The organism is Anaerotignum lactatifermentans, assembly GCF_014982935.1.
GTDB lineage: Bacteria > Bacillota > Clostridia > Lachnospirales > Anaerotignaceae > Anaerotignum > Anaerotignum lactatifermentans.
Genome location: NZ_JADCKK010000011.1, coordinates 1 through 57,671 on the forward strand (window position 1 = coordinate 1; position 57,671 = coordinate 57,671).

The 57,671-nt window shown below is 44.0% G+C and carries 45 protein-coding genes (1 of these 45 running past the window's edge); 7 read left to right on the top strand and 38 right to left on the bottom strand.

Annotation, left to right across the window (positions count from 1 at the left end; genetic code table 11):
- Positions 1–173 precede the first annotated feature (173 nt).
- From INF29_RS04350 to INF29_RS04360, 3 genes are all read right to left on the bottom strand, one after another.
- Positions 174–4,535, bottom strand: coding sequence for an S-layer homology domain-containing protein (locus INF29_RS04350; RefSeq protein WP_193484874.1), 4,362 nt, complete (start codon positions 4,533–4,535; stop codon positions 174–176).
- A 50-nt stretch (positions 4,536–4,585) separates the two neighbouring features.
- Positions 4,586–5,392: a tyrosine-type recombinase/integrase gene (locus tag INF29_RS04355; RefSeq protein ID WP_193484876.1), complete on the bottom strand. Its 807-nt coding sequence runs from the start codon at positions 5,390–5,392 to the stop codon at positions 4,586–4,588.
- A gap of 295 nt (positions 5,393–5,687) precedes the next feature.
- Complete coding sequence (locus tag INF29_RS04360) at positions 5,688–6,530, bottom strand: tyrosine-type recombinase/integrase (RefSeq protein ID WP_193484878.1); 843 nt, start codon at positions 6,528–6,530, stop codon at positions 5,688–5,690.
- Positions 6,531–6,730: 200 nt separating this feature from the next.
- On the opposite strand from INF29_RS04360, the gene INF29_RS04365 reads away from it, so the two are divergent.
- Positions 6,731–8,062: a D-serine ammonia-lyase gene (locus INF29_RS04365; protein WP_072852475.1), complete on the top strand. Its 1,332-nt coding sequence runs from the start codon at positions 6,731–6,733 to the stop codon at positions 8,060–8,062.
- A 92-nt stretch (positions 8,063–8,154) separates the two neighbouring features.
- On the opposite strand, the gene INF29_RS04370 is transcribed toward INF29_RS04365, so the two are convergent.
- Positions 8,155–9,411 (bottom strand): diaminopimelate decarboxylase, encoded by a 1,257-nt coding sequence (locus tag INF29_RS04370; protein ID WP_193484880.1) that lies wholly within the window; start codon positions 9,409–9,411, stop codon positions 8,155–8,157.
- 200 nt (positions 9,412–9,611) lie between these two features.
- Between INF29_RS04370 and INF29_RS04375 the strand changes: the two genes are divergently transcribed.
- Positions 9,612–11,192, top strand: coding sequence for an ATP-binding protein (locus INF29_RS04375; protein ID WP_072852471.1), 1,581 nt, complete (start codon positions 9,612–9,614; stop codon positions 11,190–11,192).
- Positions 11,155–11,853: a response regulator gene (locus tag INF29_RS04380; RefSeq protein WP_072852469.1), complete on the top strand. Its 699-nt coding sequence runs from the start codon at positions 11,155–11,157 to the stop codon at positions 11,851–11,853. Before INF29_RS04375 ends, INF29_RS04380 begins: the two co-directional genes overlap by 38 nt.
- An 83-nt stretch (positions 11,854–11,936) precedes the next feature.
- Here the strand turns inward: INF29_RS04380 and gap are convergent, their stop codons facing one another.
- From gap to dprA, 19 genes are all read right to left on the bottom strand, one after another.
- The gene (gene gap, locus INF29_RS04385) at positions 11,937–12,959 is read right to left on the bottom strand and encodes a type I glyceraldehyde-3-phosphate dehydrogenase (protein WP_193484882.1); all 1,023 of its coding nucleotides are present in this window, start codon (positions 12,957–12,959) and stop codon (positions 11,937–11,939) included.
- 362 nt (positions 12,960–13,321) lie between these two features.
- A complete protein-coding gene (locus INF29_RS04390) occupies positions 13,322–15,226 on the bottom strand; it encodes a 5'-nucleotidase C-terminal domain-containing protein (protein WP_193484884.1) in 1,905 nt (634 codons plus the stop codon).
- A gap of 246 nt (positions 15,227–15,472) precedes the next feature.
- Positions 15,473–16,585, bottom strand: coding sequence for a stalk domain-containing protein (locus INF29_RS04395; protein WP_193484885.1), 1,113 nt, complete (start codon positions 16,583–16,585; stop codon positions 15,473–15,475).
- Positions 16,586–16,614: 29 nt separating this feature from the next.
- Positions 16,615–16,800, bottom strand: a complete 186-nt coding sequence (locus INF29_RS04400) for a FeoB-associated Cys-rich membrane protein (RefSeq protein ID WP_242949258.1) — start codon at positions 16,798–16,800, stop codon at positions 16,615–16,617.
- A 21-nt stretch (positions 16,801–16,821) separates the two neighbouring features.
- A complete protein-coding gene (locus INF29_RS04405) occupies positions 16,822–17,976 on the bottom strand; it encodes a radical SAM protein (protein WP_193484886.1) in 1,155 nt (384 codons plus the stop codon).
- Between the two features lie 236 nt (positions 17,977–18,212).
- A complete protein-coding gene (rseP, locus tag INF29_RS04410) occupies positions 18,213–19,292 on the bottom strand; it encodes an RIP metalloprotease RseP (protein ID WP_330608278.1) in 1,080 nt (359 codons plus the stop codon).
- A 17-nt stretch (positions 19,293–19,309) separates the two neighbouring features.
- Positions 19,310–20,455: a 1-deoxy-D-xylulose-5-phosphate reductoisomerase gene (locus INF29_RS04415; protein WP_193484888.1), complete on the bottom strand. Its 1,146-nt coding sequence runs from the start codon at positions 20,453–20,455 to the stop codon at positions 19,310–19,312.
- A gap of 16 nt (positions 20,456–20,471) precedes the next feature.
- The gene (locus INF29_RS04420) at positions 20,472–21,290 is read right to left on the bottom strand and encodes a phosphatidate cytidylyltransferase (RefSeq protein ID WP_193484889.1); all 819 of its coding nucleotides are present in this window, start codon (positions 21,288–21,290) and stop codon (positions 20,472–20,474) included.
- A gap of 15 nt (positions 21,291–21,305) precedes the next feature.
- Complete coding sequence (locus INF29_RS04425; protein WP_193484890.1) at positions 21,306–22,049, bottom strand: isoprenyl transferase; 744 nt, start codon at positions 22,047–22,049, stop codon at positions 21,306–21,308.
- Between the two features lie 59 nt (positions 22,050–22,108).
- On the bottom strand, positions 22,109–22,666 hold the full coding sequence (frr, locus tag INF29_RS04430) for a ribosome recycling factor (RefSeq protein ID WP_072852448.1): 558 nt from the start codon (positions 22,664–22,666) through the stop codon (positions 22,109–22,111).
- 25 nt (positions 22,667–22,691) lie between these two features.
- Complete coding sequence (gene pyrH / locus INF29_RS04435) at positions 22,692–23,399, bottom strand: UMP kinase (RefSeq protein WP_072852446.1); 708 nt, start codon at positions 23,397–23,399, stop codon at positions 22,692–22,694.
- A 229-nt stretch (positions 23,400–23,628) separates the two neighbouring features.
- A complete protein-coding gene (locus tag INF29_RS04440; RefSeq protein ID WP_072852444.1) occupies positions 23,629–24,372 on the bottom strand; it encodes a DeoR/GlpR family DNA-binding transcription regulator in 744 nt (247 codons plus the stop codon).
- A gap of 118 nt (positions 24,373–24,490) precedes the next feature.
- Positions 24,491–26,404: a PTS fructose transporter subunit IIABC gene (locus INF29_RS04445; protein WP_193484892.1), complete on the bottom strand. Its 1,914-nt coding sequence runs from the start codon at positions 26,402–26,404 to the stop codon at positions 24,491–24,493.
- 15 nt (positions 26,405–26,419) lie between these two features.
- A complete protein-coding gene (gene pfkB, locus INF29_RS04450) occupies positions 26,420–27,325 on the bottom strand; it encodes a 1-phosphofructokinase (RefSeq protein ID WP_193484894.1) in 906 nt (301 codons plus the stop codon).
- Between the two features lie 206 nt (positions 27,326–27,531).
- Positions 27,532–28,527, bottom strand: a complete 996-nt coding sequence (locus INF29_RS04455) for a DUF2971 domain-containing protein (RefSeq protein WP_022364713.1) — start codon at positions 28,525–28,527, stop codon at positions 27,532–27,534.
- A gap of 164 nt (positions 28,528–28,691) precedes the next feature.
- A complete protein-coding gene (gene tsf, locus INF29_RS04460) occupies positions 28,692–29,624 on the bottom strand; it encodes a translation elongation factor Ts (RefSeq protein ID WP_072852070.1) in 933 nt (310 codons plus the stop codon).
- Positions 29,625–29,711: 87 nt separating this feature from the next.
- Complete coding sequence (gene rpsB / locus INF29_RS04465) at positions 29,712–30,437, bottom strand: 30S ribosomal protein S2 (protein ID WP_072852068.1); 726 nt, start codon at positions 30,435–30,437, stop codon at positions 29,712–29,714.
- 179 nt (positions 30,438–30,616) lie between these two features.
- Positions 30,617–32,764, bottom strand: a complete 2,148-nt coding sequence (gene topA / locus INF29_RS04470) for a type I DNA topoisomerase (protein ID WP_072852086.1) — start codon at positions 32,762–32,764, stop codon at positions 30,617–30,619.
- Positions 32,765–32,788: 24 nt separating this feature from the next.
- The gene (gene dprA, locus INF29_RS04475) at positions 32,789–33,880 is read right to left on the bottom strand and encodes a DNA-processing protein DprA (protein ID WP_191343825.1); all 1,092 of its coding nucleotides are present in this window, start codon (positions 33,878–33,880) and stop codon (positions 32,789–32,791) included.
- Positions 33,881–34,083: 203 nt separating this feature from the next.
- On the opposite strand from dprA, the gene INF29_RS04480 reads away from it, so the two are divergent.
- Together INF29_RS04480 and INF29_RS04485 are read left to right on the top strand one after the other, a co-directional pair.
- Positions 34,084–35,616, top strand: a complete 1,533-nt coding sequence (locus INF29_RS04480; protein ID WP_193484896.1) for a YifB family Mg chelatase-like AAA ATPase — start codon at positions 34,084–34,086, stop codon at positions 35,614–35,616.
- A gap of 14 nt (positions 35,617–35,630) precedes the next feature.
- The gene (locus INF29_RS04485; RefSeq protein WP_243184087.1) at positions 35,631–36,302 is read left to right on the top strand and encodes a YoaK family protein; all 672 of its coding nucleotides are present in this window, start codon (positions 35,631–35,633) and stop codon (positions 36,300–36,302) included.
- Positions 36,303–36,592: 290 nt separating this feature from the next.
- Here INF29_RS04485 and INF29_RS04490 read toward each other — a convergent pair whose 3' ends face one another.
- The 11 genes from INF29_RS04490 to INF29_RS04540 form a co-directional block, all read right to left on the bottom strand.
- On the bottom strand, positions 36,593–40,060 hold the full coding sequence (locus INF29_RS04490) for a pyruvate carboxylase (protein ID WP_087989859.1): 3,468 nt from the start codon (positions 40,058–40,060) through the stop codon (positions 36,593–36,595).
- A gap of 139 nt (positions 40,061–40,199) precedes the next feature.
- A complete protein-coding gene (gene radA, locus INF29_RS04495) occupies positions 40,200–41,588 on the bottom strand; it encodes a DNA repair protein RadA (protein WP_193484898.1) in 1,389 nt (462 codons plus the stop codon).
- A 124-nt stretch (positions 41,589–41,712) separates the two neighbouring features.
- Complete coding sequence (locus INF29_RS04500; RefSeq protein ID WP_072852059.1) at positions 41,713–42,126, bottom strand: endosialidase; 414 nt, start codon at positions 42,124–42,126, stop codon at positions 41,713–41,715.
- A 151-nt stretch (positions 42,127–42,277) separates the two neighbouring features.
- Positions 42,278–44,725, bottom strand: coding sequence for an ATP-dependent Clp protease ATP-binding subunit (locus tag INF29_RS04505; protein ID WP_072852057.1), 2,448 nt, complete (start codon positions 44,723–44,725; stop codon positions 42,278–42,280).
- Between the two features lie 151 nt (positions 44,726–44,876).
- Positions 44,877–45,554, bottom strand: coding sequence for an RluA family pseudouridine synthase (locus INF29_RS04510; RefSeq protein WP_193484900.1), 678 nt, complete (start codon positions 45,552–45,554; stop codon positions 44,877–44,879).
- 3 nt (positions 45,555–45,557) lie between these two features.
- On the bottom strand, positions 45,558–47,621 hold the full coding sequence (locus tag INF29_RS04515; protein ID WP_193484902.1) for a glycoside hydrolase family 13 protein: 2,064 nt from the start codon (positions 47,619–47,621) through the stop codon (positions 45,558–45,560).
- 468 nt (positions 47,622–48,089) lie between these two features.
- Positions 48,090–48,632, bottom strand: coding sequence for a hypothetical protein (locus tag INF29_RS04520; RefSeq protein WP_072852054.1), 543 nt, complete (start codon positions 48,630–48,632; stop codon positions 48,090–48,092).
- Between the two features lie 64 nt (positions 48,633–48,696).
- Entirely contained in the window at positions 48,697–49,923 is a 1,227-nt protein-coding gene (locus tag INF29_RS04525; RefSeq protein WP_193484904.1) for a 6-phosphofructokinase, read from the bottom strand.
- A 190-nt stretch (positions 49,924–50,113) separates the two neighbouring features.
- Positions 50,114–51,037: an AEC family transporter gene (locus INF29_RS04530; RefSeq protein WP_191343816.1), complete on the bottom strand. Its 924-nt coding sequence runs from the start codon at positions 51,035–51,037 to the stop codon at positions 50,114–50,116.
- A 423-nt stretch (positions 51,038–51,460) separates the two neighbouring features.
- Complete coding sequence (locus tag INF29_RS04535) at positions 51,461–51,973, bottom strand: ferritin (RefSeq protein WP_193484906.1); 513 nt, start codon at positions 51,971–51,973, stop codon at positions 51,461–51,463.
- A gap of 23 nt (positions 51,974–51,996) precedes the next feature.
- Entirely contained in the window at positions 51,997–52,917 is a 921-nt protein-coding gene (locus INF29_RS04540) for a hemolysin family protein (RefSeq protein ID WP_087988996.1), read from the bottom strand.
- 235 nt (positions 52,918–53,152) lie between these two features.
- Between INF29_RS04540 and INF29_RS04545 the strand changes: the two genes are divergently transcribed.
- Positions 53,153–53,851, top strand: a complete 699-nt coding sequence (locus INF29_RS04545; protein ID WP_330608276.1) for a hydrolase — start codon at positions 53,153–53,155, stop codon at positions 53,849–53,851.
- A gap of 68 nt (positions 53,852–53,919) precedes the next feature.
- Here the strand turns inward: INF29_RS04545 and INF29_RS04550 are convergent, their stop codons facing one another.
- Both INF29_RS04550 and INF29_RS04555 read right to left on the bottom strand, forming a co-directional pair.
- Entirely contained in the window at positions 53,920–55,158 is a 1,239-nt protein-coding gene (locus tag INF29_RS04550; protein WP_191343814.1) for a serine hydroxymethyltransferase, read from the bottom strand.
- A 2-nt stretch (positions 55,159–55,160) separates the two neighbouring features.
- The gene (locus INF29_RS04555) at positions 55,161–55,331 is read right to left on the bottom strand and encodes a hypothetical protein (RefSeq protein WP_193484908.1); all 171 of its coding nucleotides are present in this window, start codon (positions 55,329–55,331) and stop codon (positions 55,161–55,163) included.
- 60 nt (positions 55,332–55,391) lie between these two features.
- Here INF29_RS04555 and INF29_RS04560 point away from each other — a divergent pair, with 60 nt between their 5' ends.
- Complete coding sequence (locus INF29_RS04560; protein ID WP_193484910.1) at positions 55,392–56,498, top strand: hypothetical protein; 1,107 nt, start codon at positions 55,392–55,394, stop codon at positions 56,496–56,498.
- Between the two features lie 171 nt (positions 56,499–56,669).
- Here INF29_RS04560 and tnpA read toward each other — a convergent pair whose 3' ends face one another.
- Positions 56,670–57,134 (bottom strand): IS200/IS605 family transposase, encoded by a 465-nt coding sequence (gene tnpA, locus INF29_RS04565; RefSeq protein ID WP_087989272.1) that lies wholly within the window; start codon positions 57,132–57,134, stop codon positions 56,670–56,672.
- 172 nt (positions 57,135–57,306) lie between these two features.
- Positions 57,307–57,671 carry the 3' portion of an S-ribosylhomocysteine lyase gene (locus INF29_RS04570; RefSeq protein ID WP_072848744.1) on the bottom strand. Its footprint extends 121 nt past the window's final position, so 365 of the gene's 486 nt are visible here — the last part of the coding sequence; the start codon falls outside the window, past its right edge; it ends in the stop codon at positions 57,307–57,309.

Consider the following 57,671-nt stretch of genomic DNA (forward strand, 5'->3'; position numbering starts at 1 on the left):
AAAATATTTAGGCTTGAACACCCTTATTTTACAACAAGGACGATGCTTTTTGCTTAAGCTTTAATCTCACCCGCAGAGCGGGCGGTTGTTAAAGGCTGCTTTGCAGCCTTCAGCACTAAAGTAATAATACAAAAACAGCGGCAGTTGCCTGCCGCTGTCTGATTTCTATGAACTTAATGGATATCTACCCAAGATTCATAGCTGTTCTGATCTGCTCTTGTATAGTCATGACCATTTGCCGCTTCCATCATGGAGCCATATGCCCAGTGACCAAAGCTCAGATCGCTGAATGTACGCAGTTCATCCAGATGATCCATCATAAAGGACATATCTGCTGCACGGTTTTCCATACGGTTGATGACACTGGTTACTTCCGCACGAGTAATGTAACGGTCGGGACCAAATGTGCCGTCGGGATAACCGCTGATCCAGCCATTCTGTGTTGCGCCTGCAATTGCGCCATAGTACCACATATTCTGAGGTACGTCAGGGAAACTGCAAGCTGTACCTTTTTCAGCATTTGCAAAATTCATCGACATGGTAACAAATTCTGCACGAGTAATAGACGCATCAGGTTTGAATGTACCATCGGGATAACCGCTGATAACGCCCTTTCCTGCAAGAGTCATAACTGCTTTCGCATACCACTGGTTTGCAGGAACGTCTGTAAATGCTTTCGCATCGCCGGTTTTATCTGTCAGCAGGTTATAGAACATTGTCGCTGCTTCTGCACGGGTGATGGTCTTATCGGGACCAACAGTGCCATCGGGATAACCGCTGATGTATGCGCTGTGGCTTTCTGTTTCCGCGTCTTTCCATACAGCATAAAGGTCTACACTGCTGCCTGGCATACGGAAGGTATCGCCTACTTTGTAGTCTACTTTGCCGTCTTCTTCCAGACTCCAGCCTGCCAGTACTTTGCCAACAGGTGAAGTGAATACGTTACCTTTTACAGTAACTGTTTCACCGGGGATGAATTTTCCGTCTTTTTCGGTTTCGTCATCGTTGTGATAACGAACGTAGTAGGTGTTGGAAGTGTGGCTGCCACCGGAGGATGAACCACCGTCAGATTCTTCGCCTTCCCATACAAGGGCAAAAGGACTGAAACCGCCGGAACCAATTTTAAAATCAATATGATCGTCCAGTTTCGTGAATGTTACAGGACTTACTGTGCAGTTTGCAATATTTCCTGCTACTTCATTGCTGGACATATCACGATGAAGATCTTCAAAATGCAGAAGTTCAAAATCTGTTGTCTTGTCTGTACCTTCTGGATAAGGCCAGTAAACAGTTACATCATTAGATGCTTTCACCCATGTATTACCATTATGTCTGTCTACTAAATCCAGATATTTCAGATCGAATGCATAATTGTCATAGGCGTTTTGTAATTCTTCTTTTGCACGTTCTTTTAAAAGATTGGAGCGATTGCTTTCAGAAGCTGTATTTTCGATAATGCCATCAAACAGCAACGCAATGCCTTCTTCGCTTGCTAATACATCGCCTTCATTGATGGTAAACTTTGTACCCGCTTCTGCCGTTACTGCGGGTTTTCCTTCAGAAAGAGTAGGCTGTTCAGAAATATCTGCATATTCTACTTGACTGGTTGTACCACGCACATGCAGTTTACCTGTTTGATTCTTAATCTGAACACCTGTTTTTTCAACATTATCTACCCAAACGCGAATATCTCCAACATCGCCCTTGTAAATACTCATGTCCAAAGTCTGATTCAAAGCTTCACCAACATTGAACTGGTCACTGATAACTTTGGAACCGTCCGCTTTTGTGAATTCTACACGAACAGGATCTTGGTTCGTAGCTGGAACTAATTTATAAACGTGATCAGATACTCCATCATAAGGTTCGACTGTCCAAGTTTTACCACTATCGCTTTCTTTAAAAGTAATCTTTCCTGCATCAGTTATTCCTTTAGGCAAATCGAAAATAAATCCTGGTTCGGGCAAAGAATTGCTTGTCTTAATATGTCCTTCGTCATCAACTACAGTACCTTCATAACCATCTTCACCGCCCATGTAAATAGTCAGATCTGCAGGTGTAACTGTCAGATAATATACACCTGTTGTCACAAAATACAGCGCATATGCCTGACCCGGAGTCAATCCATTTAAGGTAATATCAATATTTTCTTTATTTTCCAGTTCAACAAAAGTCACATCACTTGTAACTGTTGTCCCATCCTCACTAACAGGAACATATGCCACATATAAACCAATGCCTTTATAAACACTGTATGGTCTGTTTACTGTAAAATGGAAATCACTAGATTCTTGAGTACGGAACCAAAGCCCACTACCCGCAATTTGCCATACTTCATTTTTTTCTTGACCTTTTGCTGTAGCAGCTCCCTGCACACTATTCTTCAAAGTGCTGTTCGGCTGACCAAGTGATACAGCAGGATAAGTATCATCTAATGTGATAGTGCCAAAACTCAAATAAACAGATTTCTTTCCCTGCAATACATCGGAAGCAATAAAAATATTTTCATTCGCATCTTTTGCAGAGCCACCGGTTGCAGAAATCTGATAGCTCGTACCATTATCGCTAATCGTACCACCATTCAGTTGCACAATGGATTCACCAGTTACTGTGTATTTAACGCCAGACGTGTTATTTGAAATGGTGCCGCCATTCATAATAAACTGAACACCTTTATATTCAGTTTTCCCCGTTACTTCTACACCGACATTATTCTTTTCAATAGTACCACCATTCATTGTAAACAAGGAGCCATTATTAACGCGCACAGCAACACCGCTACCCAATAAAGCTGCTGATTTTGTGCCGGAAATCACTGCGCCTTCTTCCATGACAACTTCTGGACGACCACCGCTCTGATTTGCAATATAAATTGCAGTACCTTTATTGTTAATGATATGTCCTCTGATTGTATATCTGGAACCGTTATTGGTATACAATACCTGTCCATCTTTCCAACCATCTTCCGATACACAATCTTTTACCACACCAGTAAGACCAATTTCAATATGCCCATACCAGGAACGCATAACAGGGTTATTTTCAACATTACTTACAGTACCGTTGATCAACGCTTTGTGTTGATAATCATTATTAAAGTCATCCATATATACAGCAGAAATTCCTTTGATATTATCAATGGTGGCTCCATCTTTCATATCTAAATCACTGCCATACATACCAACAACAGAACCTTGACTTGCATTAACATTGAAATCTTTAACCTGGCAATCAGCTTTCAATACGATATCAGAATCTCCACGTCCGTGAACTGCTATACCAGTATTTCCCTGCCACATATCTTTATCCGCTTTGATATTAGAAATGATACCATCAATGTCAGCACTGCCACCATCTACATAAAACGCACGACCAGTTACATCGTAAATTTTTGCGTCTTTTTCCATATCTACATGAGTTCCCTGAACCCATACTGCACCAGCAGAACCGTTGCTACCTGTATCACCTTTAATTCTATCAGTAACAGTATCGTCGCAGATTTTAGAACCGCTTTCCATGGTCAATGTCGCACCACCTGTGACACGAACCGCGGACATACCACCAAAATCTTTCAAAACAGCACCTTCGCCGAGAATGATTTCAGCAGTATCATTACCATTTCCATAGCCTGCTACAATGGCATCCTGAACATACTTGACGTTATCTTTTACTTCACCTTCAGGAACATCTCCGCTAATCGCCTGTGCAAAAACTTCCCCTTCATGTTTACCAGCATCATCCAAGAAGATATTTTCCAATCTCAATGTTACACCTTTTCCCTGTGGTGCTGTCACTTCAATCATCGCAGGATTATATGTACTTCTTGCATCATCCTGAATTGTTTTAAAATCCTCTCCACGAGTGATTGTATTACCATTCCCATTGATGGTAATGTTTTTATGAACTTCTGCCTCGTCGGTAATACGTGCACATTCTGTTGCATCAATATCATTCAACAATTCAATAGTAATGTCTGTTTCTTGACTTTTGTTTGCCTCAGCAACCGCAGCTGCCAAGGAATCATAATTGCCGTTTTCACCAACAGTTAAAGTATCTCCTGCTTTGGGTGCTCGCAAAGGCATTTCTTCTACTTCACATTCCCCTTCATGATCAGAAGGCAGAATACAGCCATCTTCATGTTCTCTTTCCGGCTGTTCATCTTCTGTCTTTTCTGCTGGTGCTGTCACGCAGTCACCCTCATGATCGGAAGCCAATGTGCAGCCGTCTTCGTGCACGCTTTCCTGTTCTGTCACACAATCTCCTTCATGATCAGGAGCCAGTATGCAGCCTTCTGCATGTACTTTTTCCGGCTGGGTTTCTTCTACATTTTCTGTCGGTGTTGTCACACAATTCCCTTCATGGTCAGGAGCCAATATGCAACCCTCTTCATGTACCCTTTCCAGCACTTCTTCTGTAATCGCCTTTTCCGACGCTTCATTTTCCCCTGTTTCTGCTGCATATACCCCCTGAGGTATCACCATAGCAACAGCCACAAGAAAAGCAAATGCCCGCCGTTTCCATAGTCCTTTCTTCATACCTTTCCTCCTTCTACTCTTTTCTTGACTCTCTTCTAAAAAACCTCTTCTCATAAATCACGCCCTTCCCAAGCCGCTGTCACATCATCTGCTTCCAGCAGCTTTTCATAATACTGCAAAAGTATAATAGAAATGTTTTCCTGTAATTCCTGTTGCGTCCGTTCGTATAAACCACGCAAACAACTCGGGGTTGCTTTTTCAGGCTTTACACCTGCAGACTGACACAACTGTTTCATGGAGGTATTGACTGCAACGCGATGCAGTTCTCCGCCTCTTTGCGCAACAAAAATTGGACCCTGACGAATCCCATTACGCGCACAATATGCCAACAGTTCTTTTTGCAGACCTGATGGTACCACAATCTTTCTGACATTTTCCCCCGTCGTAATTTCTCCTCTACCCTTTTTGATAAAACCAACGGTGACCTGAGGAAATTCTCTCAAAGAAACGCCTAGAACACAAATGGTCTTCATAATAAAATAAATTTGTTCTTTATTCATCTGTCTTGCAGCCTGAAGCAACCGAATATATTCACCACGACTTAAAACTGATTTTTCGACTTCTTCCAAACGAATGCAGGATACTTGCCAATTTCGTTCTCCAGCAAAATTCAAAAACTGGTTGATCACTGTCAGCCTACAGTTAATGGTACGCACTGCCAAAACCTTTTCTTCCTGCATATATTCTTTCCATTGCTGCAACGTTTCCTTATGTAATGTGGTATCTGGCAACAGCCATTTTCGCAAAGCCAGCAATATCCGCCGATATTCTGCAATTGTTTCTGGTTTATTTCCGGCTTCTATCTTCTTCTGTAAAAATGCATTGATGTTTCCGACTGTTAATCTAATTTCTTCCATTCATTCTCACTTGTTTAAAACAAAATTTCCCTTCTGTAATATATTATTTTTTTGTTATATGTGAAGATTGTCGAATTTTCTTGACATATTGCGAAAAATGGTGCCGCTTTATTGTAAAAATAAAAAAAGACATAAAAACAAAAACCGATAAAAAATTTTTTCTGAAAATTATGCAATCGGTCTTATTTTTGTGTCTAATACTTGCCATTGTATGTAAAAAATGTTATATTTTAAATATGTAACTTCACCTCGGGCTGTAGCATTTGATATTTTTTATAACAGAAGGGAAATTCTGTTATAAAATCAATTTCATTTTTTCTAATTTTTCTTGGTGTTCTCGTCCACTTTCCATAATATAAATTCTTGTGGTCTCTATATTGCTGTGCCCCAGCAAATCTGCCAATTTGGCAATATCTTTTTCCAAACTATAAAACGTACGAGCAAATAAATGGCGTAAATTATGCGGAAATACCTTTTGCGGATTTACTTGCGCATCTTTACAGAGCTTTTTCATATCTGACCAGATATTACAACGATTTAACGGACGTCCTGTTCTAGTGCGAAATACCACTCCTGCTGTGATTCCTTTTTCTTTCACATAATGTTTCAGTTTCCGCTGCAGCTCCCCTGGCAGAAAAATCACACGCCGTTTGCCTTTGCAGTTCACCTCTGCTCTTCCTTTTTTTAAAGAATCCATTGTAATATACTGCAGTTCAGACACGCGAATTCCGGTGGCACATATGGTCTGAATGACTAAGGACAATCTTTGATTCCCCTTTTTTTCTGCAGCATGCACCAAACGAGCATACTCAGCTTTTGTCAATTCTTTCTCTTCTTTGGCAAATATCTCCTTCTGAATCCGCAACAACTTCATGCGCAGATCATATCTGCCAAAAAAACAAAAAAAGCCATTGGCAGCGACCAATCTACCATTGACACAAGCAGGACAATATTTTTGTTCTAATTTCGCTTTCCATGATATCAGTTCTTCCTTGCTTTCGTTTTTCCCTGATAAAAAAGTCAGCAGTTCATATAATTCCCGTTTATATTTTTCCAATGTACCTGTACTTTTCTCCTGTTCTTTCAGATAGTGTAAATAAATTTCAATATTTTTTTGATTCAGACAATTTGCATTCATGTCAATCCCTCCTTAATCTACAGTCTGCAATATATCTCGTAAAAAATACATTGTAAAATTATTTCACCACAAATCTTTCTGTATATATTCGACAGCGTTATGCTATATAATTGTACAAAAAGGAGGACATAACTCCTTTTTTGTGGTATGATATCAAGAAAGACATTTGTCTTATTTTAACCTATATAGGAGGGAACCTTATGGAAAAAACATTTTGGAATCGCGTCAATAACAAAGAACTGCTTGAACAGGTGAGCGAAGGAAAAGAAGTCATCTGGATCAACGAAAACCAGGAAAAAACTGCTGATGCATTGGCAAAAATCAACATCACAATGGCAGATATTGACGATGCAGAAGCAAGATTGGCTCGTTTTGCGCCATTTATCAAGAAAGTCTTTCCTGAAACAGAACCTCAGAACGGCTTAATTGAATCTCCTCTGACCGAAATCCCTCATATGCAAAAACAGTTGGAAGAAGAATATACCACCTCCATTCCCGGACGTTTATTCTTAAAACAGGACAGCCATCTGGCAATTTCTGGCTCCGTCAAAGCAAGAGGCGGTATTTATGAAGTATTAAAACATGCAGAAGATCTGGCATTGGAACACGGAAAAATTAAACTGACAGATGATTATTCCGTATTTGCCTCTCCTGAATTCAAGGAATTTTTCAGCCAGTTTAAAATTCAGGTTGGTTCCACCGGCAATCTGGGCATGAGCATTGGCATCATGAGTGCAGCTCTGGGTTTCCATGTTATCGTACATATGTCTGCTGATGCGAAACAGTGGAAAAAAGATCTCCTTCGTCAGCGCGGTGCAGAAGTCATCGAATACAATGATGATTACAGCAAAGCCGTAGAAGTAGGCAGAAAAAATTCTGACGCTGATCCTTCCAGTTATTTTGTAGACGATGAAAACTCTGTAACACTGTTTCTTGGCTATGCCGTTGCCGCAAAGCGCATCCAGAAGCAGTTTGCAGAAAAAGGCATCACTGTGGATGCAGATCATCCTCTGTTTGTTTACATTCCCTGCGGTGTAGGCGGTGCCCCCGGCGGCGTTGCTTTCGGCTTCAAACAGCTTTTCGGCGACAATGTTCATGTTTTCTTCATCGAACCCACACAGGCACCTTGTATGCTGGTTGGTATGGCTTCCGGTCTGCAAAACGAAGTTTCCGTACAGGACTTTGGTCTGAGCGGTCAGACTCATGCCGATGGTTTGGCAGTTGGTCGTGCTTCCGGTTTTGTAGGCGGCGTCATGAAAAACCTGCTCTCTGGTATCCTTTCTCTGGAAGACTATCACATTTACGATCTCATGCGTGACATCGTTAATACAGAAGACATCTTTCTGGAACCTTCCGCATGTGCATCCTTCTGGGGTCCTATTCAGCTGAAATCCCCCGAAATGCAGGCATATATCGAAAAAATGGGTCTGAAAGACAAAATGGCAAATGCTGTACATATTCCTTGGGCAACAGGTGGCAGTCTGGTTCCTGCGGAAATCCGTGAAGAATATATGCATACACATCTGAAATAAAATCTAATTCCAGATAACATCATTAAAACAAAAAGCCAGAAATCTATGGAGAAAATCCATAAATCTCTGGCTTTTTTCTTTCTAATTAAATTTTATTTCTGAAACAGACCTGTAAAATCAAATGTTGCAAAATAATCCGCGGGTGTTTCTGCACGGCGCAGCAGTTTCACATCGCCGTTTTCGCAAAGGAGCAATTCGGCAGAGCGGAGTTTGCCATTATAGTTATATCCCATGGAATGTCCATGAGCACCTGTATCGTGGATATAAATCAAATCTCCCATGTCGATCTTCGGCAGCATACGATCAATGGCAAATTTATCGTTGTTTTCGCAAAGACCGCCTGTGATATCATACTTATGGTCACAAGGCGCATCTTCTTTGCCCAGTACAGCGATATGGTGGTAAGCACCATACATAGCGGGACGCATCAGGTTGGCAGCGCAAGCATCCAGACCGATATATTCTTTGTAGATATGTTTTTCATGGATGGCTTCCGCAACCAGTGCACCATAAGGTGCCAGCATATATCTGCCCATTTCTGTGAAGATAGCCACATCATCCATGCCGGCAGGCACCAGCACTTCTTCGTATACTTTACGTACGCCTTCGCCGATTGCCATGATATCGCAGCCTTCTTCATCAGGATGGTAAGGAATACCTACACCACCAGAAAGGTTGATAAAGGCAATGTGAATATCCAGTTCATTTTTCAGTTCCACTGCCAGTTCAAAGAGAATCTTGGACAGCATAGGATAATACACATTGGAGCTTGTGCTGCTGGCAAGGAAAGAGTGAATACCGAAGTGTTTCGCACCTTTTTCTTTCAGCATGCGGAAAGCTTCTTTCATCTGTTCCTTTGTCATGCCGTATTTGGCATCGCCAGGGTTGTCCATGATTTCATTGCTTACCTGGAATACACCGCCAGGATTGTAACGGCAGCATACGGTTTCAGGAATTGGCGCAATTTTTTCAAAGAAAGGAATATGGGTAATATCGTCAAAGTTGATGATAGCACCCAGTTTCGCTGCCAGAGCAAAATCTTCCGCAGGTGTCACATTGGAAGAAAACATAATCTGGTGTCCTGTTACGCCTACCGCTTCTGCAATCTGCAATTCTGTATAAGAAGAACAGTCTGCGCCACAGCCTTCTTCTTTCAGGATCTGCAAAATGCCGGGAGTAGGGGTTGCCTTCACGGCAAAATATTCTCGAAATCCTTTATTCCAGGAAAAGGCGCGGTTTACCGCACGAGCATTTTCCCGGATGCCTTTTTCATCATAAATATAAAAAGGTGTTGGATAAGTTTTCTTGATTTCCTGTATCTGTTCCAGTGAAACAAAAGGTTTTTTCATTTGTCTATCTCCATTTCTGCAAAATTTGATACAATTATATCAAATAATATCTGTAATTTCAACGACGATTCCCTTTTTTCTCCTCCTTTATCCACAGATAAAAAACCATTTTCTTTTCTTCGATACCCTTTCCTTTTAATCAAACTCTGTGTATAATATAATATTAAGAGAACGTGCATTTTAATTTAGTGAGGTATCTTATGAAACGCCGATCGAAAAACTTTGAATTTCATTTTACAATGATATTATACGATCTGTTCAAAACCATACTGGTTTTTCTCATCGCAACCACCTTCGCATTATGTCTGCAGGAAGCAGACGTTATGAATGATAATATTTTCGGAGTTTATATGCTGGCGGTTGCCATCACCTCCTCCATCACCAGCGGGTATTTCTGGGGGATTGTGGCATCCTTCTGCGGTGTTGTAGGGGTAAACTTCTTCTTCACCTTCCCCTACTTTGCACTGAACTTTACCCTTGCGGGGTATCCTGTCACATTTGGCATCCTGCTTTTGATGTCCATACTGACCAGTGCATTGACTGCCAAAGTCAAACAGGCAGCGATTTTGTCCTCCATTCGTGAAAAACGGGCAGAAAGTTTGAACTCCATGAGCAAAGCATTGCTCAGTGCAAACAACATTGATGAAATCATGCAGATCACCATTGACAGTGTCTATGCTGCCAACCAGTGCAGTGCGGTGCTCTACATCGGTTCTCCTATTTCGCCCGAAAAAAAAGTTACGAAATATGTGAACGAAAAAGACGAATTGATTTTGGAAAGCATTTTGGAACAGCAGGTGGCAGAACAGGCATTCCAAAAAGGCGAAATGACAGGGCTGGGTACAGAAAAAACATCTCAGAATTGCCTTGGCACCTACATTCCCTTTTCCAATAAAGATAGAATTTATGGTGTTTTGGGGCTTTTATTCTCCAAAAACGGTTATATCGAAAATGACGCTTTACAGTTCGCCAACTTCATGACATCTCAGACCATTTTGGCCATTGACCGTCAGGAAATCGTTGACGAATCTCAGAAAATCTTATTGGAAAAAGAAAAGGAAAACATGCGGAGCAATCTGCTGCGTGCCATTTCTCATGACCTGCGGACACCATTGACCTGTATCCTTGGCTCCACAGCTACTTTGATGGAAAACCGTTCCATGCTGCAGGAAGATGTCTGCGACCGCTTGCTCAGCGACATTCATCATGACGCAGAATGGCTCATTCAAATGGTAGAAAACCTACTTTCTGTCACAAAGATCAGCGGCGAAGGCACAAAACTGAAAAAACAGGATGAAGTGGTAGAAGAAATCGTAGCGGAATCCGTCGCGAAAATCCAAAAACGTTTTCCTTCTTCACAAATCCGTGTTCGTGTACCGGACGAGCTGCTCTTGGTTCCCATGGATGCCATGCTCATTGAGCAGGTGCTCATCAATCTGATGGAAAACGCCATCCGGCATTCCGGTACGGGAAAACCTATCTATCTGACAGTAAAACATTTATGGCACCACGTTTATTTCTCTGTACTGGATCAGGGGATCGGTATTGAAGAAGAACGTCTGCCTCATATTTTTGACGGCACCACCAGCAGCAAGTCTTCAGATTCTTCCCGCGGTCTTGGCATCGGGCTGCCTATCTGCAAGACCATCATTTCTGCCCATGGCGGTGAAATCTATGCAAAAAACAACGAAAACGGCGGTGCGAATTTTACATTTGTGCTGCCCATGAAAGGAGAAGTTGAGAATGTCCAACAAACTGAAGATACTGGTTGTAGAGGATGAAGAAGCCATCAGCAACTTCATTGCCACAACTTTAAAAGCAAATGACTATAATGTAATCATGGCACGCACCGGCAAAGAAGCATTGTCCATGATTCCCTCCCACTGCCCTGATGTGATCCTGCTGGATCTTGGTTTGCCGGATATTGACGGCATCGACATTTTACAACAGATTCGGGAATGGTCTAATATTCCTGTTATCGTTGTTTCTGCAAGAACTGAAGAAGCAGACAAGGTAAAAGCATTGGATATGGGTGCTGACGATTATATTGCAAAACCATTTGGCACTTCCGAACTCCTTGCCAGAATTCGTACAGCTCTGCGCCATGTGGCAAAAGGCGGCAGCGGAAATGCCATTGGGGATGTCTTTACTTTACGCGGTCTGACCATCAACTTTGATAAACGTCAAATTACTGTTGATGGTAAAGATGTTCACCTGACCCAGATCGAATTCAAAATCGTTTCTCTGCTGGCAAAAAGTGCTGGTCGTGTGCTGACATACGATTATATCATCACAGAATTGTGGGGTCCCTATGCCATCAAAGATAACCAGATTCTGCGGGTAAATATGGCAAACATCCGCCGAAAACTGGAAAAAAATCCTGCCCAGCCCCAATATATCTTTACAGAAGTTGGCGTTGGATACCGTATGGCTGAAGAATAGTTAAGAAAAAAGCCCGCTGTCAAAAATCCTATTGGCAAGCGGGCTTTTTTTCATATATTTAGGAAAACCATAGTTAGCTTAGATTATGCTTTCTGATCTACACTATACATATGCGCAATCAGGTCAACAACTTTGTTGCTGTAACCCCATTCATTGTCGTACCATGCAATGAGTTTTACAAAGTTGTCATCCAGCATGATACCTGCTTTTTCATCAAAGATACAAGTATGGGAATCACCCAGCATATCAGAAGAAACCACATCATCTGCGATATAGCTTACGATACCTTTCATATATGTTTCAGATGCTTCTTTGATCTTTTTGCAGATTTCTTCATAAGTTGTATTTGTTTTCAGTCTTGCTGTCAAGTCGACTACGGAAACGTCATTGGTAGGAACACGGAAAGACATACCTGTCATTTTGCCTTTCAGTTCGGGAATAACACGACCAACGGCTTTTGCTGCCCCTGTTGTGGAGGGAATGATGTTGTTGAATACAGAACGACCGGTTCTCCAGTCACGTCCTGCTCTGGCATCAACTGCTTTCTGTTTTGCTGTTGCGGAATGGATGGTGGACATGAGCGCCTGTTCAATACCAAAACTCTGGTGAATGATTTTTGCCAGAGGTGCCAGGCAGTTTGTAGTACAGGATGCGTTGGAAACGATGTCCATATCCGGTGTATATGTACCTTCATTTACGCCAATAACAAATGTAGGCATAATATCATCTTTGGAAGGAGCTGTCAGAATCACTTTCTTAGCACCGCCTACTTTATGCAGGGCTGCTTTTTCCATTGTGTTGAAAGCGCCAGTGGATTCCACAATATATTCAGCACCGCAATCAGCCCAGCGAATCAGAGAAGCGTCGCTTTCACTGAACACATGGATATGCTGACCATTTACAATCAGTTCATTTTCGCCAATTTCGATATCACCATCAAAACGACCGAAAATACTGTCGTATTTCAGCTGATATGCCATATAATCCAGTTCTGCATTACGCAGGTTGATACCACAAAGTTCAAATTCATCTCTTCTTTGCATCAATACACGAAATACCACTCTACCAATTCGACCGAAACCGTTAATGCCAACTTTGATTGCCATGCTATTCTCTCCTTTTTTTGTTTCGTAAAATTTCGATTGACACCCTTATTGTAGCACACAAGATTAAAATGTCATCGGTTTTCAGGAAAGTTTTTCTTTTTCGGAAGTATACACAGTTTTGGGACATTTTATGTCCCATCTCTTTATTGATATTGGACACTTTTTGTCCCACGTGATTTTGTTGAATTTGTATAAAGCAGATTGTATTGTTTTATATACATCAAACAAATATAGTTCCATTTTTCTATTTCCTACCCGTGGATAAAAAACAAAATATAGCTTTTCAAAAAGCCCTTAGATTTACATCCTGCTTTTTTACAGCAAAAAACCGCATCTGAAAAGATGCGGTTTTTCCGTATTTCTTATTGATTGATCACCAGTTCTTGTCCCACATAGATGCGGTTTGGATTGGAAATCTGTTTTTTATTTGTTTCATAAATCTGTGTCCATTTGGAACCGTTGCCCAATTCTTTCTGGGCAATTTTCCACAGGCTGTCCCCTGCAACAACGGTATACAGTTTTGTGGCAGGCACTTCTGCTTCTGTCTTAGGCGCTTCTACTTCAGGTTCCACAGGTTTTTCAGGTTCTGTTGTTTCTTCCGGTACAGTTGTTTCAGGATTTTCAACGGGTTCGGAAACAATCTTGATTCTGCCCTGAGGTTCTGCATATGTTTCGTCGATGACACCACCCAGAGAATCCACATAGGAAATCAGCGCTTCCGCGTCTACAATGCCAGTATCCTGCACATAAGAGCCCTGTGTCAATACATAATAAGTATCGCCGCCTTCTGCCTGGAAGCTGTTCACTGCTACAGTGTAATTTGCTTTGGGATCAAAAGGTTTGCCGCCAATGCTTGTGATGGTCACACGGCTGCCGGGATTTGCAGGTGCGTAGTATGTAGAATCGGGATATTGTGCGCCATTTTCATAAGGCACTGCTGTATTGACGGTATATTCTGCCCCTGCAATCTGAGGGAAGCCACCAATGGCTGTAGGTGTGCAGAATGTGGATGCTTCCAATACTTCCAGCAGCTGTTCTCCAGTGATTGTCACCAGTGCAACGGTATTGCCGTAAGGGAAAACGGTGTACAGGTCATTCATGGTGATTTCACCTGCGGGCACACTTGCACGGATGCCGCCGCCGTTGGACAGGGCAACATCTACGCTGATATCAAGTCCCTGTTCTTTCACATATTCTCTGCCTGCATACAAATAAGCATCTGCCGTAAAGTCACCCAAATTGGTTTCTTCTGTACGCACGCCGGGATCTTTCTGACCATTCAGGTCTACTTTCGTAGTCGCAAATACCTGGCTGTAATATCCATCTACTTCTGCCTGGTCTGCTGCTACCATTTTGGCAAGATTTTCATCATAGGTGCCATAGTTTGCTGCATAATCAGCAGCACTGATGAGTTTTGCTGTTTCTTCACCAGTTGCTTTATCCACGACAACGGTACCTACATTGGCAAGATAAGAACCTGTGCTGACAATCATGGTATCGCCTACCATCTGACCGCCATCCATCACTGTATGGCTGTGACCGTCCACAATCAGATCAATGCCATCTACAGCTTCTGCCAGATCAGTAGAACGTCTGCCTGTGCTTTCTTCGTCCACACCCAGATGAGTCAGGGCGATGATATAATCACAGCCTTCTGCTTCCAGAGCATCTACCTGCGCCTGTGCACAATCAAACATTTCCTGTCCATCCAGGAATGTCAGGTCTTTGACACTGCTGGGGCTGGATTTTGTGCGGGTTTCCGCTGTATCCAGACCAAAAATACCAACTTTCATGCCATCTGTTTCCACAATGGTATTTGCTTCAAAATAAGGGGTATCTGTTCCTTTTTTCAGCACATTGGCATCAATGATGGGAATATCCGCCGCTTTCAAAACTGCTGCTGTATCCTTCAGCGCTTCAAAACCAAAGTCAAATTCGTGGTTCCCCAAAGACACTGCGTCATAATCTGCTGCTGCCAGATATTCTGCCGCTTTCAAACCATTGCTGTGGTTTACCAACGTGGTGCCCTGAGAGAAGTCCCCTGCATCCAGCAAAACCACATCTGCCCCCTGTGCTTCATAGTAATCCTTCAAAGCAGCAACGCCCGCAATTCCAACAGATTCTTCAGCGGTTGCGTAATACCCGTGAATATCGTTGGTATGGATCACAACCAATTTTCCGTCCATATCTGCCGCAAGGATGGGTACCGTTGTCCCCATTACCATTGCCGCAGAAAGCACTGCTGACCATAATTTGCCATGTTTCATAATACTCCTCCTTTTTCATTGGACTCTCCATATTGTAGCATAATATATGAATTTTGATAAGACTTTTCCATAAAACTACACAACTTTACATACTTTTCACAAGATTTTAATCTAAATTTTGTAATTCTCTCCAATTTCCTTTCTTTTCTATTGTTATAATTTTCTTTTTCCTTTCTATCAAACGCAAAATTCCTACAAAAAAAGTCAGAAATCCATATCTGCATATGAATTTCTGACTTTTATCTTTTACTTATTCACAGGAATTTCCAATTTCACAATGCCTTCGCTATGAGGTTTCAAAGTTGTCTGATCTGCAAAGATGACCATGGTTTTTTCATCTTTCAGATAATACCCCAGATTTGTGTTGGTATCCAGAAGGCTCTGTGCTGCGCCTTCCAAATATTTTTCACTGTTGGAAGCCATATCTCTGCGGAATACCTGCACCATATAATCACGTTCTGTCAGACCGGACTGGAGATTGATATAATCACCCAGTGTTTTGGTTTCCCCTGTCTGCAAGTCGTAAATCTTGCCAACGCCTTTTGTGGTGCCGTTTGCGCCGCCGCGATATTCCCAAACAGTTGTCAAATAGGACAGCACACCTTTTCCATAGAATGCATCTTCATAAGAAATTACCAGCTGGAAAGGATGGAAGTTTTCACCAAGCTCTGCCGCTTCCTGTGTCACTTCGTCTTTGACTTCTACCAAATAGGTATCAGCTGCTTTCATGGTCAGACCTGCAATGTTTTTATTGACAGTATCTCTGGCTGCTTCTGGCACTTCCGCTGTCAAAACGGGATAAATGGCTTTCACTTCTGCCAGCAGATTCCCATTTTCATCCTTCAGCACTTTTTCGTAAGTATCTTCTGCCAGACACTGCACTTCCGGTGCTTTTGTCACAAGTACCATTCTGTTTTCCGCATCCCAGCCAACTTCTGCGCCAAAATATTCTGCAACGGCACGCAAAGGAATCATAGCAGAGCCATTGATATTCTGTGCCGGTGCAGCCATCTGCACACTGGTATCTCCTGTCTGGAACACATCGCTGTCCATGGTCAGGATACCTGTCTTTTCTCCTTCTGTCAATGTGATGGTGTGTGTTTCAGCATCCCATGCAACGGTAACCCCCAATGTTTCCAGAACACCTCTGACAGGCACCAGCGTCACATTATCAACAATAACCGGCTGCTGACCGGAAAATTCTACAGGTTCTTCATTGACCATCACGCCAAGATTGGTCGCTACGGTTTCTTCCGCAGACTGGGCAGGCTCCGCTGCTGTTTCTTCTGCCCCATAAACAGGAACTGCTGCTGCCGCCACTGCTGCCGCACATGTCATAGCCAGAATTCTTTTTTTCATCTTTCATTCCCCCTGTCATTCAAAGAATCTTATGCTTCTTTATCTGTATTTTCTTTCTGCGCAGAAGTACAACCGGCACTATGGGCGCAATTATGACAAGAGCCGCTGCAATGCTGCTGTTTCATGGCATTGAGATTGCGCTGGAGCTTCCGCATATTAAACCACACGATACCAACCACCAAAAGTCCCGGAATGACTTTTGTAATCAGATCCATTTTATCCACGATTTTTCCTCCTTAAATATAACGGTCCATATAACGATGGAGCAATGTTTCCCACTGTTTTTCATCTACTGTATTCCTTGCCAGATCCTCAATGTATGCCAAATCGCTTTCTTTCAGGCGATACAGCTGCTTCCAATCCAACGGGAAGCCCATTCTTCTTGCTAACTGATACTTTCTCTGTTCCAGTTCAGGAAGCGCCAAAAACTGGTCGATATAAGAAAGCATCCATGGAATATCCTGATCCATATCGCCGCTGACTTCCTGCAAAAGATTGATGATATGGTCGCTGGTGATGCGTCCTCTTGCCTTTGTAGGGTCGATATTGGCAATGAGTTTTCTGATTTCCAGCAGTTTTTCCATATCTGTTTCTTCTGTATAATTTCCTGCTACCCGTACTTCTTCCATCAAGGAGCCTGTACGCAGCACAAAGGTACGCAGGCGCACAAAATCAGGGTCTACGGCATTGATTACCTTTGCTGTTTCCAAAGCGTTGTCATCAGAAAGCTCTCTGCCGCCTACCCCCGGCATAAAGTAAATGGAAAGCTCAATGCCTGCATCCCGTACTTTCCGTCCGCCAATGATCTGTTCTTCCTGTGTAGTGCCTTTGCAAATAAGCTGCAGCACTTTATCCGAGCCAGATTCATAGCCGGAATGGATGCGATCCAGACCAGCCTGACGCAAAGCCCGATAATCTTCTTCGGAAATTTTTGCCAATGTATTGGCTCTGCCATAAGAGGTGATTCGTTTGATCTCCGGCAGACGTTCCCGTACATAGCTGACGATTTCCAATAGCCATTCTGTACGCAACACCATAGTATTGGCGTCCTGCAAAAAGATTGCCTGACGATCTCCTTCTGTGAGCCATGTGAATACCATCTGGTAGCACATTCTGGCTTCATCGGAAGGCAGTTCCGCGTATTCTTTCTGCACCGCCGGCATATTCCAATTTTCCCCGTCTTTGTGAGCAAGAATCATATCACGGTAATTTGCCATGGTATCAATATCCTTTTTCACTTCTGCCACAGGACGCGTATGGAAATCATTCTTTTTATAAAGCATACAAAACTTGCATTTATTCCACGGACAGTTTTCCGTTACCCGCAACAGCAGACTGTTTGCCTCACTGGGCGGACGGATAGGTCCGATTTGAAACACATGTTGTTCCATATTCTATTCTCCTTTCGGTACTTCTTACTGTATTCTAACGAATTTCTTCTGAAAATGCAATGAACTTAGCAGAAAAACAAAAAAAGGCAAACTGCATGGGAAAAGAGCTTCTCATTCAGAAAACATTTCTCGTATAATTCATATAAAAAAAGATAGCCGAAGTCCTTTTATCCTAAGGATTCCGACTATCTTTGTTTTCTTATGAAAAAGTCCTTACAGTTTTCCTTTTTCTTTTATCAGAATATCTTCATGATGTCTGTATACATGACAAAGACCATAAAGCCCATGAGGAACACGAAACCACCAAAAAGAATTCTGCTTTCTGTTTCTGGATTCATGGGTTTTCTGCGCAAAATCTCAATGAGCAGAAGCAAGATACGTCCGCCATCCAGACCGGGAATGGGGAACAGGTTCAATACGCCCAGGTTTGCACTGAGTACAGCGGCAATATAAACCACATTTTGCACCGCAGCCATGAAACTGTAGCTAAGCCCCGCTTCGTAGCTATCCCCAACTACTTTTACAATAGAAATTGGACCGCCATATTCATCGGGAGATGCCTGCATGGTAAATACCCTTGCCAAGCCTTCCGCTGTCAGCTTCACATAGTTCAGCATGGCATAATAGCTGTAATGTACAGTTTCGAAAACGCTCGCTGTATCATAGCCTTCTACTTTTTCCGCAAAAATACCATTTTTAATGGTGGGTGTGAATCCAACCAGATATGTCTGTGTTTCTTCGGAATACTGAGGCGTCAATTCATATTCATAAATCACGCCATCCCGTTTGATTTCCAAATCAATGGGTTTTCCGCCGTTTTGCAGCATGATCGCCTGCATTTCATCGTAAATATGGATGCGGTCACCATTGATACGATAAATCTCATCGCCTTCCTGCAAACCAATTTCCTGTGCAGGAGAACCATCCAGCACCGCTGCCACCTTTGGCTGAATGATATAGCCGCCGGCAGACAGACCAAAAATCAGTACAATGGCCAGCAGAAAGTTCATGATAGGACCGGCAGCCATGATTGCCATGCGCGCCCATACGGACTTCGCCAGAAAAGAGCGTTCTGTGATTTCACCCTCCTCTGTTTCCCCATGGAGACGGCAAAAACCGCCCAGCGGGAACAGACGCAGGCTGTATTCTGTTTCCCCGATTTGTTTGGAGCAGATTTTTTTGCCCATACCAACGGCAAATTCTTCTACCCATACGCCGCATTTCTTTGCCACAATAAAATGTCCAAATTCATGGACGATGACAAGAACCCCGATAACAATCAAAGAAATAATGATAGAGGAAAGTATTCCAATCACCTCCAAAAATATTTACATCAAAGTTCTGCTTCCGTTGCATAAGCTCTTGCCCATGCATCCGCTTCCAGCAGATCCTCCAATGTATAGTTTTCTTTTACAGTATATGCCTCCATTGTTTTTTCTATCAATGCAGGAATATCCAAAAATCCAATTTTGCCAGACAGGAATTTTGCCACAGCAATTTCATTGGCGCCGTTCAGCACTGTAGGCATAGTGCCACCGATTTTCAGTGCTTTATACGCCAGTGCCAGACAACGGAATGTGTCCATATCCGGATGGTCGAATGTCAGCTGGGCACGTTTGGCAAAATCGATTTTCGGGAAAGGATTTGCCACACGTTTGGGATATGTCAGGGCATACTGGATAGGTACGCGCATATCAGGTTCCCCAAGCTGTGCCATGATGGCACCGTCTTCATATTCCACTGCGGAATGGATGATGCTCTGGGGATGCACCAGCACTTCAATCTGGTCTGTATCTACGCCAAAGAGCCATTTTGCTTCCATGACTTCCAGACCTTTATTCATCAATGTGGCGGAGTCAATGGTGATTTTTTTACCCATGCTCCAGTTGGGATGACAAAGGGCATCCGCCGCTGTCACATTTTTCAGCTGGTCTAATGTTTTTCCGCGGAAAGGTCCGCCGGAGGCTGTCAGCAGGATACGACGGATTTGATTGTCTTTATTGCCCTGCAAAGACTGGAAAATAGCAGAATGTTCACTGTCTACTGGATAAATGGAAATGCCTTTTTTCTTTGCCAGATCCATGACCAGCTGCCCTGCGGAAACCAAAGTTTCCTTATTTGCCAATGCGATATTTTTTCCTGCGGAAATGGCTTCGAAAGTAGGACGCAGACCCACATTGCCCACAACAGATGTCACAACGGTATCTGCTTCCGCAAGGGTTGCCGCTTCCACCAGACCATCCATACCAGCTACCACTTTGCAGTTGGTGTCTGCCAAACGGCTTTTTAATTCTTTAGCGTTATCCTCGTCCATAACGGAAACCAGTCTGGGACGGAATTTTCTCGCCTGTTCTTCCAGCAGCTTAATATTATGATTGCCGCTGATGGCACCTACCTGAATATCTCCCAGCACTTCCACTACTTCCAGTGTCTGTGTGCCAATGGAGCCGGTAGAGCCCAAAATAGAGATTGTTCTCATATTTTCCACCTCTATATCATACTTGTACATCAATCAAAAACAACATTATATAGTATACGGCAGGCGCTGTCAAAATGACGCTGTCAAAACGATCCAGCACACCGCCATGTCCAGGAATGAGCTTCCCGAAGTCCTTGATGCCTGTCAGACGCTTCATGGCAGAAGCAGCCAGGTCACCGATCTGCGCCAGGAAAGAGCCGAAGAATCCTGTCAGCCCGCAAAGCAGCAGGATATTTACGCCATCCATAGTAAAAGAACGCTGTAACCACAAACCATAGAGCAGTGCCAGAACGGTTGCTGTCACAATGCCGCCGATGGAACCTTCAATGGTTTTCTTTGGGCTCAGTGTGGGAATGAGCTTATGTTTCCCAAATGTGATCCCTGCGAAATATGCCCCTGTATCACAGCCGAAAGCGGCGATGAACGCCAGCCAAACCAGCAGTTTTCCGTAAGTATATTCTCTTACCAGATAGATATGGGACAACAGGAAGCAGGCATAGAAAAAGCCAAAAAATCCTGTCATGCCTTCCAAAGCATTGGTATGGTTATGATACAATACCGTATAGATCAGAAGCACCACCATAAACACAGAAACAAAAATATTGAAATAATTATTCCCGTTGATGATGTCCTCTATGAAAATCATATAGAACAAAGCGAAGGCATAGCAGATCATATGCAGACTTTTGTTTTCTTTGGAAAATGCCTGGTAAAATTCATGCATACCAACCAGTCCAAGAAATCCCACGGCGACTTTCAACCAAATCCCCCCGCTGATGACGAAAAACAGCAGCAAAGGCACGAGGATCACAGCAGAAATGATTCTTGTTTTCATCTGTTTCACCTCTTTTTATCTACCGCCAAAACGGCGTTCTCTGTTCTGATAATAATAAATGGCTTCTCCCAGAGAGGCTCTGTTGAAGTCAGGCCAAAGGGTATCTGTAAAGAAAAATTCAGAGTATGCAATCTGCCACAGCAGGAAGTTGCTGATTCTTTCTTCCCCGCTGGTACGGATGACCAGTTCAGGGTCGGGTACGTTTGCTGTATCCAGATGATCGCTGATCATTTCTTCTGTGATATCTTCCGCTTTCAGATTTCCCTGTTCCACTTCCGCAGCAATTTTTGTGATGGCTCTGCGCAATTCATCACGTCCGCCATAGTTCAATGCGATATGGACAAACAGACCTGTTTTATCCTTAGAAAGATCTTCGATTTCCAGAATGCTGTCCTGAATATCCTGATCCAGACGATGAATATCCCCGATAACATTCAAGCGAATGTCGTCCTTCAGGAATTTTTTGAAATAGTTTTTCAGGTACTGGCGCAGCAAATCCATGATAGCGTCAACTTCTTCCTGAGAACGTTTCCAGTTTTCTGTGGAAAAAGCGTATACTGTCAGATGCTTTACGCCCAGATCACGACAATCCTCAATGATCCGTTCCAGTGCTTCTGCGCCTGCCTTGTGCCCTGCTTTTCTGGGCAGGAAACGCTTCTTTGCCCATCTGCCATTGCCATCCATGATGATGGCAATATGCTGGGGCACTCTTTCCATATCAATTTCGTAGTTATTTGTTTCTGTTTGCTGAAAAAACATTTTTTCCCCTCCATGTAACAAAGCCCCTCTGCAATGAGAGGGGCAGTAATTTTGAAAAATCAAACAGACAGAATGTCCTTGCATTTATCATCGCATTTTTTGTCGATATCTGCGATGTATTTATCTGTCAGTTTCTGCATTTCTTCTTCCAGATCTTTCAGAATATCTTCTGTGATTTCTTTTTTCTTTTCCTGTTTTTTGAAAGCGTCCAGAGCATCACGACGGATGTTGCGGATCGCAACTTTGGATGCTTCTGCTTTTTTCTTAACGTCTTTATTCAGTTCTTTTCTGCGTTCTTCAGACAGTTCAGGGAAAATCAGACGGATTACTTTCCCGTCATTGCCGGGGTGGATACCCAGTTCAGAAGCGTTGATCGCTTTTTCAATGGCTTTGAGCATGGAGCCGTCCCAAGGCTGAATCTGGATCATACGAGGTTCGGGTACAGTGATGTTCCCTACCTGATTGATGGGAGTAGGCGCACCGTAGTAATCTACCATGATTTTATCCAATACATGAGGGTTTGCACGGCCCGCACGAATCGTAGCATAATCACTGTCCAATGCGGCGAGAGTTTTTGTCATTTTTTCGTCGTAAATTTTTGTTGCTTCAGATGCCATATCGATTCCTCCTAAATGATCAATCTTAAGATACTGTTACCAATGTACCGATTTTTTCGCCTTTGACTGCACGCATAATGCTGTTTTCTTCATTCAAGCCGAAAATAACTACCGGAATTTTTCTTTCAAAACAAAGCGCTGCTGCAGATGTGTCAATGACCTTCAGATTCTTTTTCACGATATCTTCGGATGTGATCACATCTAATTTTTTCGCGTTGGGATTCTTTGCAGGGTCGTCATCATATACGCCATCGATATTCTTCGCAAAGAACAGACCGTCTACATCCAGTTCTGCGCCACGCAGTGCTGTGATGGTGTCTGTAGAGAAGAAAGGATGTCCCAATCCTGCTGCAAAAATCAATACTTCACCGTTTTCCAGATGTGCCAGCGCACTGTCTTTGGAGAACAGTTCTGTCATTGTGCCAAATACAACGGGTGTCTGAATCACCGCTTTTGTTCCCTGCTGACGGAATGCGTCGGCCAGATAAATGGCATTCATCACAGTTGCCAGCATACCGATCTGGTCTGCTTTTGTTCTGTCCATGGCACTGTCAGCGCTTCTGCCTCTCCAGAAGTTACCGCCACCTACCACCAGACATACCTGTGTTCCCATTTCCATTACCTGACGAATCTGTTTCACCAGACCGGAAACGACTGCGTCATCGAAGGAAACGCCTTCCTTATCTCCTGCCAGTGCTTCTCCGCTCAGTTTCAGCACAATTCTCTTATACATGCAAACAGCCTCCTTAATTTATAATGTATCATAAACCGCATAAAATTTCCACATATATTTTCCGACATGCAGCGAGCACACGGAAACCTGTAAAAAGGGAAATGTCCAACCATTTCCCCTCACCGTTCCTCTTTTGTTTCGACACAAAACCTGAAATTTTATTGCCGTCGATGATTATACCATACAACGGTGACAGGTTCAACACTTCGCCGCAATCCTTTTGAAAAAATCATTCTGCTTTTAATATATTGCTGCAGCGGGCAAACTCGGGCAAGATTTCCTCTGTAATCACAGTGGCGTCATAAAAATCACAAAAGCTTACGGCACTCATGCGGTTGAATTTTTTGCTGTCCCCCAGAATATAAGTTTCCCGGCTCTGCTGGGCTGCACAGCGCTTCAAAGACGCTTCCCGAATGTCCGGTGTAGTATAGCCTGCTGTCTTTCCAATACCGTTTGTACCGAAAAAGCCTTTTGTGAAATGATACCGCCGCAGCTGTTCCACAGCTTCATCCCCCACAATGGCTTCTGTAGAAGATTTATATTCACCGCCCAACAAATGGACCTCCACGCCAAGTCTTGCCAGCTTTTTGGCATGGGCAATGCCATTTGTCACAAAAACAGCGGATTTTTCTATCAAAAAGTCTGGAATCCAAGCTGTCGTGGTGCCTGCATCCAGAAATACAAAATCATCTGCCCGAATCAAAGATGCTGCAAAACGGGCAATCTGCTCTTTTGCCTCTTTATTCTCGTCTTCTCTGCGATTGACTTCTTCATCTTTGGTACGGTATTCCATATCAATGGCAACGGCACCGCCGAATACCTTCACCAGACGTCCTTTTTTATGCAGTACAGTCAAATCCCTGCGGATGGTGGATTCAGAACTTTCCAGCAATTCCGTCATTTCTTTGACGGTCACACTTTTTTTCTCATTTACCAAATCGAGAATTTTTTCATATCGTTGTTCTGTCAACATATAAAAGCCTCCCTTTTTGTCATTATATCATGCAAAAACAGTCAAAATCAACCAGAAACGAAACCCAGAAAAAGGGAAAGCGGCAAAGCACAGGGCTTTGCCGCAAATCTATGCAAACTTATTCTGTTACATCTTTTTTCAAAATCCCCAGCAGTACTGCTGCCACAATGGTACCTGCTACCAGAGAAGCCAGATACATCAGCGCATTGCCTACAACAGGGAATACGAAGATGCCGCCGTGAGGAGCCATCAGTGTGCAGTCAAATGCCATGGACAGTGCGCCTGCCAGTGCAGAACCTACGATACAGGAAGGCAGTACACGCAGAGGGTCAGATGCTGCAAAAGGAATTGCACCTTCTGTGATGAATGCCAGACCCATGATGAAGTTAGTCGGACCGGATTCACGTTCCTGTTTTGTATATTTTTTCTTGAACAGGATGGTGGACAGAGCGATGGCACAAGGAGGTACCATACCGCCGACCATAACTGCTGCCATAATGTCATAGTTGCCTGCTGCAATGGAAGCTGTACCGAATACGTAAGCAGCCTTGTTGAAGGGACCGCCCATGTCGATGGACATCATACCAGCCACCAGAATACCCAGCAGCACTTTGCTTGTGCCACTCATGTTTGTCAGTGCTGTATTCATGGCTGTATTCAGCGCACCAACAGGAGGTTCTACCACGAAGTACATAATCAGACCTACAATCAGGATACCGAACAGAGGATACAGCAATACAGGAGCGATTTTTTCCAATGCTTCAGGAAGTTTATCGAAAATCTTACGCAGGAAAACGATTGTATAACCTGCCAGGAAACCAGCTACCAGAGCGCCCAGGAAACCAGAGCTGCCGGAAGCTGCGATGGAACCGCCTACAAAGCCCAGCGCCAGACCAGGTCTGTCACCGATACTCATGGCAATGAAACCAGCCAATACAGGCAGCATGAAGGCAAATGCCACACCGCCGATCTGTTTAAACAGTGCCGCAGCAGGTGTGATGGTACCGAAGTTGGCACGCATATCTGCAGGCAATGTTGTCATATCTACACACAAGCCGTCAATCAGGAAGGCAATGGCAATGAGGATACCGCCGCCAACAACGAAAGGAAGCATATGAGATACACCGTTCATGAGCTGCATATAGATTTTATGTCCAACGGAGCCGCTTGCTTTCACTGTTTCCTGAGGTTTTGTTTCTGCCTGATACAGAGGTACTTTGCCGGAGATCGCTTCGTCCAGCAGTTCTTCTGCTTTGCTGATACCATCTGCTACGTGGCAGGAAATAACGGGTTTGCCATGGAAACGATCCATAGGCACCTGTGTATCTGCTGCAACGATGATGCAGTCAGCTGCTGCGATTTCTTCCGCAGTCAACACATTTTTCGCACCGCCGCTGCCGCGGGTTTCTACTTTAATGGTGCAGTTCTTTGCTTTTGCTGCTTTTTCCAGACCTTCCGCAGCCATGTAAGTGTGCGCGATACCTGTAGGGCAGGAAGTAACTGCCAGAACTTTGCAAACAGGTGCTGCCGCTGCAGTTGTTTCTACAGGCGCTTCTTCTGTTTTTTCTTCATTTTCTGCTTCTTCCGCATCGTCGATGACTTTCAGGAATTCATCTACTGTTTTTGCGTTTCTCAAGCTATCCGCAAAATTTTCATCCATCATCATAACGGAAAGTTTGCTCAATACATCCAGATGCACATTATCTGCTGTATTAGGAGCAGCGATGAGGAAAATCAGTGTTGCAGGTTCTCCGTCCAGAGATTCAAAATCAACACCTTCTGGTACAACCAGTGCAGCCAGACCGGGCTTTTCTACGAATTCGCCTTTCCCGTGAGGAATTGCCAATCCTTCGCCAATACCTGTTGTTCCTTCTTCTTCTCTGCGATAAACTTCTTTACGGTAAGCTTCTGCATCTTTAATTTTACCGCTGTCGATCATCAACTGAATAACTGTGTCCAAAGCTTCTTTCTTGGACGCCGGTTTTGCATCAAGGGCAATACTGCGGCGATCCAGCAAATCTGTAATACGCATGTGGGTCCCCTCCCTTTATTTTAACTTTTTATACAAAGCCAATACTTCTTCTTTTGTCGCCAGATTTTCGCTGAAAGCGCTGGCGCTGCCTGCAGAAATCCCCATCTTAAAGGCATGGGCATAATCTCCGCTTTCCAGCCAGCCTGCCAAAAATCCGGCTACCATGGAATCTCCTGCACCAACACTGTTGACCAGTTTTCCCTCAGGGGCAGGCAAATGATAAAAATCGCCTTTTTCTGTCAGCAGAGCCGCACCTTTTCCGCCCATGGAAACCAGTACGTTTCTTGCGCCCTGTTCCTGCAGTTTTCCGGCATAAATTTTGACCTTTTCCATATCATCAATGGTCACATCAAAGATTTCACCCAGTTCATGATGATTGGGTTTGATCAAAAATGGATGATGCTCCAATACATTGCAAAGCAGATTGCCTGTAGCATCCACAACGGTCAGGATTTCTTTGCCAGCCAGACGATGGAGAATATCCTGATAAATGGTTGCCGGCAGACCTGTAGGAATGCTTCCCGCCAGAACCAGCACATCGCCTTTTTCCAGCATATCCAGTTTTTGCATCAGCTGCTCCAATGCTTCTTCTGTAATGACTGGGCCTCTGGCATTGATTTCTGTGCCGTCCGCAGATTTCAATTTCACATTGATGCGGCTGCATCCTTCTGGCAAAGTCTTGAATGCTGTATGGCACCCTTTTTCCTGTAACAGGCGGCAGATTTCATCGCCTACAAATCCGGCAGTGAATCCCAGTGCTGTACTTTCTACGCCGAGATTTCGCAGCACCATGGAAACGTTGATGCCCTTTCCGCCAGGAAAAATACTTTCTGATGTTGTTCTGTTGGTCATACCCATCTGAAAGGAGGGCACTTCCACGATATAATCCAAAGATGGATTAAAGGTAACTGTGTAAATCACAGCCTCACCTCCAGTGACTGAATTTGAAATAGTTTTAACTTGGATTTATTATATAATCAAATTCGTTCAAAATCAATCATATTAGGTCACAAAAAAATTGACTTATTTTTATTGAAATTGACTAAGTTTGATTGTTTTTGGTTATTTTCATGTAAAAAAAGCTGTCTGTGGAAGATTGCCCACAAACAGCCATTTTCATTCTATATTCAAATGCGATAAGAAGAATCCGATTTACGAATTTTTACATCTGCCGTATCAAAACCGAAGTGCCCAAGAAGCTGGAATACATCTTCTTCCTCCAGGCGACAGTTCGGTCCAATAACGATTTCCCGAATCATATCATTATGCATATAATCCCCGTCAGAAAAATCCATATCCATGTAAGATACAATGTCATTATCCTCCACACGAAATTCCAGTGCCTTAGGGAAAAGGCGTTTCATTGCCGGTCTAATGGAATGTCCTGTACGTTTCCAATTATATATATTTTCCCAATCGCTTTCGCTTTTGATGATTTCATCTTTCAAAATGAGCCGCCATTCATCCTCCTCCGCAAAAGAATCATCCTTATAGAAGAAAGAATCCTGCAGTAAGGGAATAAACCAATGTCCCGCTTGAGAATCCAAATAAGTACCATCCAAAATCTGCTTCGTTTCATTTCGCTCCATATAGGAAAACAGGGTTTCTACCAATTTTGCCGCATGGCGATTCAAACTCAGATTACATTGGGTAGTATCGCAGTCCATGACATTCTTATTCGTGTCGATATAATGCACCTTACGGAATTCCAACTGAGCATCAGGAATCTGCTCAATGAGCCGCTCAATGGTTTCTACATCAAAACCAATGGCTACCCCTCTGCCGTTGTCCGCATACCCCCTCCATTGCGCCAGATAGTCGTCGGACTCGGAAAAACAAGCGATATAAGCCATTAGGTCCTTATATCCCTTTACATGTTCAATCATTTTATCAATGAGGTACACAATGAATTCCCGATAAGTCAAGCCGCCAAAAGTCTGATCACTGTCTACTCCCGGACGGGAAAGCATAATCTGAATGGCGCGGTTGCGGGTGATATGCAAAAGAGCCTTGCTTTCATTGGTATCATTTTGTTTATTGATATCAGATAAACGGATCGTTTTATGTTCCAATATATTCAAAAGGGTCGACAAACTACAGTAATGATAAACCAGTTGTTTCATTCCATTCCCTCCTAGTGCATGTTCTCTTTCTCATTTAACCATTTTTTATGGCCGGACGCAACCACATTTCTGTAAAAGTTTTCCCCAAAGAAAAAACGGATAAAACCTTTTGCAAGGTTCTATCCGTTTTGGAATTCATAAGATGTGCAAAATATGTTTGCAGATTACTGCATAGCTTTTGCTACTTCATCAGCAAAGTTTTCGTCTTTCTTTTCCAGACCTTCGCCTGTTTCGAAACGTACGAAACGTGTGATTTCGATAGGAGCGCCTACTTCTTTTGCTACGGAGTCAATGTATTTTTTCACTGTCAGATCGCCGTCTTTTACGTAAGGCTGTTCAACCAGGCAGAATTCTTTCATTTCTTTTTTCAGTCTGCCTTCGATCATTTTAGCAATGATGTTTTCAGGTTTGTTTGCGTTTTTAGGATCGTTTTTAGCCTGTACTGTCAGAATTTCTGTTTCTTTTTCGATGAAGTCAGCGGGAACGTCTTTTTCAGCGATGAATTTAGGGTTCAGAGCTGCAATCTGCATTGCAACGTTTTTGCCCAGTTCTTCCAGAGCGTCGCTGTCGTTATCGCAAGCCAGTTCGATCAGAACGCCGATTCTGCCGCCGCCATGGATATAGGAAACCAGTCTGCCGGAACCAGCTTTTTCGAATTTTTCGAAACGTCTGATGTTCAGGTTTTCACCGATAACTGCTACCTGCTGGCTCAGAGCTTCTTTTACTGTGAACTGAGGATCCAGATCCCATTTTTCAGCGAAGAAAGCATCCATATCTGTTGCTGTTGTTGTGGAAGCCTGTTTTGCAACTGCTGCAACATAATCTCTGAATACCTGGTTCTTTGCAACGAAGTCTGTTTCGGAGTTTACTTCTACGATTGTACCAACTTTGTTGTCATCGCTCAGGTAAACATCAACGATACCTTCGGAAGCAATACGACCTGCTTTTTTCGCAGAAGCTGCCAGACCTTTTTCTCTCAGCAGTTCAACTGCTTTTTCCATATCGCCGTCTGTTTCAGTCAGGGCTTTTTTGCAGTCCATCATGCCAACGCCTGTCATTTCTCTCAGTTCTTTTACCATTGCTGCTGTAATAGCCATGTTCTTTTCCCTCCGTATATTGGTTTTATGATAAGAAAGAGCTTCAGCCCGTGAATCGGCTGAAGCTCGGGCAAATTGCCTATGAAATTATTCAGCTACTGTTTCTTCAGCTGCTTCTGCGTTTTCCTGTTCACCCTGTTTGGATTCCAGAACTGCATCAGCTACTTTGGAAGCGATCAGTTTTACGGCGCGGATCGCGTCATCGTTACCGGGGATTACATAGTCGATTTCATCGGGATCGCAGTTTGTATCTACGATAGCAACGATGGGAATACCCAGTGTGTGTGCTTCCTGAACAGCGATTTTTTCTTTTCTTGTATCAACAACGAACATCAGATCGGGGATCTTCTTCATTTCTTTGATACCGCCCAGGTTCTTTTCCAGTTTTTCCATTTCGTGCATCAGGGCTGCAACTTCTTTTTTGGGCAGAACTTCAAAAGTGCCGTCTTCCTGCATTTTTTCCAGTTCTTTCAGTCTTGCAATTCTTGTTTTGATTGTGTTGAAGTTTGTCAGCATACCACCCAGCCATCTCTGGTTAACGTAGTACATACCGCATCTTTCAGCTTCTTCTTTGATGCATTCCTGTGCCTGTTTCTTTGTACCAACGAACAGAACTTCGCCGCCGTCAGCTACGATGTTGCAGATTTCAGCATAAGCTTCGTCTACTTTTTTAACGGTTTTCTGCAGGTCGATGATGTAGATACCGTTTCTTTCTGCGAAGATGTATTCAGCCATTTTAGGGTTCCATCTTCTTGTCTGGTGACCAAAATGTACACCAGCTTCTAACAACTGTTTCATTGAAATTACGCTCATAGCGCACCTCCTGTGGTTTGTCCTCCGCATCATCCCCCGTGTCACCGAACTCTTCGGCACCGGACACAGGGCAGCAAATGCGTGTGTTTTTAAGTTACCTATGGGATTATAGCACAATCCCATACAAATTACAACCATAAATTATGGTTTTTTTCAACTTTTTCTGAAAAAACAGCGGGTTATTCCTCTGTATTTTCTTCTTTTTCCGGTTCAGGCTCCCGCATGTAGCCGCATTTTTCATTGGAGCATACGATTTTGGGATTTTTCTTGCCCTTTTCTTCCAGGAAACTGCCGCAGACGGGACATTTTTCTCCGGTAGGTTTATTCCAGGACATGAAGCCGCACTCGGGATTGTTTTCACAACCGAAGTAAGTTCTGCCTTTCTTAGTTTTCTTGATGAGAACTTTGCCGCCGCATTCGGGACAGTTCACGCCAGCTTCTTCAAAGAAAGGTTTCGCATTCTGACATTCCGGGAAACCGGGGCAAGCCAGGAATTTTCCATATCTGCCATATTTGATAACCATGTTTCTGCCGCATTTTTCGCAGATAACATCAGTTACTTCATCTTTGATTTCCACTTTTGCCAGTTTTTCTACTGCATTTTCTACTGCCGCATGAAAACCTGGATAGAAATCACGAATGATCTGTTTCCATTCTTCTCTGCCCATTTCCACGTCATCCAGACGTTCTTCCATGTTGGCTGTGAAGTCTACGTCCACAATATCCGGGAAATAGGTTTTCATGATATCGTTTACCACTTCCCCCAATTCTGTGGGATAGAGGTTTTTGGCTTCTTTTGTAACGTAGTTTCTTGCCTGAATGGTGGTCAATGTAGGCGCATAGGTACTGGGACGGCCTACACCGATTTCTTCCAGTGTTTTGATGAGAGATGCGTCTGTAAAACGCGCGGGAGGCTGTGTGAAATGCTGTTCCGGCAGGATTTCCAGTGCTTTCAGCACATCACCTTCATTCAGCACAGGCATCTGCACATCTGCTTCTTCTTCCCCTTTGTTATAAACTTCCAGGAAACCACGGAAAGTCAAACGGGAACCGGACGCACGGAAACTATATTCCCCTGCTGCCAGTTTTACCTGCATAGTGTCATAAAGTGCAGGGCTCATCTGGCTGGCAACGAAGCGTTCCCAAATGAGTTTATACAATTTATACTGATCTTTTGTCAAAGATTCTTTGATGCTGTCAGGTGTCCGCTGTACATTTGTGGGACGGATGGCTTCGTGGGCATCCTGTGTTTTCCCTTTGGATTTATATACCACACGTTCGGGATTCACATATTCTTCCCCGAAGTTTTCACCGATATAGGAAACTGCCGCTTCGTAAGCTTCATCGGAAATACGGAAGGAGTCCGTACGGATATAGGAAACCAGACCCACGTTGCCTTCCCCTTTTACATGAACGCCTTCATACAGCTGCTGGGCAATAAGCATGGTTTTCTGTGTTGCCATGTTCAGATGCTTGCTGGCTTCCTGCTGCATGGTACTGGTGGTAAAAGGCGCAACGGGTTTCTTCTGGCGTGTACCTTTTTTCACTTCTTTGACGATGAAATCCTGTCCTTTCAGACCGTTTTCCACTTCCTGAACCACCTGCGCATTAGGCAGTTCCATTTTTTCACTGCCCTTGCCGTAAAATCTGGCTTCAAATGTTTTCTTTTCCGCATCGGTAAGTTTTGCGCCAATGGTCCAGTATTCGTCAGGAATGAAGCCGCGAATTTCGTCCTCTCTGTCGCAAATCAGACGCAGTGCAACAGACTGTACACGACCGCCGCTGAGACCTTTTTTGACTTTCTTCCATAATAAGTCGCTGACGGTATAGCCCACCATTCTATCCAGCACACGACGTGCCTGCTGGGCATCTACCAAATCCATGTCGATTTCTCTTGCTTCAGAAATGGAGCGTTTTACTGCTGCCTTTGTGATTTCGTTGAAGGTGATACGGCTGATGTCCTTATCATCACCTAAGTTGAGAGCGTGAAGCAGATGCCAGCTGATGGCTTCCCCTTCACGGTCCGGGTCAGTTGCCAGATAGACTTTATCGGCAGCCTTCGCCTCTTTTTTCAGTTTGCTCAGCAAATCGCCTTTGCCGCGGATGGTGATATACTTGGGTTCGAAATCATGTTCGATGTCAATGCCCATCTGGCTTTTGGGCAAATCGCGGATATGCCCCATGGAAGCCTCAATTTTATAATTGCTTCCCAGAAATTTTCCAATAGTACTTGCCTTTGCAGGAGATTCTACAATGACAAGGTATTTCTTTGACGCAGCTTTCTTGGTTGTTTTCTTTGGTTTTGCTGCAGTCGCTTCTTTGCTCATATCTTCACCTCTCAGCCTTCTCTGTTAACTGCGGACATAGCCCGCCTGCTGTAATTTTCGAATATATCCAGTGATTTCCAACAGAGAAAGTACATATTGTATATCCTGAATTGGCTTTTCCAGCATCCGGCTCAATTCCTCAGCCGTTAATGGTGCAGCCTCAGTTATTTTCTCATAAATTTCCCGTTCTTCGGGTTCCAGTTTTTCTTCTACTTTTTCATAGAAACGAGTCTTTTCCTTTTCCTGATAGGATATGCCGAGTTCCTCTAAAATATCTCCCGATTCTGTAATGATTGGGCATCCCTGTTTAATCAGGTTATTGGTGCCTTCGCTCAGTTTGCTGGTGACATTGCCCGGCAGAACAAAAACATCTCTGCCGTTTTCCAGCGCCAAATCCGCTGTAATCAATGTGCCGCTGCGTTTTCCTGCTTCAATGACAACAATCAGTTTGGAAAGACCGCTGATGATGCGGTTGCGATAGGGAAAATGATAAGGAACTGCTTTTGTTCCTGGCGGATACTCCGACAGCACACAGCCGTTTTCAATGATCCGCTCCATCAATTCCCGATTTTCCGCAGGATAACAAACATCTACGCCACAGCCCAGAACAGCGATAGTTTTTCCGCCGCCGTCCATGATGCCTTTATGAGCAACAGCATCAATGCCTTTCGCCATACCACTGACAACAATTACGTTGGTCTGACCCAAATCCTTTGTAATGCGGTACGCCACAGACGAGCCATATTGTGAACATCTTCTGGCGCCAATGACACCAATCTTATCAATATGGTCATCAGGCAGAGCGCCTTTCACATAAATCCCCAAAGGAGGATCATAAATCTGTTTCAGCAAATAAGGATAGGACGGGTGGAAATAGGAATAAAAGGAAATTTCTTTTTCCTCCAATTCAATCATCCATTCATCCAACATTTCTGGGTCGCGTTGGGATAAAATGGTATCTGCAAGTTTTGTGGCATTGCCCAAAGCACTGCGGATTTCTTCCGGTTCTGCGTAAAAAATGTTTTCCGCTGTACCAAATCTTCCCAAAAGCTGAAAGGCTTTCTTTGTGTTATGCAGTGTCACTCTTGCCAGCCACATCAGATACGTTTCTTCCACAACGTCGCCTCCTTATCCCCTTGCCAGTTACGCAATCTACTATATATGCTTTCTTTTCAAAATTCAATGATTTTTTTCTAAAAATTTGAAAATAATGTGAATTCCTATGCATGTACTAGTAGAAATCTCCAATTTTCATTGCACTTTTTCGTAAGAATTGTTATGATAAAAACAGAATTTTTCAAGAGAAATGAGGCGAGGTCATGCTTTCCATTATTCATAGTGCCGCACTGCTTGGCATTGACGCTTATGCTGTCAATGTAGAAGTTGACTTAAGCAGCGGACTGCCTGCTTTTGACATAGTTGGGCTGCCAGATTCTGCAGTCAAAGAATCTCGGGAACGGGTACGCACTGCCATCAAAAACACAGGGCTTTCCTTTCCAACCAAACGCATCACAGTCAATTTAGCGCCGGCGGACACGAAAAAAGAAGGGGCGTCCTTTGACCTGCCCATTGCCGCAGGGATTCTGACTGCTATGGGAACCCTGCCTACTGACGCACTGGATGGATATTTATTGGCCGGAGAACTTTCTCTGGATGGTTCTCTGCGCCCCGTCAACGGCATTCTGCCCATGGTCTATGGCGCATTGCAGGATGGCATCACAAAGTGCTTTGTGCCCTATGAAAATGCCGAAGAGGCGGCTCTTGTGGAAGGCATGGAGGTTTATCCCCTCCATAGTCTGCGGCAATTAGTTGCCATTTTGCAAAATCAGGAAACATTACAGCCTTATCATGTAGATCTGGACAATCTCTTTGCTGATGACAAAGAATGGGAAAGTCTGGATTTTTCTCATGTAAAAGGACAAGAAAATGCCAAACGTGCTATGGAACTGGCTGCTGCTGGTGGGCACAATATCCTGCTTATCGGTCCTCCCGGTTCCGGTAAAACCATGTTGGCAAAACGCTTTCCCACCATACTGCCTGACCTGACTTTTGCGGAAAGCATAGAAATCACAAAAATTTATAGTGTAGCAGGTCTTTTGCAGAACAAAAACGCTTTGATTCACCATAGACCTTTTCGCTCTCCCCACCATACCATTTCCGCTTCTGCCCTCACCGGCGGCGGAAGAATCCCAAAACCTGGGGAAATTTCTTTGGCACATAATGGTGTGCTATTTCTGGACGAATTGCCGGAATTTCAGCGTTCTGCGCTGGAAGTCATGCGGCAGCCCATGGAGGATGGAAAAGTCACCATTGCCCGTGTCAGCGGCACTTTGACATTTCCCTCTGATTTCATGCTGGTGGCAGCCATGAACCCCTGCCCCTGCGGTTATCTGGGCAGCGGGGATAAATGCCACTGCACTGTCAATGAAATTGCCAAATATCAGAGCAAAATCAGTGGACCTCTGTTAGACCGTATTGATTTGATGGTGGAAATGCCGGCTGTTGGCTATGAAGATCTGCAAAACAGTACTCCCGGCGAATCTTCCGCAGAAATCAAAAAACGTGTGGTAAAAGCCCACGAAATCCAGCTGCAGCGATATAAAAAGGAAGGAATTTTCTTCAATGCTCAGCTGAATGCGGCACAAGTGGAGAAATACTGCCCTCTCGGGGAAGCAGAACAAAAACTGCTGAAGGCAGCCTTCTCTTCTATGGACTTAAGTGCAAGGGCTTATCACAAAATATTGAAAGTTGCCCGAACAGCAGCCGACTTGGACGGCAGCGAAGAAATCACCGTCCGTCATCTGGCGGAAGTTCTGCAATATCGTTCTTTAGACCGAAAATATATGATTTAACAGGAGATTGACTTATGACACTACATACAGACCAAATGTCCGATTCCTTCCGCATCGGCGCCATGCTGGCAGTCGTAGGCGGGTTTCTGGACGCATATACTTATCTGGCACGAGGTCAGGTTTTTGCCAATGCCCAAACAGGCAATATCGTCCTGCTTGGCGTGCACTTATCTGAAGGGGATTTCAAAAAAGCCCTTTCCTATCTGGTTCCCATTCTGGCATTTGTTGCTGGAATTTTTGTGGATGAATGGATCAAACATCGTCTGGAAGGAAAAGTGGCACTGCACTGGCGGCAGACGGTGCTTCTCATTGAAATTTTGGCTTTGATCGTCGTGATATTTCTTCCTCTGGGAAAGGCAGACCCCTTAGCCAATGCATTGGTTTCCTTTATCTGCTCTATGCAGGTACAAAGTTTCCGTAAATTTCATGGTATGCCTTATGCCACTACCATGTGTACCGGCAATCTGCGCAGCGGAACAGACCATCTGGTGAAATATTTCCAGACAAAAGACCCTTCCCGCAGAGAAAAAAGTTTCCATTATTACAGCATTATCCTATTCTTTATTCTAGGTGCTGCCATTGGCGCTGTAGGAACAAAACTCTGGGGCAGTCCTGCTCTGGTCATCTGCTGCATCCTGCTTGCAATTGCTTTTGCAATGCTCTTTGTAAAGCCAAAAACAGAATAAAAATAAAAAGATACTCCTTTAGGGGCATCTTCATAAGAAAACAAAGCAAGCTGAAATCCTTATGATATAGAGGATTTCAGCTTGCTTATTTTTATAAGATTTTATTTGATATATTTTCTTCTGAAGACAGCCGTCGCAATTCCCCTTAAGAAATCAAAGAAAAGAAAAATCAATGTTTTCTTAAAGGGAAGTTGCTTTTCTTAAGAAGTATCTTTTTTGTTTCAAAAAACCCGAAACACAAATTGTGTTTCGGGTTTTTACACTTATATTAATGTGCAGATAAAGAAAAATTATTCTTCTTCTTTTGCGAAGGATACCAGCAGATCGCCCTGGCTGACTTTTTCGCCTTCCACAGCATAGATCTTGTCGATCACGCCATCTTCTTTTGCTACGATAGATGTTTCCATCTTCATTGCTTCGATGGTCAGCAGAGGCTGGTTCTTCTTCACAGCTTCGCCTTCTTTTACCAGAATCTTGCTGATGGTACCGGGGATAGAAGAACCCAGGTGGTAAGGGTTGTTCTTATCAGCTTTCAGTTTACCATCGCTCTTAACTTCCAGATGTTTATCCAGAACTTTTACTTCACGCATTACGCCATTGATTTCGAATGTCAGCGCACGGAAACCTTCTGCATCGGGTTCAGACATATCGATGAATTTGATGATGATATCTTTACCTTCACCGATTTCAATGGAAGTTTCTTCACCTTTTGCCAGACCAAAGAAGTATACGTCACTAGTCAGTTTGGATACGTCTGTGTAGTATTCCCAATGGTCGCAATAATCATCATATACCTTTGGATACAGGGCATAGCTGATGACGTTTCTGGGGTTCACGTTTTTCATAACGTGTGCTTCTTTCAGATGCTTTGCAATGGCATCGAAATCCGCGGGAGGCAGCAGCGCACCTGCTCTGCCATCAATGGGTTTTCTGCCTTTCAGCACGATTTCCTGCAGTTCTTTGGGGAAACCGCCTTCAGGCTGACCGATATTCCCAATGAAGTAATCCACAACGGATTCAGGATAGGAAATATCTTTCCCTTCTGTCAGGATATTGTCTTTGTTCAGACCGTTTTTGGACATAAAGATAGCCATATCCCCTACAACCTTGGAGGAAGGTGTTACTTTTACGATGTTGCCCAGCAGTTCATTGGCTTCTTTATACAGATGTTTGATTTCTTCAAAGTTATCTGCGGAGCCCATGGATTTTACCTGTGCCAGCAAGTTGGAGTACTGACCACCAGGGATTTCGTATTTATAAATTTCAGTATTGGGTGTCTTCATTTCACTTTCAAAGCCAGTGAAGATCTGACGTACACCCTGATAGTAATGGCTCAGTTCAACCAGCTGATCAGGATCCAGACCGGTATCACGTTCTGTACCGCGCAGAGCTTCTACAACTGCGTTCATAGAAGGCTGGCTAGTCAGGGAGCTCATGGACTGGATTGCCAAGTCGGCAATATCTACGCCTGCTTCTGCAGCCATCAGTACGGTGCTGACACCGTTGCCTGTTGTGTCATGCGTATGCAGGTGCAGAGGAATATGCAGTTCCTGTTTCAGTGCTGTGAACAGTTCTTTTGCAGCATAAGGTTTCAGCAGACCTGCCATATCTTTGATTGCAAAAATGTGGCAGCCCATGTCTTCCAGTTCTTTTGCTTTGCGGATATAGTAATCCAGTGTATATTTTGTTTCCTTAGGATCCAGAATATCGCCGGTGTAGCAGATAGCACCTTCTACGATCTTGCCTGTTTTCAGTGCTTCTTCAACGGGCATCTTCATGTTTTCCAGCCAGTTCAAGCTGTCGAAGATACGGAATACGTCTACACCGCGTTCTGCGGAAACTTTGATAAATTCTCTTACAACGTTATCAGGATAGTTTGCGTAACCAACAGCGTTGGATGCACGCAGCAGCATCTGGATCAGTGTGTTGGGCATTGCTTCGGAAAGCTGCTGCAGTCTTCTCCAAGGAGATTCTGTCAGGAAACGATAAGCAACGTCGAATGTTGCACCGCCCCATGCTTCTACGGAGAATGCGTTTGCCATTGCCATGTTGGTTGCGGGTGCAGCCACAATCAGGTCATTTGTACGCAGACGTGTTGCCATCAGAGACTGGTGTGCGTCACGCATGGTGGTATCTGTTACCAGCAGGCGTTTTTCTTTCAGCAGGCTCTGTGTATAGTCTTTTGCGCCCATACGCAGGAATTTGTCTTTTGCGCCTTCTACAAAGATGGTTTTGCCATTTTTGTCCTGTCCGAAGGAAGGAGGCACAATGGGATCAAATTCGGGTTTGTGACCTCTAGATTCGTTAACGATTTTATTACCGATAAATTCTGCAATCTTAGTTGCTCTGTCTTTGCCCAGTACGATATGGAACAGTTCAGGTGTTTTTTCAATGAATGTTGTGGTGCATTTACCAGCATTCCAAACATCACTCTGCAGTACGTTGATCAGGAAAGGAATGTTTGTTTTTACACCACGGATTCTGGTTTCTTTGATGGCACGAACAGCTTTTCTTGTTACGCCTTCAAATGTTCTGTCGTGAGCGATGATTTTTACCAGCAAGCTGTCATAGTAAGGTGTAATTTCCGCACCTGTGTGAGCAGTACCGCCATCCAGACGGATACCATTGCCGGCAGGAGAACGGTATACACTAATTTTGCCTGTGTCAGGCAGGAAATTGTTGGCAGGGTCTTCTGTGGTGACACGCAGCTGAATGGCATAGCCATTGGAATGGATGTCATCCTGAGACTTGATGCCGATTTCAGGGGAATCCAGAGGATAACCTTCTTCAATCAGAATCTGTGCCTGCACAATATCAATACCCGTTACTTCTTCTGTTACGGTATGTTCTACCTGAATACGAGGGTTCATTTCGATGAAATAGTAGTTTTCGTCTGCATCCACCAAGAATTCCAGTGTACCAGCATTTTTGTATCCTACATGTTTGGACAGACGAACGGCATCTGCGAAGATTTTTTCTCTGACTGCATCGCTGACAGTAAAAGCGGGAGCAAATTCCACAACTTTCTGATGACGGCGCTGTACAGAACAGTCACGGTCAAAGAGATGCACAACGTTGCCGTATTTGTCACCCAGAACCTGAACTTCGATATGTTTGGGGTCACGGAGATATTTTTCAACGAAAATTTTATCGTCACCGAAGGCTTTTTTCGCTTCGTTTCTTGCTTCGTCAAATTCCTTGGGCATTTCTTCCGCACTGTTGACGATACGCATACCACGTCCGCCGCCGCCATTGCTGGCTTTCAGCATAACGGGGTAGCCAACTCTTTCCGCCACTTCCATAACTTCATCCAGGCTTCTGATGGCATGGTCAACACCAGGGATAATAGGCACATTACATTCGATCGCCATCTGTTTAGAGGAGATCTTATCCCCCATAGAGTACATAACGTCCACATCAGGACCAATGAAAGCGATACCAGCCTGGTTACATGCTTCTACAAAAGCGGGGTTTTCGGAAAGGAAACCATAACCGGGGTGGATGGCGTCAACGCCTTTTGCCTTTGCAATGTTGATGATATTACGAATATCCAGATATGCGTCGATGGGACCCTTTTCAGGATTGAGCATATATGCTTCGTCTGTTTTGGTACGGAACAGAGAGTATTTATCTTCTTTGGAGAAAATACCTACTGTCTGAATACCCAGTTCATTCAGGGCACGGTACACACGGATGGCAATTTCGCCACGGTTGGCAACCAGCACCTTTTTGAACTTTTTAATTTTTACTTCCTGCATGCTTATCATACCTCCTTTGTATATTCACTGAATCATCAGTCAAAATCTTGATTCCTTCAATGCCTATTGCTTTATTATAATATAGGTTTTTCCATTCGTAAACTATAAAAATACAATGAACGCCAGAAGATACAGAGAATCAATCACGCATTTTGCTGTAAAATTCTGTCAAAATTGCCATAACATCCTGCAAAAGACGACATTCAACCACTTCTGCATGCTGCAAAACAACCTGCCCGGCAGCGCCTTTTGCTACAATAATTTTTGCGTATCCCAGCCGATCAAGTTCCTTCAAACGGCTTTCCATGGCAGGTACCCGCTTCAATTCTCCCGTCAGCCCCACATCGGCAATGAACGCCCAATCCGGCGGGATGGGTCTGTTTTTCACAGAAGAAACAATGCTCATGAGCACTGCCAGATTGGCCGCCTGTTCTTTCAAAAACAAGCCGCCTGTGGTCTTGACTACCACGTTTTTATCATACAGCTTCACATTGCCTCGCTGTTCCAAAATGGAAAGAAGGGTATGAAGGGTATCTTTCTTCATGGTTTCGCTGATGCGGGAAGGATATGGTGTAAAGGACTGAGAAACCAGACTTTCCACTTCTGCCACAATGGGACGGGAGCCTTCCCGCAAAACTGTAACAGCACTGCCGGAAACCAGTTCATTTCTGTTTCGCTTGGTAATGAAATATTCTGATGGATTATCAATGGAACGCAGACCTTTTTCCGTCATGGCAAAAAAGCCCATTTCTCCAGTGCTGCCAAAACGGTTTTTCGTTGCCAAAAGTCCACGGAGCTCGTCTGCCCCTTCGCCTTCCAATACCAGAACCGTATCCACCAGATGTTCCAATGCACGCAGACCAGCAATCTCGTCATTTTTATTCATCTGCCCAATCATCAGCGCCGCTCGCTGTCTGCGTTTATCCTTTGCGCACTGTACCAATGCAGAAGCACATTCCATGGTCTGGGTAGGATTGCCTGCTCTTGCAGGATAAAATTCCGCCAAAGAAAATGTCTGGATACTATCCAGAATAATCAAATCCGGGTCAACTTCTCCAACGGCAGACAATACGGCATCCATGGAAGTATCTGCCAAAATCCAGATATTATCCGCAATATCTCCCAGTATCCTGTCTGCTCGATTCTTGATCTGGCTATCACTTTCCTCCCCTGTGGCATATAGCACACGATAGCCTGCATTTGCCAGTTGGTATGCCACCATCAGGCACAATGTGGATTTCCCACCGCCGGGAGGGGATGTCAAAATCGTTACAGAATCCCGAACGATGCCGCCGCCCATAACACGGTCAAACTCCCCAATGCCTGTCAGAAGGCGCTGGCTTTTGCTGCTTTCTACTTCCTTCAAACGGGAAAGGGTCAGCTGTACGGGCTTTGTGCTGCTTTTTTCCTTTTTGGTTTCTTCCTGTTCAGAAAATGTGTTCCACTCTCCACATTCCGGGCATTTCCCCATCCATTTTGAGCTTTTGTATCCACATTCACTGCAAATATACGATGTTTTTACTCTCATTCTTCCACCTCGATGATAACCTTTTCTGTTGTCATCATAAAAACAGACAGATAAACAAAAATCGATAAAGCCTTTTGCAAGACTCTATCGATTTTCTTTTCATCATGTACTGAAAAATCAGATTTTAGCCGATTTTTTCAATTTTCACAGGTGTTGCATTTTTCTGGATTTCTACAGAGAATGTCACTTTACCTGTCATATTTGTTTTCATTTTGCCAACGTTTACATCGTCAACCAGAATTTTGTATTCTGTTTCTGCTTCCAGTTCCAGTGTCAGCTGAACATCTTCTTCTGCTTCTACCAAGAAGGAAACGCCTCTTTCATCCTGTACAAAGTTCAGAACAGTTGCGCCGGGTACTGCTTCCAACAGCATTTTACCGTTCTTTTCCAGTTTTGTGATTTCTTTAAATGTTTTTACTTTATACAAATCGCCCTGCACTTCAAAGTCCAGCACTTTTTTCTTTTCATCCATCAGGTAGTTGCCGAAACTGATGCTGCCGTCATCTTCTTTTCTAATCAATTCCTCAATTACTGCCATGTTGCTTACCTCCCAAGCGTCCTTTCTTTATTTCCTTTTCCGAACAAGAATATGCACGGTAATGTTCCTGATAATATATCAGAATGATTATATCACAAAACCTGCCGCAGGTATATACCAAAATTCTGCTTTTTTCTATCTATTTGTTCGTTCATTTTACCACACGGAAGAGGAAGCCGTTTGTTTTTACACCAACAGAAACTTTATCCCCTGCTTTGAAGTTGCCCATGAGATATTCTTCTGCAAAAGCATCCTCAATGCGGGACTGGATAGCACGGCGAAGGGGTCTTGCGCCAAAGGCTTTGTCATAGCCTTCTTCCGCGATTTTTTCCAGTGCTTTATCCGTAAAAGTAACGGTAATGTCCATATTTTCCTTGATGCGTTTGGAAACGGTTTTGGTCATAAGTTTTACGATTTCCAGAATATCTTCCTGTGTCAGAGAATGGAACACAATCATATCATCAATACGGTTCAAAAATTCTGGTTTAAAGATATGGCGCACTTCTTCCATAACGTTTTTCTTCATGTTCTGATAACTCTGTTCTTCTGTTTCCATGCTGGTAAAGCCCACACGTTTTGGCTCTACAATACTTCTTGCACCGGCATTGGAAGTCATGATAATCACAGTGTTTTTAAAATCCACTTTTCTGCCCTGACCATCGGTGATATGACCATCGTCCAGCACCTGTAACAGTACATTGAATACATCAGGAGATGCTTTTTCGATTTCATCGAACAGCACAACAGAATAAGGATTCCGGCGGACTTTTTCACTAAGCTGACCGCCTTCTTCGTAGCCCACATATCCCGGAGGAGAACCTACCATACGGGATACGCTGTGTTTCTCCATATATTCGGACATGTCAATACGAATCATAGCATCTTCATCCCCAAAGAGGGCTTCTGCCAAAGCTTTGGACAATTCTGTTTTACCAACACCTGTAGGTCCTAAGAACAGGAAGGAACCGATGGGGCGGTTAGGGTCTTTCAGCCCTACTCTGCCGCGGCGGATGGCTTTTGCCAATGCCTTTACGGCTTCTGACTGTCCAATGACACGCTGATGGAGTGTATCTTCCAGATGCAGAAGTCGCTGGCTTTCTTCTTCCTGCAAACTCTGCAAAGGCACACCTGTCCAAACAGAAACCACTTCTGCCACTTCTTCTCTGGTGACTACCTGTGCCTGATTTTCATGGTTGTTTTCCCATTCTTTTTTGGCTTCTTTCCACTGAGCACGAAGGGCGTCCTGTGCCCGTTTGATTTCCGCAGCCTTTTCAAATTCTTCTGTCTTGATGGCAGCTTCTTTTTCTTTTTCCATTTCCGCCAGTTTTTCTTCCATTTCTGCCACATTATCCGGCGCGCTGAATGTTTTCAGACGCAGACGGGAAGCGGCTTCGTCAATGAGGTCAATGGCTTTATCCGGCAGGAAACGGTCAGATACATATCTGGCAGAAAGTTTCACAGCCGCTTCGATGGCATCATCGGAAATGGTTACTTTATGATGCATTTCATATTTATCACGCAAAGCCTTCAGCATTGCCACTGCTGCCTGTTCATCAGGTTCTTCCACTTTTACAGGCTGGAAACGACGTTCAAAAGCGGCGTCTTTTTCAATATGTTTCCGGTATTCTTCCAAAGTGGTGGCACCAATGAGCTGGATTTCCCCACGGGAAAGAGCGGGCTTCAAAATATTGGATGCGTCAATGGCGCCTTCCGCAGCCCCTGCACCGATGATGGTATGAATTTCATCCACAAACAAAATGATATTGCCATCGGCTTTTACTTCATCCATGGCTTTTTTCATACGTTCTTCAAATTCCCCACGGTATTTGGAGCCAGCCACCATGGCAGACAAATCCAGACCAACGATTCTTTTATTTTTCAAAGTATCAGGCACATTGCCTTCAGCGATTTTCTGGGCAAGACCTTCCACAATGGCAGTTTTTCCGACACCGGGATCACCTACCAGACAAGGATTGTTTTTGGTACGACGGCTCAAAATCTGCACAATTCGTTCAATTTCCTTATCTCTGCCCACAATAGGGTCAAATTTATTTTTCTTTGCCAGTGCCGTCATATCACGGCTGAATTTATCCAATGTTTCTGTGGCGCTTTTTTCCTGTTTTTCCCCCTGGCTGTTCATGCCGCGGGCATTGCCGTTCTGGTCTTCCCCTTCTCCCAGCATGTTCATGATGTCATCATACAAACGCTGGAGATTCAAATCCAGAGATACCATAATCCGTACAGCAATGTTGTCATTTTCTCGAATGAGGGCAATGAGGATATGTTCTGTACCTACATAACCGGTACCCATGCGGAATGCTTCCTGCACACTGCTTTCCACCACACGTTTTGCACGAGGTGTAAAGTCCGCAGGAATATAGTAAGCAGAGGTGCCCCCTGTCATAGACTGGATTTTGTCCATGACCTGATGATAGGTCACGCCCTGACTTTCCAGCGCCTTTGCGGCTACACTGTCGCTGACCAATGTCAGTCCCAGCAAAATATGTTCAGTTCCTACATATTTATTCCCCAGTTTCAAAGCAGCCTCCTGGGCTCTTTTCAGCACTTCCTGGGCTTTATTTGTAAATTTTCCTTGCATTGTCATTCACCGTCCTTTATTTTGTTAGCCAATCACCTTTGTGATTGCTAATTTTATGATGAAAATAAAAGAACATTGCTGTTCTTTTATTTGTTTCTCTATTTTCAAGAACATTATAATACACATTGCAAAAAAAAGCAAAACAACTTTTTTACAATTCTCCCAATTTTTCCGAAAAAAGCGAAAATGGCATATCACTTGGCAAAGAACGAATGGAAAAACCTTCTTTCTGTTTTTCCCATTTTCCTTCCAGCTTCCATGACCACAAAGCCATATTGCCAACGCCTCTCATGGGCTGTAATGTATTATATTTTCTGTCACCCCAAATGGGTGCGCCGTGATGGGGAGTTTGGACACGAATCTGATGGTGCCGCCCTGTTTCCAGTGTGATTTCCACCAAAGAAAGGGGCTGTTCATTCCACATGGTTTCTGCAAGTACCTGATAATGCAAAATAGCTTTCTTGGCGCCTTTTCTGGAAGCGGACACCACTTCTGACAGATTGGTTCTGGCATTTTTGAAAAGATAATCTGTCCATGTACCGCTTTTTTCTTCCAAAGTACCCCAAAGGACAGCCAGATAAGATTTCCGCCAGCCGCCAGCCTGCATCATTTTGGAGAGAGCCGCTTCTGCCTGTTTTGTCTTGGCAAAAACCATAATCCCCCCAACCGGGCGATCCAGACGATGCACCAATCCCAATTCTTGTTTCATCTGGGCTGACAGCAGGGAAAGCAAGTCTGCATCCCCTGTTCTGTCTGGCTGAGCAGGCATGCCCTGTGGTTTTTCCACAGCCACCATATCTCCATTTTCAAATAATATCCGCAAATCCATGCCTTACACTTCTTTCATCAATATACCGCTGTGTGGCGGCATTTCCAGCTGTATCGTGCCATTTTCCACTGTCAGCAGTTCTTTTTCTGTAAAATAATCCATTTCTTTTGTCTTGAGCAAAACTTCCATTTTGCCGTAGGACTGCACACCAATCTGCCATACAGGCAAAGAAACCTGTACAGCTTCCTCCCGATTGTTGCAGACAATCAGACAGCGTTCTTCTTCGCAGAAACGTCCGTATGCCAGAATACCATTTTCTGTATCCAAAGGCTTTAAGGAACCTTTCCGCAAAGAAATATGTTCTTTCCGCAAACCAATGAGTATTTTATGATACTGTACCAGTTCATCATCTTCCCGATTCCAAGGGAAAGGTCTGCGGTTATCCGGGTCTGTCCAGCCAGTTACACCAGCTTCATCCCCATAATATACCGTAGGTGCACCAGGCCATGTCATTTGCAGCAACACCGCTTCCCGGAACACCGCTTTATTGACACCACGATTGGCTGCCTGTGCGCCATCTGTGTGAAGCCGTCCCGTTCTTCCATTTGTTCTAGTCAGAAAACGGGAATGATCGTGGTTAGAAAGTTCATTCATGGCAACCCCTGCCGCCTGGGCAGGCATTCTGCCCATTTGATACCGAATGGTATCCCAGAAAACGGCGTTATTGTTTTTCAAATCCTGACGGGATTCTGTACTATGTTTGGAAATACCTGTGAAATACCATGAAACTGGTTCCATGAAAGCATCATAGTTCATAACGCCATCCCATTGGTCACCTCTGAGCCATGCTTCCGCATCCCCGTAATGTTCCGCCAGAATCAGGGCTTCGGGATTGGCTTTTTTCACAGCGCTGCGGAAATCATGCCAGAATTTATGGTTAAATTCTTCGGATTTGCCCACATCTGCCGCAACGTCCAAACGCCAGCCGTCAGCGTTATAAGGGGGAGAAACCCATTTCTGCCCAATACGCATAATTTCCCAATACAAGGCAGAACAGTTCTCCATATTCAGCTTGGGATGGTTGGGATAATCCCACCAGCCTTCATAAGAGCCATCTTCTTTCCAATAAAAATAATCATGATAAGGGCTCTGTTTGCAGTAATAAGCGCCTTTTTTCTGATATTTGTAAATTTCTTCCCGATCCAGCCATTTATGGAAGGCTCCACAATGGTTGAATACACCATCCAGAATGACACGCATGCCTCTTTTGTGGGCTTCTTCCACCAGACGAATAAAAAGCGCGTCACTTTCCATCAGATTCCGTTCACTGGTGGTTCTAGTAATATAGGCTTTTGCCTGACTATTTTTCTCACCGGGCTCCACCACTTTGTCATAATCCTCTACAATCACACCAAAGTGCGGGTCAACGTGGTCATAATCCTGAATGTCGTATTTATGACTGCTGGGGGAAACAAAAATGGGATTCAGATACAATACTTCCACACCCAAATTTTGCAGATAGTCCATTTTCTGCAAAATCCCCTGCAAATCGCCGCCGTAAAAATGGCAAAAATCGCCGTCTTCCGGCTGCGCATACCAGTCTTTCACGCCCTGCACCTGATTTTCCAGATAGTTGTATTCCCCCGTTTTCACATCATTGGAAGGATCTCCGTTGCAAAAACGGTCTACAAAAATCTGGTACATGACTGCGCCTCGTGCCCAAGCAGGTGTCTGGAAATTCCGCAGCAACCGAAAATAGCCGTCCATGGGAAATTCCTGAGATATGCCGTTTCTTGTATAATAATAAGATGTTTCATTATATATGATCTGGAAAAAGTAGTTTGCCGCTTCTTCTGTCGGCGGCAGAACAACACGGTAACGGTCGAACACACGACCGTTTTCCACTCGTTCCATCAATAATCTTTTGTCATCTACACATAAGCATACTGCAGACGCATTATTGCGTCCGGTCAGTATGGAAATTTCCACAAAATCTTCGGCTGACGGTTCTGCCGGTTTCCGGAAGTTTTCCGATTCGTCACTGAACACAGCCTGTGGCAAAAACGCTTCCTTGCAAAGTCTGTATTTCTTTTTTACGCTTTGCACCAAGTCCAAATAATAATCCATATTTTCACCGTCCCTGCACCAATTATAATATGCCAGAAAATTCATGTCAAACACTGACTCTTTTTTCGGACAAAATGAAAATGAGCAACCTGCCGATGGCTGCTCATTTTCACAAAGAGAAGGTATTTCTTATTGGGATTGCGTCTTACCGCAATGTGAAAATATTGGGGAGTTTTCACAGTTGTTATTATAGCATGTGGGACATTAAATGTCTAGCCCATTTTTAAAATTTTTTCAAAAAATTTTTCTTACAGACAATGAAAAACAAAGGATACTTTTTATCATTTTTTCAAAAATCCGTCTGTTGTCAAACATCCATCCGTGATTTTGAATAAATGATTTCCATTTCACACTAAAATTTTATCATTCTTGTCAAAACACCATTATGCAGGAAATCCACTGTAATTGCACAAAATCCAGCATTTCCCGCTTATTTTATGCTTTTTTCCTTCTCTTTATTTATGGAAATTAGCTCATATAATCCGCTAAAACTCTGGCAAGATTATCTTCCCCCAATATCCGTACACCTTCTTGGATCTGCTGACGTTCTATCTCCGGCAATACAGATAAAGGCACATCTGTACATTCATATAATGTTATTTTTCCATCGGCATCCTCTCGAAAGACAGCCAGCATACCATCCTGTTCACCCAACAGAAAACTTTCGTCACTGCGCCCTTCCACTGTGCTGCGTAAAATCACTTTATCCGGCGAAAAGAAAACCACCTGCCATCCATCATAAATACTGCGCACCTGTGCCAGATTCAAACCCAACAGATAATTCTGCACAGGTTCCACCTGTTCTGCAGTTCTCTGATCTTCCGTATAGTAATACTGATACACGATTTCCGCATTTTCCCCAATGACTGCTTCTTCTTTTGCAACGGGTTCTGTCTGTTCTATATGTTCTTCCTGTACTTCAGGCTCCTGTATTCTTTGGATATATAAATATCCTGCCGCTGTGCAGGAGAGAAAAACAAGAACAGCCAAAAGCGCAATCCCTCTTTTCATACCTACCACCTCGATGAAAAGTATGGACAACTTTTGGCTGATTTATACATTTTTTTGCTATGAATCAGGAAAGATGGAAATGCACGGGCACACCATTTTCATAAGCACAGGGAATTTCTCCCTGAATCAAAGGAATGAGGTAATCCATCATTTCCTGTGTGATGTCATTGCCTTCTTCATTGATCCATTCATCGGGTACCTTTTTCACACGATTGAGCACCTGATCCACAGGAATGAAGAACACTTCCGATGCATAAGGCGCATCAGAAACTCTGCGCAGGCATGCCATTTCACCGCTGCCGCCTTCCAGTGCATAACGCACCGCTTCCCGTCCCATAGTGCGTGCTTCCTGAATATCTGTTGCACTTGCCACATGGGATGCGCAGCGCTGCATAAGATTCAGTTCCACACTGCGGACTTTGCAGCCGATTTCCTGACGCAGGATTTCCTCTAAGAAACGGGAAACCCCTGCCAGAATCCGATGGCCGAATTCATCTTCCACACGATTCTGGAGGCTGTCAGTCAAATAAGCTCCTTCTTCATTGCGCAGACCTTCGCTGACTGCCACAATGACAGAGCGTTTTTCCATCATCTTTTCACGCACGTCAAAGAGGAATTGTTCCACGGAGAAAGGACGTTCACTCAGATAAATCAAGTCTGGTGCCGCATCTCCGTTCAGTCTTGCCAAAGCAGCGGATGCTGTGAGCCAGCCTGTATCCTGCCCCATGATTTCTACCACTGTAATGGAAGGCAATGCATATACATTGCAGTCGCAGGCAATTTCTGTCAATGTGGTACCGATATATTTTGCAGCGGAACCAAAACCAGGAGAATGGTCTGTTTCCGGCAGATCGTTTTCAATGGCTTTTGGTACACCAATGATTTTGATGTCATTGATATGATGGTTCCGGCAGTATTCGGATAATTTATGCACCGTATCCATGGAGTCACTGCCGCCGATGTACATAAAATAACCGATATTATATTTTCTGAAAACGCTGATTGCCTTTTCATACTCAAAGGCATTTTCTTCCCATGGAGATAATTTCATATGGCAGGAACCCAATGCGGAAGATGGTGTCTGGCAAAGAAGCTGACGGGCGCTTTCATCCGCCAGCAATTCTGTCAGGTCTACAAACCGTTCAGACAACATCCCCATAATCCCGTTTTTCACACCATATATTTTCTCAATCTCCGGATGCTCCAATCCCATTTCCACCACACCGCAAAGAGTGGCATTGATCGCAGCTGAAGGACCGCCTGATTGGGCTACCAGCAAGTTTTTTTTCATGTTTGTTCCGCCTTTCTGTTGCTCATTGCATTTGCTATGCGTATTCGCTATGGTACATTATAAATAGAATTCCCAAAAGATACAATAGCGAATTTTCCCGAAGTTTTTTTACCCATACAATTTTGAAAAATATTCTTTATACCAACCAAAAGAAAAAGCCGCTCTTTCCAGGAAAAAGCGACTTTCAAAATCATCCAAAAATCACGGACAAAATGGTAAAAGCAATGATGGATAATATGGTATAAAGTGAAATGGTCGTTGATGTATACACCTTGTCTTTTTCTCTGACAGCATACAGAGGGCTCATAAAACAAGGCGGCATAAAAGCATACAGGAATACCGCAATCTTCATTTCCTGTTCTGCCACAAAATTCCGCAGTACAAACCACACGCCCATCAAAAGCACCCCTTGCAGCACCAGACGAATGGCAGCAGATTTCCCCGCAGAAGAAAGCACCCGTTGATCCAGTTTCAAATCATAACCAACACACAGCAGAATCAATGCGGAAACGGGTGTTGTAATCATGGAAATCAAAGAAGAATATACATCCCCCACCCGACTTCCTGCAATCTTCGGCAATATGCCTGTAACGCCCAGCAAAATACCAAGTACAACCCCGTACATGGCAGGTGCACGCAGTACTGTGGAAAGCAGCTGTCCGCCGCCACTTCTCCCTTTGCCTGTGGCAGTAATCAATGCCAGATAAACAGTAAATGTAAAAATGCAGTTTGCCATATCCAAAGCAGCAATATTGGAGAGCATTTCTGAGCCGCACAACGCTATATACAATGGATATGCCATCATACCGCCCTCAAAAGTCGCTGTCAGAAAAGGCAGATATCTGCCCTGACTGCCGCCGACCAAAGGCCGCAGCAGATAGCCAGCACCTGTAGCAATGAAAAGCTGTACCAGCATCACAGCCAACAGCAGCAGTGTTACCTTGTTATACTCTGCCATCCCCAATGCGTCTACCAGAACAACGGGCAGCATGATATTGGTTGCTACCAATTTAATGCCATCCATACCGGCACGGCTAATCCAGCCAAAACGATTGGCAGCCATACCAAGCCCCAGCATACAGAATACCGGCAGCACAATAGCCAATACATTCATATTCCTTCCCCCTTTTTCCCTATTGACCTCAGTATACCGCAAATCAAAAAGGGGAACAAGAGAGAACGGGGAAATATGCACAGAAAAAAAGACAACATCCATAAAACAACTTCCACTTCAGAAAACATCGCTTTTCCTTGATTTCTTAAGAGAATTGTGACAGCTGTCTTTGGAAGAATAAATTTTGCTAAAAATAAGAAAGCCGAAAGCCTCTATATAACAAGGATTTCAGCTTTCTTCGTTTTTATGAGGATGCCCCTAAAGCAGATTCCCCTGAAAAAGCATCTCTTTTTCTCAATTTCTCGCCTTCCAAAAGAATAATCCTATAAAAAATGGCTGGAACCCTTACAATACAAAGGATTTCAGCCATTTTGATTTCTTTATGAAGCAGCCCCTAAGAGGCTTTCTCTTTTTCGCTGAGAATTACAGTGTCAGTGTAGGTGCAGCGTAAACTCTTGCTGCCATTTCGGAATCCAGCAGATACAGTGCTTTGGGATCTGTACCGAACAGTTCCATTTTTGTGATCAGGTCGTTTGCGTTTGTTTCTTCTTCGCCCTGCTCTTTTACAAACCAATCCAGGAACTGCATGGTACGGAAGTCATTTACTTCCTGTGCAGCCGCATAGATGTTGTGAATCAGGCTTGTTACATAAACTTCATGTTCCAGACCAGCTTTCAGAGGGTCCATCAGGCTGTTCATAGGCACATCAGGTTTGCCGATCGCTTCCAGTGTAACAGTTGCGTTGTTGTTATGCAGGTACTGATAGAACAGCAGAGCGTGGTCACGTTCTTCCTGTGCCTGGATTTTATACCAGTTTGCAAAACCTGCCAGACCTTTAGATTCATAATAGTTCGCAAAATCCAGATACAGATATGCAGAATAGAATTCTTTGTTAACCTGTTCATTAATAAGCTGTGCTACTTTTTCATTTAACATAATCCTTTTCCTCCTTGATGTTCTTATGCTTCATCCTCTGTGGCATCCTCTGCCTCTTCTAAGACTTCCGGCTGCCGCAAAGCATAAACTTTTTCAATGCGTTTTTCTTCAAACTGTTTGATTTGGAACAGCCAGCCGCCCACAGCAATTTCCGGCATTTCATCATCTTCCGGAATTCTGCCCAGACGACCGATCAGATAACCGCCTAATGTGTCATAATCCTCGTCATCTTCAAAGACGATGCCAAGCTGTTCTGCAACATCCTGCAGATCTGCTTTCCCGCTGATGGAATAGCTATTTTCATCAATGGGACAGATGTCTTCCTCTTCTTCCAGATCGTATTCGTCAAAGATATTCCCAACAATTTCTTCCATGACGTCTTCCATGGTAACGATACCGGACGTGCCGCCGTATTCATCAATAACGATTGCCATGTGCACTTTTTCCCGCTGCATTTCCTCAATGAGCTCGTCCGTTTTCTTGGAAAAGGGCACAAAATAAGGCTGCATCATGATGTCCTCCAGATGGAAATTGCCTTCCTCCATTCTGGTAGAATCGGTCAGAATATACTTGACCAGATCCTTCACATGGAATACGCCTACAATATTGTCGATATTGTCTTCATAGACCACAATACGGGAATACTTTTCCTCCATCAGCACTTCCTTGATTTCTGCCAGTGTAGCTTCCAGAGGCACCGCAACGATATCTGTACGGTGTGTGGCAATTTCTTCCACAGACGTATTGCTCAGCTCAAAAATATTGTTGATCATCTCTTTTTCTGATTCGTCAATGGAGCCGTTGCTGCCGCCTGCATCTACCATCTGGCGAATGCCTTCTTCTGTTACCGCGTGCTGCGCATGCTTTTTCTGCAAAAGCATGATCTTCGCAATCAGCACGATATTCAATACAACGGAAACGCCTAGACCAATTATGGTTTCCAAAAATAATCTCCCTCCAAAATGTCAAAGTTTACATATTTACACTTCAAAGTTTATCCCGAAACCCCCTCTATGTCAAGTTTTTTCCGCCCCTCTTCCCAGTCCTCTGCTGCTTCTAAGAAGAATATTTCTCCCTTTTGCCCATGCTTGACAAACAAAAAAAATCGTTATATTCTGTTACTGTAATTCTTATGTAAACACTTTTTGAAACTAAATCAGATATAAAGGAGTGAGTGAATTGGCAGAAAAAAAACCACCTCGCATTGATACCAGACTGCGGAAGCATATCGTTACCATGCCGGAAGAAATCTGGGCAGCCAGCGGCATTGTTATTTGGGGCAGACGTATCAAATCCCTTGTCTTTTCTACGGATATTGCCATCATCCGTAACTGTAACGCTGACGCTGTGTTGGCAGTATATCCCTTTACGCCTCAGCAGGTCATTACCAATTCAATCATCACCGCCTCCAGCATTCCTGTATTTGCAGGCGTAGGCGGCGGTACCACCACAGGCCCTCGTGTTGTGATGCTGGCAAAAGACGCCGAAGCCCTTGGTGCAATGGCAGTTGTTGTAAACGCACCAACCACCAATGAAGTCATTCATGAAATCAGCAAAATCGTTGATATCCCTGTTGTCATCACAGTTCTGGACGAAAATACAGATATCGATGCCAGAATCGCGGCAGGCGCAGGCATCCTGAATATTTCCGCTGCTGGAAAGACACCAGAAGTCGTTGCAAAAATTCGTGAAAAATACCCTGAAATTCCGATTATTGCTACTGGCGGTCCCACCAGAGAGAGTATCAAACGCACCATTGAAGCAGGCGCAAATGCTATCAGCTTCACACCACCTACAGCAATGGATCTGTTCCACGGTCTGATGTCCAGATATCGTTCCGAACATGAATCCAGAACAAAAGAGCAGACAAACGAATAAACAAAAGAAAGGTGAAACCTCTTATAAAAGAAGTTTCACCTTTTTTATGTTCAAAATATCATCACTGCTTAATCTTCATAAATGGGGAAACGGTCAGTCAGCGCACGCACTCTCTTTGCCGCTTCTTCTTTGGTACCTTCGTAATCCTTCAGTACCATTGCCATGATTTCTGCAATTTCTTCCATTTCCGCTTCTTTCATACCGCGGGAAGTTACAGCAGGTGTGCCAACACGGATACCGCTTGTGACAAAAGGAGACTGAGGGTCATCGGGAATGGTATTTTTATTGACTGTGATTGCCACTGCATCCAGCACTTTTTCCGCATCCTTACCTGTGATATTCAAAGAACGCAGATCCAGCAGCATCAGATGGTTGTCCGTTCCGCCAGAAACCAAATCCACACCATGTTTCTGCAGCGCAGCCGCCATAGCTTTTGCGTTTTTCACAACCTGTCCGATATATTCTTTGTAAGCAGGCTGCAATGCTTCCTGGAAGCAAACAGCTTTAGATGCAATGATATGCATCAAAGGACCGCCCTGAATGCCAGGGAAAATAGCCTTGTCGATCTTCTGAGCATACTCCGCTTTGCACATGATCATACCACCTCTGGGTCCACGCAGTGTCTTATGGGTAGTGGTTGTCACAAAATCCGCATAAGGCACGGGAGAAGGATGGTATCCTGCCGCAACCAGTCCTGCAATGTGGGCAATATCTACCATAAAATATGCCCCAACTTCTTTTGCCACATCACTCATATATTTGAAGTCGATGGTTCTGGCATAAGCACTGGCACCTGCCACAATCATTTTGGGCTTCACTTCCAGAGCTGTTTTGCGGAAAGCTTCATAATCAATATATCCTTCATGGTTCACGCCATAAGGTACAAAGTGGAAGTATTTCCCGGACATATTGACGGGACTACCGTGCGTCAGATGACCGCCATGATCCAGATTCATCCCCATAACTGTATCACCAGGTTCCAGCATAGCAAAATATACTGCCTGGTTTGCCTGAGAACCGCTGTGAGGCTGTACGTTTACATGATCGCAGCCAAAAAGCTCTTTTGCACGCTCTTTCGCCAGATTTTCCACAATATCCACTTTTTCACATCCGCCATAGTAGCGTTTTGCAGGATAACCCTCTGCGTATTTATTGGTCAAAGGGGTTCCCATTGTATACATGACTGCTTTGGAAACAATGTTTTCAGAAGCAATGAGTTCAATATTATGCTGTTGTCTTTCCAGTTCCGCAACAATGGCATCTGCCACTGCGCCATCAATTTTTCGAATCTCGCTAAAATCTAACATCGTCATCTCCTCCTTGGAATTTGCTGTTTTTTGTCATTTTCAGATGTAAAGCTCCTTTTTCTATGAGTTACAGTTATTATAACACCTTTTTTACAAAAAAACTCACCAAATCCACCACAGAAAAACAAATGTTTTTCTACAGCATATTTTTTATGCCTGTTAAATGCACCCATTTCACACAGCCACATAGTATATAAAAGAATCCAATCACAATATCCAAAGGAGGCTGTCTTATGGGAGCTTTTGAATTTGAAAACAATGCAGAAATCACTGCAAGATGCTGTGGCTGCAACAGCAACAGCAACCAGAACGAAGCCTGCATCATCGCACAGAAAATCTTCGACCAGTGCAGAGTTCAGAAATGTCTGAGTCCTGACATTTTGGGTCCTGCAAGAAGTGTTTGCGGCGGCATGAATGGCTGCAACGACATGATGTGCGACGGCGACATCATCATTCCCCCCGTCAATGCAGCAACTGTTACCATGCACAATCCGGAACTGAGCAGAATCGACATTCTGCGCAAATGCCCCAACACTTTCCGGGAAGGCTGCTGGGATCTGGAACTGCGGTATGTGTTTGACTACACACTGGAATTCCGCAGAGCAGACGGCTGCCCTATCGGCTGCACAGATGCTACCAGCTCCTACACACTGAAAGTGACACTGTTTGGTTCCACAGAATCCGACGTAACTACTGTATCCGATTTGTTTGACTGCTGCGGCAATTCCCACGGCGGACCTTTCGTTACAGCCGAAGGGAAAGCCGTTGGTCTGGCAGCAGAATTGAAATACCCCGGCTGTGGATGCAGCTGCAACTGCTGCAATAACTGCGGATGCAATAATTGTGGATGCGGCAACTGCGGTTCCAACAACTGTGGCTGCAACAACTGCGGCTGTGACAATGGTGACGCATCCATGGGCGCACCCATTGCCGTTAATGTCACATTGGGTCTGTTCACCATCATCAAACTGTTCCGTACCGTAAATATGCTGGTACACAGCTTTGGCAACTGCGTGCCCGAACCTTGCAGCATTTCCACAAACGGAGATGTAGATCCTTGCCGCAACTTCGACCGGGTACCTTTCCCTCTGGATCTGTTCTCTCCTTCCACACAGCCCCGCTCCTGCTGCGGTTTCGGTGACACATACGGCTCCGCAAGCTGTCGGGAAGAATGCAGCTGCAATGACAGCTGTGATTCCGGCTGTGGTTCCAACTCCCGCAGTGGCTGTGGCAATTCCTGCGGTAACAGCTGCGGCTCTAACTCCTGCGGCTCCAATTCCTGCGGCAGCAACCGTAACTCCAATTCCTGCGGCAACAGCAATAACTGCTGCAGAAGATAACACACATCCACACAATAAAACCTCCCCCTCATTGATATCATAATCAGGACCACCGGCTTAGCCGGTGGTTTGCTCTGCCCCTAGAAGGGGCTCTTACCAGCTGCGCTTGCAAGCGCATTGAAAGTCCGCCAAGTGCTCTACTTTCTCAACTGCCGCCCTTGGCGGCTATTTTTATTTGTTCCCTTTTACTTTTTCACCCGTGAACGGGTCAATGTACTCACTTAAACTTATTTGATCTGCCATCCAATCTTCTTTTAATTGATTGTTGATATATTCCCGGATCTTTTTTGTATTCTTTCCTACTGTATCAACATAATATCCTCTGCACCAAAATGTTCTATTTCCATATTTGTATTTTAAATTTGCGTGCCTGTCAAAAATAATTAAAGAACTTTTCCCTTTCAAATATCCAACTATTTCTGATACGCTGTATTTGGGCGGTATGCGAATCAACATGTGTATGTGATCTGGACAACATTCTGCTGCTATGATTTCTATTCCTTTTCTTTCGCATAATTCTCTAAGTATTTTTCCTATTTCCGCTTTCATCTTTCCATATATTACTTGTCTTCTGTACTTTGGTGCGAATACAATATGATATTTACATTCCCAACTTGTATGTGCTAAACTATTCATATAAAAACCTCCTATGCTTTCTTGTGTCTTGGCGGACTCAAGATGATGATAGCATAGGAGGTTTTTGCTTGAAGCTGAAGCTCACTGATTCCCCCGGCATAGCCGGGGGTTTTTATTGGATTTACCAACAAAAAGCCGCCAAACCTCTCGGTTTGACGGCTTTTTTCCTTGATTATCCCTGCTGTCTGGGATAAACCATGTTTTCTTCTTTGATCTGTTCCAGCACTTCTTCCAGGAACTTTCTGCATTCGATTTTTGTAATTTCCAGATTATGATCCAGATAGTTACCGCACATTTCTGCTTTTGCCGCAGGAATTTCACCTGTAAATTCAGCCATATAGCGGTATGCGTCTGCCATGATCGGCGCAACATCCTTGGATTCCAAATCGCCTTTGAAAATCACATACATCCCTGTACGGCATCCCATGGGACCAACATAAATGGTCTTATCTGCCCACTGGTCATGTCCGCGGAAAAAGGTTGCCATCAGGTGTTCAATGGTATGCATCACAGAAGTATCCATAACCATTTCGCGGT

Bases quoted from the DNA above. Each gene is read 5' to 3' on its own strand.
- INF29_RS04390 (WP_193484884.1), bottom strand. From the start codon at position 15,226: ATGAAACATGGCAAATTATGGTCAGCAGTGCTTTCTGCGGCAATGGTA.
- INF29_RS04355 (WP_193484876.1), bottom strand. From the start codon at position 5,392: ATGGAAGAAATTAGATTAACAGTCGGAAACATCAATGCATTTTTACAG.
- INF29_RS04365 (WP_072852475.1), top strand. From the start codon at position 6,731: ATGGAAAAAACATTTTGGAATCGCGTCAATAACAAAGAACTGCTTGAA.
- INF29_RS04520 (WP_072852054.1), bottom strand. From the start codon at position 48,632: ATGAAAAGAGGGATTGCGCTTTTGGCTGTTCTTGTTTTTCTCTCCTGC.
- INF29_RS04440 (WP_072852444.1), bottom strand. From the start codon at position 24,372: ATGTTGACAGAACAACGATATGAAAAAATTCTCGATTTGGTAAATGAG.
- INF29_RS04405 (WP_193484886.1), bottom strand. From the start codon at position 17,976: ATGGAACAACATGTGTTTCAAATCGGACCTATCCGTCCGCCCAGTGAG.
- topA (WP_072852086.1), bottom strand. From the start codon at position 32,764: ATGAGCAAAGAAGCGACTGCAGCAAAACCAAAGAAAACAACCAAGAAA.
- INF29_RS04375 (WP_072852471.1), top strand. From the start codon at position 9,612: ATGAAACGCCGATCGAAAAACTTTGAATTTCATTTTACAATGATATTA.
- INF29_RS04480 (WP_193484896.1), top strand. From the start codon at position 34,084: ATGCTTTCCATTATTCATAGTGCCGCACTGCTTGGCATTGACGCTTAT.
- frr (WP_072852448.1), bottom strand. From the start codon at position 22,666: ATGGCATCTGAAGCAACAAAAATTTACGACGAAAAAATGACAAAAACT.
- pyrH (WP_072852446.1), bottom strand. From the start codon at position 23,399: ATGTATAAGAGAATTGTGCTGAAACTGAGCGGAGAAGCACTGGCAGGA.
- INF29_RS04510 (WP_193484900.1), bottom strand. From the start codon at position 45,554: ATGGATTTGCGGATATTATTTGAAAATGGAGATATGGTGGCTGTGGAA.
- tnpA (WP_087989272.1), bottom strand. From the start codon at position 57,134: ATGAATAGTTTAGCACATACAAGTTGGGAATGTAAATATCATATTGTA.
- INF29_RS04370 (WP_193484880.1), bottom strand. From the start codon at position 9,411: ATGAAAAAACCTTTTGTTTCACTGGAACAGATACAGGAAATCAAGAAA.
- INF29_RS04530 (WP_191343816.1), bottom strand. From the start codon at position 51,037: ATGAATGTATTGGCTATTGTGCTGCCGGTATTCTGTATGCTGGGGCTT.
- INF29_RS04455 (WP_022364713.1), bottom strand. From the start codon at position 28,527: ATGAAACAACTGGTTTATCATTACTGTAGTTTGTCGACCCTTTTGAAT.
- INF29_RS04445 (WP_193484892.1), bottom strand. From the start codon at position 26,404: ATGCGTATTACAGATTTGCTGGATCGCCGCAGTATTGCCCTTGATGCA.
- INF29_RS04400 (WP_242949258.1), bottom strand. From the start codon at position 16,800: ATGGATCTGATTACAAAAGTCATTCCGGGACTTTTGGTGGTTGGTATC.
- INF29_RS04525 (WP_193484904.1), bottom strand. From the start codon at position 49,923: ATGAAAAAAAACTTGCTGGTAGCCCAATCAGGCGGTCCTTCAGCTGCG.
- INF29_RS04415 (WP_193484888.1), bottom strand. From the start codon at position 20,455: ATGAGAACAATCTCTATTTTGGGCTCTACCGGCTCCATTGGCACACAG.
- rpsB (WP_072852068.1), bottom strand. From the start codon at position 30,437: ATGAGCGTAATTTCAATGAAACAGTTGTTAGAAGCTGGTGTACATTTT.
- INF29_RS04555 (WP_193484908.1), bottom strand. From the start codon at position 55,331: ATGGGTGCATTTAACAGGCATAAAAAATATGCTGTAGAAAAACATTTG.
- INF29_RS04360 (WP_193484878.1), bottom strand. From the start codon at position 6,530: ATGAATGCAAATTGTCTGAATCAAAAAAATATTGAAATTTATTTACAC.
- tsf (WP_072852070.1), bottom strand. From the start codon at position 29,624: ATGGCTATTACAGCAGCAATGGTAAAAGAACTGAGAGAAATGACAGGC.
- INF29_RS04515 (WP_193484902.1), bottom strand. From the start codon at position 47,621: ATGGATTATTATTTGGACTTGGTGCAAAGCGTAAAAAAGAAATACAGA.
- INF29_RS04550 (WP_191343814.1), bottom strand. From the start codon at position 55,158: ATGTTAGATTTTAGCGAGATTCGAAAAATTGATGGCGCAGTGGCAGAT.
- INF29_RS04380 (WP_072852469.1), top strand. From the start codon at position 11,155: ATGTCCAACAAACTGAAGATACTGGTTGTAGAGGATGAAGAAGCCATC.
- INF29_RS04395 (WP_193484885.1), bottom strand. From the start codon at position 16,585: ATGAAAAAAAGAATTCTGGCTATGACATGTGCGGCAGCAGTGGCGGCA.
- INF29_RS04485 (WP_243184087.1), top strand. From the start codon at position 35,631: ATGACACTACATACAGACCAAATGTCCGATTCCTTCCGCATCGGCGCC.
- INF29_RS04350 (WP_193484874.1), bottom strand. From the start codon at position 4,535: ATGAAGAAAGGACTATGGAAACGGCGGGCATTTGCTTTTCTTGTGGCT.
- gap (WP_193484882.1), bottom strand. From the start codon at position 12,959: ATGGCAATCAAAGTTGGCATTAACGGTTTCGGTCGAATTGGTAGAGTG.
- INF29_RS04560 (WP_193484910.1), top strand. From the start codon at position 55,392: ATGGGAGCTTTTGAATTTGAAAACAATGCAGAAATCACTGCAAGATGC.
- INF29_RS04535 (WP_193484906.1), bottom strand. From the start codon at position 51,973: ATGTTAAATGAAAAAGTAGCACAGCTTATTAATGAACAGGTTAACAAA.
- INF29_RS04490 (WP_087989859.1), bottom strand. From the start codon at position 40,060: ATGCAGGAAGTAAAAATTAAAAAGTTCAAAAAGGTGCTGGTTGCCAAC.
- INF29_RS04420 (WP_193484889.1), bottom strand. From the start codon at position 21,290: ATGAAAACAAGAATCATTTCTGCTGTGATCCTCGTGCCTTTGCTGCTG.
- INF29_RS04500 (WP_072852059.1), bottom strand. From the start codon at position 42,126: ATGGCAGTAATTGAGGAATTGATTAGAAAAGAAGATGACGGCAGCATC.
- INF29_RS04505 (WP_072852057.1), bottom strand. From the start codon at position 44,725: ATGCAAGGAAAATTTACAAATAAAGCCCAGGAAGTGCTGAAAAGAGCC.
- INF29_RS04425 (WP_193484890.1), bottom strand. From the start codon at position 22,049: ATGTTTTTTCAGCAAACAGAAACAAATAACTACGAAATTGATATGGAA.
- radA (WP_193484898.1), bottom strand. From the start codon at position 41,588: ATGAGAGTAAAAACATCGTATATTTGCAGTGAATGTGGATACAAAAGC.